Source organism: uncultured Sulfitobacter sp., from assembly GCF_964021855.1.
Lineage (GTDB): Bacteria > Pseudomonadota > Alphaproteobacteria > Rhodobacterales > Rhodobacteraceae > Sulfitobacter.
Map to the genome: position 1 here is coordinate 1 of NZ_CAXHZD010000005.1, position 56563 is coordinate 56563.

At 59.2% G+C, this 56563-nt stretch carries 57 protein-coding genes, 1 pseudogene and 1 other annotated feature (1 of these 59 cut by a window edge); of the genes and pseudogenes, 18 read left to right on the plus strand and 40 right to left on the minus strand.

Features of this window, described 5'->3' with window-relative positions; genetic code table 11:
* Positions 1-33 precede the first annotated feature (33 nt).
* The 3 genes from AADJ11_RS16010 to AADJ11_RS16020 are packed head-to-tail and all read left to right on the plus strand — an operon-like array spanning position 34 to position 4956.
* Positions 34-627 (plus strand): helix-turn-helix domain-containing protein, encoded by a 594-nt coding sequence (locus AADJ11_RS16010; protein ID WP_341235532.1) that lies wholly within the window; start codon positions 34-36, stop codon positions 625-627.
* On the plus strand, positions 614-2947 hold the full coding sequence (locus AADJ11_RS16015; RefSeq protein ID WP_341235533.1) for a relaxase/mobilization nuclease domain-containing protein: 2334 nt from the start codon (positions 614-616) through the stop codon (positions 2945-2947). The genes AADJ11_RS16010 and AADJ11_RS16015 overlap by 14 nt, the downstream gene beginning before the upstream one ends.
* 8 nt (positions 2948-2955) lie before the next feature.
* Positions 2956-4956, plus strand: coding sequence for a type IV secretory system conjugative DNA transfer family protein (locus tag AADJ11_RS16020; protein WP_341235534.1), 2001 nt, complete (start codon positions 2956-2958; stop codon positions 4954-4956).
* 202 nt (positions 4957-5158) lie between these two features.
* Here AADJ11_RS16020 and AADJ11_RS16025 read toward each other — a convergent pair whose 3' ends face one another.
* Both AADJ11_RS16025 and AADJ11_RS16030 read right to left on the minus strand, forming a co-directional pair.
* On the minus strand, positions 5159-6580 hold the full coding sequence (locus tag AADJ11_RS16025) for a HAMP domain-containing sensor histidine kinase (protein ID WP_341235535.1): 1422 nt from the start codon (positions 6578-6580) through the stop codon (positions 5159-5161).
* 26 nt (positions 6581-6606) lie between these two features.
* Entirely contained in the window at positions 6607-7344 is a 738-nt protein-coding gene (locus tag AADJ11_RS16030; RefSeq protein WP_341235536.1) for a response regulator transcription factor, read from the minus strand.
* Positions 7345-7542: 198 nt separating this feature from the next.
* Here AADJ11_RS16030 and AADJ11_RS16035 point away from each other — a divergent pair, with 198 nt between their 5' ends.
* The 5 genes from AADJ11_RS16035 (at position 7543) to AADJ11_RS16055 (ending at position 12666) form a co-directional block, all read left to right on the plus strand.
* The gene (locus AADJ11_RS16035) at positions 7543-8793 is read left to right on the plus strand and encodes an ABC transporter substrate-binding protein (RefSeq protein ID WP_341235537.1); all 1251 of its coding nucleotides are present in this window, start codon (positions 7543-7545) and stop codon (positions 8791-8793) included.
* Positions 8794-8862: 69 nt separating this feature from the next.
* Positions 8863-9735: a sugar ABC transporter permease gene (locus tag AADJ11_RS16040; RefSeq protein ID WP_341235538.1), complete on the plus strand. Its 873-nt coding sequence runs from the start codon at positions 8863-8865 to the stop codon at positions 9733-9735.
* Positions 9728-10621: a carbohydrate ABC transporter permease gene (locus AADJ11_RS16045; protein ID WP_341235539.1), complete on the plus strand. Its 894-nt coding sequence runs from the start codon at positions 9728-9730 to the stop codon at positions 10619-10621. Before AADJ11_RS16040 ends, AADJ11_RS16045 begins: the two co-directional genes overlap by 8 nt.
* Before the next feature lie 5 nt (positions 10622-10626).
* Positions 10627-11724 carry a sn-glycerol-3-phosphate ABC transporter ATP-binding protein UgpC gene (gene ugpC, locus AADJ11_RS16050; protein ID WP_341235540.1) on the plus strand — a complete coding sequence of 366 codons (1098 nt, stop codon included), beginning with the start codon at positions 10627-10629 and terminating at the stop codon, positions 11722-11724.
* Positions 11725-11727: 3 nt separating this feature from the next.
* A complete protein-coding gene (locus AADJ11_RS16055) occupies positions 11728-12666 on the plus strand; it encodes a glucokinase (protein ID WP_341235541.1) in 939 nt (312 codons plus the stop codon).
* 650 nt (positions 12667-13316) lie between these two features.
* Here the strand turns inward: AADJ11_RS16055 and AADJ11_RS16060 are convergent.
* Positions 13317-13760 carry a helix-turn-helix domain-containing protein gene (locus AADJ11_RS16060; RefSeq protein ID WP_341235542.1) on the minus strand — a complete coding sequence of 148 codons (444 nt, stop codon included), beginning with the start codon at positions 13758-13760 and terminating at the stop codon, positions 13317-13319.
* Between the two features lie 135 nt (positions 13761-13895).
* The gene (locus tag AADJ11_RS16065; RefSeq protein WP_341235543.1) at positions 13896-14042 is read right to left on the minus strand and encodes a hypothetical protein; all 147 of its coding nucleotides are present in this window, start codon (positions 14040-14042) and stop codon (positions 13896-13898) included.
* Here AADJ11_RS16065 and AADJ11_RS16070 point away from each other — a divergent pair.
* Entirely contained in the window at positions 14026-15363 is a 1338-nt protein-coding gene (locus AADJ11_RS16070) for an MATE family efflux transporter (RefSeq protein WP_341235544.1), read from the plus strand. The two genes, AADJ11_RS16065 and AADJ11_RS16070, sit on opposite strands and share 17 nt — an antisense overlap.
* The gene (locus tag AADJ11_RS16075) at positions 15360-15821 is read left to right on the plus strand and encodes a MaoC family dehydratase (RefSeq protein ID WP_341235545.1); all 462 of its coding nucleotides are present in this window, start codon (positions 15360-15362) and stop codon (positions 15819-15821) included. The genes AADJ11_RS16070 and AADJ11_RS16075 overlap by 4 nt, the downstream gene beginning before the upstream one ends.
* Positions 15822-16087: 266 nt before the next feature.
* On the opposite strand, the gene AADJ11_RS16080 is transcribed toward AADJ11_RS16075, so the two are convergent.
* The 16 genes from AADJ11_RS16080 to AADJ11_RS16155 form a co-directional block, all read right to left on the minus strand.
* A complete protein-coding gene (locus AADJ11_RS16080; RefSeq protein WP_341235546.1) occupies positions 16088-17851 on the minus strand; it encodes an adenylate/guanylate cyclase domain-containing protein in 1764 nt (587 codons plus the stop codon).
* A gap of 378 nt (positions 17852-18229) precedes the next feature.
* Complete coding sequence (locus AADJ11_RS16085) at positions 18230-19306, minus strand: type IV secretion system protein (RefSeq protein WP_341235547.1); 1077 nt, start codon at positions 19304-19306, stop codon at positions 18230-18232.
* Positions 19307-19318: 12 nt separating this feature from the next.
* Complete coding sequence (locus AADJ11_RS16090; protein ID WP_341235548.1) at positions 19319-19732, minus strand: hypothetical protein; 414 nt, start codon at positions 19730-19732, stop codon at positions 19319-19321.
* Entirely contained in the window at positions 19729-19923 is a 195-nt protein-coding gene (locus AADJ11_RS16095; protein ID WP_341235549.1) for a DUF4177 domain-containing protein, read from the minus strand. The genes AADJ11_RS16090 and AADJ11_RS16095 overlap by 4 nt, the downstream gene beginning before the upstream one ends.
* Entirely contained in the window at positions 19920-20906 is a 987-nt protein-coding gene (locus tag AADJ11_RS16100) for an ATPase, T2SS/T4P/T4SS family (protein WP_341235550.1), read from the minus strand. The genes AADJ11_RS16095 and AADJ11_RS16100 overlap by 4 nt, the downstream gene beginning before the upstream one ends.
* A 4-nt stretch (positions 20907-20910) precedes the next feature.
* On the minus strand, positions 20911-22290 hold the full coding sequence (locus AADJ11_RS16105) for a TrbI/VirB10 family protein (protein WP_341235551.1): 1380 nt from the start codon (positions 22288-22290) through the stop codon (positions 20911-20913).
* On the minus strand, positions 22287-22982 hold the full coding sequence (locus tag AADJ11_RS16110; protein ID WP_341235552.1) for a TrbG/VirB9 family P-type conjugative transfer protein: 696 nt from the start codon (positions 22980-22982) through the stop codon (positions 22287-22289). Before AADJ11_RS16110 ends, AADJ11_RS16105 begins: the two co-directional genes overlap by 4 nt.
* A gap of 1 nt (position 22983) precedes the next feature.
* Positions 22984-23637 (minus strand): type IV secretion system protein, encoded by a 654-nt coding sequence (locus AADJ11_RS16115; RefSeq protein WP_341235553.1) that lies wholly within the window; start codon positions 23635-23637, stop codon positions 22984-22986.
* 17 nt (positions 23638-23654) lie between these two features.
* Entirely contained in the window at positions 23655-24464 is an 810-nt protein-coding gene (locus AADJ11_RS16120; RefSeq protein WP_341235615.1) for a type IV secretion system protein, read from the minus strand.
* On the minus strand, positions 24464-25618 hold the full coding sequence (locus AADJ11_RS16125) for a lytic transglycosylase domain-containing protein (RefSeq protein WP_341235554.1): 1155 nt from the start codon (positions 25616-25618) through the stop codon (positions 24464-24466). The genes AADJ11_RS16120 and AADJ11_RS16125 overlap by 1 nt, the downstream gene beginning before the upstream one ends.
* Positions 25608-25775, minus strand: coding sequence for a hypothetical protein (locus tag AADJ11_RS16130; RefSeq protein WP_209227003.1), 168 nt, complete (start codon positions 25773-25775; stop codon positions 25608-25610). The genes AADJ11_RS16125 and AADJ11_RS16130 overlap by 11 nt, the downstream gene beginning before the upstream one ends.
* Positions 25772-28147, minus strand: coding sequence for a type IV secretion system protein B4 (locus AADJ11_RS16135; RefSeq protein ID WP_341235555.1), 2376 nt, complete (start codon positions 28145-28147; stop codon positions 25772-25774). Before AADJ11_RS16135 ends, AADJ11_RS16130 begins: the two co-directional genes overlap by 4 nt.
* A complete protein-coding gene (locus AADJ11_RS16140; protein ID WP_341235556.1) occupies positions 28137-28415 on the minus strand; it encodes a VirB3 family type IV secretion system protein in 279 nt (92 codons plus the stop codon). The genes AADJ11_RS16135 and AADJ11_RS16140 overlap by 11 nt, the downstream gene beginning before the upstream one ends.
* Positions 28408-28749, minus strand: a complete 342-nt coding sequence (locus AADJ11_RS16145) for a TrbC/VirB2 family protein (protein WP_341235616.1) — start codon at positions 28747-28749, stop codon at positions 28408-28410. Before AADJ11_RS16145 ends, AADJ11_RS16140 begins: the two co-directional genes overlap by 8 nt.
* A gap of 50 nt (positions 28750-28799) precedes the next feature.
* Positions 28800-29414, minus strand: a complete 615-nt coding sequence (locus tag AADJ11_RS16150; RefSeq protein WP_341235617.1) for a lytic transglycosylase domain-containing protein — start codon at positions 29412-29414, stop codon at positions 28800-28802.
* Positions 29415-29457: 43 nt separating this feature from the next.
* Positions 29458-29811: a hypothetical protein gene (locus AADJ11_RS16155; RefSeq protein ID WP_341235618.1), complete on the minus strand. Its 354-nt coding sequence runs from the start codon at positions 29809-29811 to the stop codon at positions 29458-29460.
* A 216-nt stretch (positions 29812-30027) separates the two neighbouring features.
* Between AADJ11_RS16155 and AADJ11_RS16160 the strand changes: the two genes are divergently transcribed.
* The 3 genes from AADJ11_RS16160 to AADJ11_RS16170 all read left to right on the plus strand — a co-directional run bounded on the left by AADJ11_RS16160 (position 30028) and on the right by AADJ11_RS16170 (position 33191).
* Positions 30028-30282: a hypothetical protein gene (locus tag AADJ11_RS16160; RefSeq protein WP_341235619.1), complete on the plus strand. Its 255-nt coding sequence runs from the start codon at positions 30028-30030 to the stop codon at positions 30280-30282.
* A gap of 393 nt (positions 30283-30675) precedes the next feature.
* Positions 30676-32313, plus strand: a complete 1638-nt coding sequence (locus AADJ11_RS16165) for a hypothetical protein (RefSeq protein ID WP_341235557.1) — start codon at positions 30676-30678, stop codon at positions 32311-32313.
* Positions 32310-33191 carry a DMT family transporter gene (locus tag AADJ11_RS16170; protein WP_341235558.1) on the plus strand — a complete coding sequence of 294 codons (882 nt, stop codon included), beginning with the start codon at positions 32310-32312 and terminating at the stop codon, positions 33189-33191. Before AADJ11_RS16165 ends, AADJ11_RS16170 begins: the two co-directional genes overlap by 4 nt.
* Before the next feature lie 26 nt (positions 33192-33217).
* Here the strand turns inward: AADJ11_RS16170 and AADJ11_RS16175 are convergent, their stop codons facing one another.
* The 10 genes from AADJ11_RS16175 to AADJ11_RS16220 all read right to left on the minus strand — a co-directional run bounded on the left by AADJ11_RS16175 (position 33218) and on the right by AADJ11_RS16220 (position 44085).
* A complete protein-coding gene (locus tag AADJ11_RS16175; protein ID WP_341235559.1) occupies positions 33218-33970 on the minus strand; it encodes a hypothetical protein in 753 nt (250 codons plus the stop codon).
* 86 nt (positions 33971-34056) lie between these two features.
* Positions 34057-34890 (minus strand): MBL fold metallo-hydrolase, encoded by an 834-nt coding sequence (locus AADJ11_RS16180; RefSeq protein WP_341235560.1) that lies wholly within the window; start codon positions 34888-34890, stop codon positions 34057-34059.
* Positions 34891-35029: 139 nt separating this feature from the next.
* On the minus strand, positions 35030-35596 hold the full coding sequence (locus AADJ11_RS16185; protein WP_341235561.1) for a biotin transporter BioY: 567 nt from the start codon (positions 35594-35596) through the stop codon (positions 35030-35032).
* 49 nt (positions 35597-35645) lie between these two features.
* Positions 35646-36812: an acyl-CoA dehydrogenase family protein gene (locus AADJ11_RS16190; RefSeq protein WP_101657172.1), complete on the minus strand. Its 1167-nt coding sequence runs from the start codon at positions 36810-36812 to the stop codon at positions 35646-35648.
* Positions 36809-38827 carry a biotin carboxylase N-terminal domain-containing protein gene (locus AADJ11_RS16195; protein WP_341235562.1) on the minus strand — a complete coding sequence of 673 codons (2019 nt, stop codon included), beginning with the start codon at positions 38825-38827 and terminating at the stop codon, positions 36809-36811. The genes AADJ11_RS16190 and AADJ11_RS16195 overlap by 4 nt, the downstream gene beginning before the upstream one ends.
* Positions 38824-39618 carry a crotonase/enoyl-CoA hydratase family protein gene (locus AADJ11_RS16200; RefSeq protein WP_101657170.1) on the minus strand — a complete coding sequence of 265 codons (795 nt, stop codon included), beginning with the start codon at positions 39616-39618 and terminating at the stop codon, positions 38824-38826. The genes AADJ11_RS16195 and AADJ11_RS16200 overlap by 4 nt, the downstream gene beginning before the upstream one ends.
* A gap of 9 nt (positions 39619-39627) precedes the next feature.
* Entirely contained in the window at positions 39628-41226 is a 1599-nt protein-coding gene (locus tag AADJ11_RS16205) for a carboxyl transferase domain-containing protein (RefSeq protein ID WP_341235563.1), read from the minus strand.
* Between the two features lie 3 nt (positions 41227-41229).
* Positions 41230-41859 (minus strand): TetR/AcrR family transcriptional regulator, encoded by a 630-nt coding sequence (locus AADJ11_RS16210; RefSeq protein WP_101657168.1) that lies wholly within the window; start codon positions 41857-41859, stop codon positions 41230-41232.
* 180 nt (positions 41860-42039) lie between these two features.
* Positions 42040-42870: an SDR family oxidoreductase gene (locus AADJ11_RS16215; protein WP_101657167.1), complete on the minus strand. Its 831-nt coding sequence runs from the start codon at positions 42868-42870 to the stop codon at positions 42040-42042.
* A 24-nt stretch (positions 42871-42894) separates the two neighbouring features.
* Positions 42895-44085, minus strand: a complete 1191-nt coding sequence (locus AADJ11_RS16220) for a lipid-transfer protein (protein WP_341235564.1) — start codon at positions 44083-44085, stop codon at positions 42895-42897.
* 363 nt (positions 44086-44448) lie between these two features.
* Between AADJ11_RS16220 and AADJ11_RS16225 the strand changes: the two genes are divergently transcribed.
* The 4 genes from AADJ11_RS16225 (at position 44449) to AADJ11_RS16240 (ending at position 46893) form a co-directional block, all read left to right on the plus strand.
* Positions 44449-44910, plus strand: a complete 462-nt coding sequence (locus AADJ11_RS16225) for a PaaI family thioesterase (protein ID WP_341235565.1) — start codon at positions 44449-44451, stop codon at positions 44908-44910.
* Positions 44907-45308, plus strand: coding sequence for a PaaI family thioesterase (locus AADJ11_RS16230; RefSeq protein WP_341235566.1), 402 nt, complete (start codon positions 44907-44909; stop codon positions 45306-45308). Before AADJ11_RS16225 ends, AADJ11_RS16230 begins: the two co-directional genes overlap by 4 nt.
* A gap of 50 nt (positions 45309-45358) precedes the next feature.
* The gene (locus AADJ11_RS16235) at positions 45359-45970 is read left to right on the plus strand and encodes a transferase hexapeptide repeat family protein (protein ID WP_341235567.1); all 612 of its coding nucleotides are present in this window, start codon (positions 45359-45361) and stop codon (positions 45968-45970) included.
* Positions 45971-46143: 173 nt separating this feature from the next.
* On the plus strand, positions 46144-46893 hold the full coding sequence (locus tag AADJ11_RS16240) for an IS30 family transposase (protein ID WP_341235568.1): 750 nt from the start codon (positions 46144-46146) through the stop codon (positions 46891-46893).
* Here AADJ11_RS16240 and AADJ11_RS16245 read toward each other — a convergent pair.
* Positions 46857-47991 (minus strand): annotated as a pseudogene (locus AADJ11_RS16245) (IS3 family transposase). The gene AADJ11_RS16240 and the pseudogene AADJ11_RS16245 overlap by 37 nt on opposite strands.
* Positions 47588-47704, minus strand: a sequence feature (AL1L pseudoknot). It overlaps the preceding pseudogene by 117 nt.
* Between AADJ11_RS16245 and AADJ11_RS16250 the strand changes: the two are divergent.
* Entirely contained in the window at positions 47978-48346 is a 369-nt protein-coding gene (locus AADJ11_RS16250; protein WP_341235569.1) for an IS30 family transposase, read from the plus strand. The pseudogene AADJ11_RS16245 and the gene AADJ11_RS16250 sit on opposite strands and share 14 nt — an antisense overlap.
* Before the next feature lie 30 nt (positions 48347-48376).
* Here AADJ11_RS16250 and AADJ11_RS16255 read toward each other — a convergent pair whose 3' ends face one another.
* The 9 genes from AADJ11_RS16255 to AADJ11_RS16295 all read right to left on the minus strand — a co-directional run.
* Complete coding sequence (locus AADJ11_RS16255) at positions 48377-48829, minus strand: hotdog fold thioesterase (protein ID WP_341235570.1); 453 nt, start codon at positions 48827-48829, stop codon at positions 48377-48379.
* Positions 48798-49793, minus strand: a complete 996-nt coding sequence (gene meaB / locus AADJ11_RS16260; protein ID WP_341235571.1) for a methylmalonyl Co-A mutase-associated GTPase MeaB — start codon at positions 49791-49793, stop codon at positions 48798-48800. The genes AADJ11_RS16255 and meaB overlap by 32 nt, the downstream gene beginning before the upstream one ends.
* A complete protein-coding gene (locus AADJ11_RS16265; RefSeq protein ID WP_341235572.1) occupies positions 49768-51456 on the minus strand; it encodes an acyl-CoA mutase large subunit family protein in 1689 nt (562 codons plus the stop codon). Before AADJ11_RS16265 ends, meaB begins: the two co-directional genes overlap by 26 nt.
* Before the next feature lie 15 nt (positions 51457-51471).
* Entirely contained in the window at positions 51472-51900 is a 429-nt protein-coding gene (locus tag AADJ11_RS16270; protein ID WP_341235573.1) for a cobalamin-dependent protein, read from the minus strand.
* A complete protein-coding gene (locus tag AADJ11_RS16275; protein ID WP_341235574.1) occupies positions 51897-52508 on the minus strand; it encodes a TetR/AcrR family transcriptional regulator in 612 nt (203 codons plus the stop codon). The genes AADJ11_RS16270 and AADJ11_RS16275 overlap by 4 nt, the downstream gene beginning before the upstream one ends.
* A gap of 367 nt (positions 52509-52875) precedes the next feature.
* Complete coding sequence (locus AADJ11_RS16280) at positions 52876-54483, minus strand: carboxyl transferase domain-containing protein (RefSeq protein ID WP_341235575.1); 1608 nt, start codon at positions 54481-54483, stop codon at positions 52876-52878.
* A gap of 2 nt (positions 54484-54485) precedes the next feature.
* Positions 54486-54989, minus strand: coding sequence for a biotin/lipoyl-containing protein (locus AADJ11_RS16285; RefSeq protein ID WP_341235576.1), 504 nt, complete (start codon positions 54987-54989; stop codon positions 54486-54488).
* Positions 54989-56458 carry a biotin carboxylase N-terminal domain-containing protein gene (locus tag AADJ11_RS16290; RefSeq protein ID WP_027238776.1) on the minus strand — a complete coding sequence of 490 codons (1470 nt, stop codon included), beginning with the start codon at positions 56456-56458 and terminating at the stop codon, positions 54989-54991. The genes AADJ11_RS16285 and AADJ11_RS16290 overlap by 1 nt, the downstream gene beginning before the upstream one ends.
* 12 nt (positions 56459-56470) lie before the next feature.
* Positions 56471-56563, minus strand: partial view of an acyclic terpene utilization AtuA family protein gene (locus AADJ11_RS16295; RefSeq protein WP_027238775.1) — the end only. It continues 1707 nt past the right edge of the window; 93 of the gene's 1800 nt are visible here — the last part of the coding sequence; its start codon lies beyond the right edge, outside the window — the gene reads right to left on this strand; it ends in the stop codon at positions 56471-56473.

The window sequence follows — 56563 nt, forward strand, 5'->3', positions numbered from 1 at the left end:
GAAGGTGGCAGGAAATAGGGGGTCTTTCTTCGCATGTCTCGCTCAAAACGTCTCACAGATGCGGACCGCATGGAGATCGTTCGCGAAGCCGCAGAAGGCGTTTCCACTTCAGTGCTGGCGGAACGCTTTGGCGTGTCGGTGCGGGCGATCCAGTACACGCTCAAAGCCGATGCCGAGCGCCAGACGGATGCCGCAATTCCGATCTCAGCAGTCAGTGTGAAGGTCACCGCTGCGGAGCTTGAGGCGCTCGACGCGGTGTTGGCGAAGGCCGGGATCGAGAGCCGGGCCGAGGGGCTGCGGCGGCTGATCCAGGCAGCGGGTGGGGTGTTCGTTCCGGACGCGCAGATGGCAGCAGAGATGGCGCGCTACCGCGCCTCTCTGCACGAGGTCGGTAATGGGGTCGCGCAGATCGCCAAGCAGATGACGCAGTCCAACCGGCGGGGGCAGGCGGCCGTGGGGGGCACGAGTGCCGAGTTCACCGAATTGCGCCTCGCGCAGATGCGCGGACTGGCGCGGTTCATCCTGGATTCCGCTGACGAGATCGATCTGCTCCTGCGCCGTCGTCGCGACGCGATGCAGCTGGAGGCCACAACCGCGCTGAGGGAGTTTGCCCATGCGGCTGAATGATGCCGTCGATGCCGTCACGGGCGAGGTCTTCCGGGATGGCTGGAGCCGGATCCGGGGCTCAATGCAGGGGCTTCACGTGGCCAAGCAGACCCAGCTTACGCGCGCGGCAGCAGGCCACCGGCCAGCGGTGTTCAAGGCGATCAGAGGCGGGGGTACGCATACCAAATCGCAGCTCGCAAACCAGCTCGATTACCTCACCACCAAGTCTACCCATATCGTGGACAGTAGCGGGTTCCTCGATGGCAAGGCGAAGCTCGAAGCGGGTGACATCAAGGACCTCACCGAGCGCTTTGCCAAGCGGTGGGATGCGGGCTTCAAGCCCAAGCTGGGCCAGACCACCCATATGCTCATGTCCTTCCCAGTTGGCACGCGCGGCGAGGATGTGCGCGACATCTCGACGGACGTGGCAGAGCGGTTCTTCCAGACCGATGAGGGGCATTTCGACTACATCATCGCGGTGCATGAGGACCGCGATCATCCCCATGCGCATCTGGTGCTGAACCGCCGCTCGCAAGAAGGCGAGTTCTTCTTTCTGGGGCGCAACCACCGCTTCAACTATGACGACTTCCGCCTCGCCATGGTCGAGGAGGCGGAGAAGTACGGCGTGCGCCTGGAAGCCACGCGCCGGGTGGATCGCGGTGTCGTGCATTACCCGGCCCGCACCCGTGAGGTCTATGCGGCGAAAGAAGAGGGGCGCGCGCCCCGCGAGCGCGAACGCGTGGGCACCGACCTGACGCGGACGCTCGCGGAGATCGCCAATACTAGAACCGTCTACCACTCGCTTGCTGCTGAAGCCTCCCGGGAGGCCCGGGAAGACATCGCCGCGGCACTCTTCCGCGCGGGCGAGGTGCTGGCTCGCGGCGGGCAGGTGGACCGAACAGGAGATGTGTATATGGCCGAGGATCAAAGCTTCGAGGATCTGAGAAGTCTCTATGCGGAGAAGCTCGCGCGGGTGCAGGGCATGATTGCCGAAAAGCCTGACGCCGAACGTCCCTTGTTGGAAAAACGCCTCATCGAGATCCAGACGCAGGTCCAGCACATGCAGCCCTTGGGGCTGCGATCATCCACGCTGTCAGAGACCCCCTCGGAGGGCGGGATCTATTCTGAAGCCAATATCGACGCCAGCCAGCGCGAGCGACTGGCCGAGCCCGACCTGAGATCGCGCATTGACGCGGCACTACGGGGCACGGGGATCAGCACATCGGAAGTGGTGGCCCGGATCGAGACGGGCGCTTCAAATGCAGCGCTCGAGCATCAATGGATCGCCAATGATCTCTCCAAGGTGGCCGAGGCGCGCGATCTGAACCTTGAACGCCGCGCCGATCTGGAACAGGCGCGCGACATTCTCAACGATGTGCACGTCGAACTTGGCACGCTCTTGGAGCGGGAGAACGTGCTGCGCCGGGATGGCGTCATGGAAGCGGAATCGGTCAGTGAGCGGTTCCATTATCACGAGGGCGCGGTGCAGGCGATGGAAGGGACAATCCGTCAGGAGATGCGCGCAGAGGGCCTGACAGCGCAGCAGGTGGAGGACCGGGACTGGGAGGTTGTCTCACGGGCGGAGCGCCGGATCGAGACGGAGCAGCGTGCATATCTCGAGGCACACCCGGACCTGCTTGCACGCCCAGGCGATGTGATCGATCGGTCTGAACCCTACAGGGAAACCATCACCGATGCGGCCCGCGCCAGTGAGATCACCCGCGAGGTCGACCGCATCATGGAGGGACGCGACGTCCGCACGCCCGTTGCAGATGCAGTCACGGATGACTTGCGCGCGCGTTATCCGGACATGCCGTCCCACCTCGCCCGCGGGCTTGGCGCGACCTACGCGGCCGTCGCCCGGATACGCGACACGGAGGCTATCAATCAGGTCCGCCGCGAAACCGAGTTGCGCGAGGGGCTTGGGGTCGGCACGCGCGATGACATCCTCACAACCCGCGATGAAACTGCGCCGCAGTTTGACCGTGCCGACCGCCTTGCAGACGCGATTGCGCGTGTCGTGGACCATGAACGGGCGGGGGAGTTGTCCGCGCCCTTCGAGACCGAGGCGGAGCGGGACGCCTTCCGCGACGAGATCGCGCGGGTGCTGGACGTTCGCCAACGCGACCGGCTCACATCCGGCGATGCCGATGCGCTGGACAAGGTTCTCGAGGACCGCCTCGACCGGCTCTATGTCGCCAAGGTCTACCTGCAATCTGATGCAGCGACGGCCAACACGGAGGCCTTGCGCCAAGTGGTCGATGATCTTGCCGATACCGAATATGAAAAACACCGCGCCACAGACGTGGATGGCGAGACCGAGCGGGGCCAGGTCCATTGAGCGCCTCCATGGGAAAAGCGCGGATCGCAACAGGGGTCTTGCTGGTGACGCTGGTGACCGCTGCCATGGGCTATACCATCGCCTCGGCGGTGCTGACCTACCAGGATCTCGGGTTTGGGGCCGAGATCGACTTTGCCTATATCGCGCAGAACTACATGGCGATCCTCGATCGACGCCCGGAGGACGCCCAACTTATTCACCTGATCATCGGCAGCTTCGCCGCCGCCGGCCTGATGCTGAGCCTTGCCCTCTCGGGCTCCGCCCTGACACGCTTTGGCCAGACCCATTGGCAGACCGCGCGTGAGATGAAAGTCAACGGGTTCTTCGGGGCGCCGGGCACCGGGTTCATCCTCGGCAAGCTGGGGCCGCCGGGCTCCCGCGCCAATTACATTTGCTCCAAGGTCTTCCCCCACGCGCTGATCGTGGCCCCCACGGGCCGTGGCAAAACCACGGGCTTTGTCATTCCGAACCTGCTGACCTGGCAGGGCTCCGCCGTGACGCTCGATGTGAAGGGCGAGTGCTTCGAGGCCACGGCCCGGCATCGCGCAGCCCAAGGCGACAAGGTCTATCGCTTTGCCCCCACCGATTGGGAGGGCAAGCGCACGCATCGTTACAACCCGCTCCTGCGCATCTATCAACTGAAAGACCCCGCCCGCCAGCAGATGGAATTGCAGCTCCTGGCGACGCTCTTCCTGCAGAGCGACAATGACCGGGTGCAGGGCCTCCTCAAAGGCGGGATCGATCTCTTCGTGGCGGCAGGCCTGCTGGCCTTCCAGCGCAAGCGCCCCACCTTGGGCGAGATCTATCGCATCGCGGCCTCGGGTGGGAACAAGCAGAAGGAATACTTCGCGCGCGGCCATGAGGTCGACAACAGAGCGGCCAAGCTGATCTTCACGCGGCTGGCGTCGACCAACAACGATACGCTGACCTCATACGTCTCGCTCCTGATGACCTCGGGGCTCGATCAATGGCAGAACCCGGCCATCGATGAGGCGACGGCAGTCTCGGACTTTGATTTCCGCACGATCCGCAAGAAACCCTTTTCGGTCTATCTCGTCGTCCAGCCGCTGATGGTGAAGCCCCTCGCGCCGCTGATCCGGCTCTTCTTCTCCGATCTCCTCTCCGCCATGCAGGAAAAGGATCCCGGGCCAGACGAGCCCTGGCCTGTGATGATCATGCTCGACGAGTTCAACCGATTGGGCAAAATGCCGATCGTGGTCGAGAGCATCGAGACCCTGCGGACTTATCGTGGCCATCTGGCCGTCGTGACGCAAACCATCCCCGCCCTCGATGAAATCTACGGCGAGAACACCCGCCGCGCGCTGCAGGGCAACGCGGGCGTGAAGCTCTACCTGACACCGTCGGATGAAAAAACCGTCGAAGAGCTGAGCAAAGCGGTTGGCAAGACCACGAAGACCGTCATCACGCGCTCCCAGTCCATCGGCAAGAACCCCTTTGAAGGGCGCAGCCAGTCGACCCGGACCGAAGAAAGCTCTTTGCTGCCCGAAGATGAGGCGCGCCGTCTGCCGCTCGATGAAATCGTCATGGTCATCGATGCCCAGATGCCGGTCCGGGCAAAGCGGATCCAATATTTTGATGATCGGCTGTTCAAGGCGATCCACGCGGCTCAGACGGGGGAGTTGCCGTTTCCGGAGCCGGGGGGAGGGGGGCCGCAGGGGAACCTGCCGCTGAGTGTGCGCGCCATGCCGATGACTCCGCCTTCGAATGGACCAGGTGGACCTGACGCCGTCGTAAAAAACTCAGCTCAGGTTTCTGTGGGTCAACTGTCACGACAAATTGACGGCGTTCCTAAGAAAACCGCGCCTGTCGTTCAAGCCGTCATCGCCGAGGAACAGCGTCAGATGGAGATGGATTTTGAGAGCCAGGTCGTGGATGCTGAAGCTGCGGGCGTCGTTGATGAGGCGCAGATGCGCTCTGCTGTCGACGGCTTGGATGAAATGGAAGCGATGCTGCGGGAGGGGGATGGCGAAAAGCTGGTTGCTCGATAGGGTGGCGGGCATCGTCTGTCTGTCTGTCTGTCTGTCTGTCTGTCAGGGAGGGCGGAAAGCGGCCATTCGCTGCAGGTGCGCGATCCTAATGGGTTTCTGGGAAAGCGGCTATTCGCAACGGCCCGCCTTGAGAATGCTGAACTCGAGCTGGTGTCGATATCGCGCCTATGAACCTATCCTGCTCTTTCGGTCTGATCTTCTATCAATCACGCTGAATGGTGAAGAGTGCAGCTATTCCGGTTGCAGTGTCCTCAAATGAGAGGGTGCCACCATGCAGCTTTGCGATCGTTGAAACAATCGTCAAACCGAGGCCGTGACCATCGATCGTCGCTGTATTCTCTCCGCGCTGAAACGGTGCCAATAGGTTTTCAATGTCAGCGGCAGTGCTTTGTGACCCCTCATCCTCAACCGTGATAGTCGCGGTGTGCGCGTTCGTTTCCAACGATACAGTCGCGCGGCGGCCGTACTTGAGTGCATTGTCAATTAGATTGGTGATAGCTCGTTCGAGAGACACAGACCTTCCCGAGACCACGACATCGCGGTCGCTGGAAAAGACGCCGTAGCCTTGGCGAGACATGAAGATTGATTTCCCGCCTGGCACGATGACATCGTTCGCGGAGCGAAATGTTACAGGACGACCGACGTCCTGGTAGTTCGCAACAATTGCATCAATGAGCGATGTTAGCGACAGGTTGCGAGGTTCTTCAGCGCCCATTTCAACATGAGTATAGGTTAGCACACTCTCGATGATGCCTGTCATTTTGTCGATGTCTGCTTCAAATTTGCGGCGCAACTCCGGGTCTTGGACCAAAGCCGCACGCAATCGAAGTCGGGTGGCTGGCGTGCCAAGGTCGTGGCTTACACCCGAGAGCACGGCGGCCCGGCCCGCCAGCTGATCGCGCTCGACTTCAAGATAGCTGTTAACTGCCGCGATGATATCCTGCAATTCGAGCGGTCCCATTGCGTCGTAGTGTGTGGGTCCACCGACACGGCGACGGTTGCGCAAATGACCGGCAAAGGTCGAAAAGGTCGAAGGAAGGTTCAGCGCTGTCGTCATCAAAATACCGACACCGATTATGCCCAACATACCGGCCAGTAGACGTCGGTCGGGCGGGGCCGCAGCACACCCCCACACTGCTGTGCCATCAAGGTGGACCCATGGGGCATCGCCCATGCGGGCCAATACAAAAGAATCACTGCAAAACACAGCCAGTTTGCGGATGATTTCACCCATGGTTTCTGCCGCCGTCTGGCCGTCGCGGTGAGGCAGGTCCGCAAGGCTGTAGGTTATGCTTGGTGACAGGATCGCCATGGTCACCGCAGCCCCCGTGGTCTGATTGGCGACGTCGGGCAAGATCGGCACGATAGTAATGCGCGGTGCCGTCGGCGCGCCGCTGATCTGGCGGAACGTGCCCGCGTTGGCATGGATTTGATCTGCGTCGGGCAGAGGGCTAAGCGACACACCGTCCGGCGGCGCAGTTCCATTTTGCATCGCGTAATAAATCGTCACGCCAGCTGCATAGGCATCCGTGCTATGGGCGCGCCAATTGGCCGTAGATTTCGTCCACATCCAAAGCGTGCCAGCCCCGATAGCAAGGGCCGCCAGCACCAGCGCAGGACCCATTACACGCAGGCTGTTGAACCTACCCCTCACGAGTCAGAGACCGCGACATCGACTGCGAAGACATAGCCCACACCCCATTCCGTCTTCAGGATCTGGGGGTCTTTGGGGTTGGCCTCAATCTTGTTGCGCAGGCGTCCGACAAGCACGTCGATCGCGCGGCCTGAAGCCTCGTTTGAGACTTGGGCCTCGCCAGTGACATCCAAAGACGTCGCGATTTCTTCGCGAGTCAGGGGGATATGTGGATTGGCGAGCAGCACTTGTAGCAGGGCCGTTTCACGGCGCGACAGGGTGACTTGGATATGGGCGGGGGACAGGATTTCGCCCGATTTGGCGTCATAGGACCAACCGTTAAAGCGAAAGGTTTTGGTGTTGCGGCGGTGCACGAGGGAGGCAGAGCGGCGCGTGCGCGACAACACGGCCTTCACCCGCGCGAGCAGGAGTTCAGGGTTAAACGGCTTGGCGATATAGTCGTCCGCACCCACGGCGTAGCCTTCCATGCGTTGGCTGTCAGCGGACAGGGCCGACACCATGATGATCGGCACATCCTGTTCGGCGCGCAGCTGGCGGCAAATCTCCAGCCCGTTTTCATCGCCAAGCATCACATCAAGCAATACAAGATCAACGCGCCCGCCATCGATATGAGTACGCACCTCTGCGCCGTTGGCGGCAGGCAGGGCGATTGTTCCGTTCTGGCGCAGGAACTGCGTCATCATCTGGCGCATGTCCATGTCGTCATCAACAACCAAGATTCGCGGAATTGCCATGGATCGCCCCCCTTTGATTTGGTTCTATGTAACATCGTGCAACAGAATCCACGCCTTCGTAACGTTGTGTAACGAACCCGCCGGAAAATTGCATGATCCTTGCGAAAGGCCGCGTCCCGGACGTTGCATGGCTGACGCAGCGGCACCAAGCTTGCGCCACTCTGCCCTTGTTGGGCATTTCTTTGGGAGGAAACCAAAATGAAATCTTACGTATTGAGCACCGCATCCGCGATTGCAGTATGTGCCGCTGGCGCAGCCTTCGCAGACGGTCACGCAGAAGCAGAAGTTCTGCACTACTGGACATCCGGTGGCGAAGCTAAGTCTGTTGCCGTTCTTCAGGAAGAGTTTGCTGCCAATGGCGGTACCTGGACTGACATGCCCGTAGCAGGCGGCGGCGGCGACGCGGCTGGTACCGCATTGCGTGCCCGTGTTCTGGCCGGCAACGCACCGACAGCTGCACAGATCAAAGGCCCGGCCATTCAGGAATGGTACCAAGAGGGCGTGCTGGCTGACATCTCATCGGTTGCGGAAGCCAACGACTGGGCCAACCTGTTGCCAGCCTCCATCGCAGCACACATGCAGTGCGAAGGCACTTGGTGTGCAGCCCCTGTGAACGTTCACCGCGTTGACTGGATCTGGGCAAACACAGAAATCCTCGCCGCCAACGGCATCGAGATGCCAACAACATGGGACGAGTTCAACGCAGCAGCCGAAACACTGCAAGCCGCTGGCATCATCCCACTGGCCCACGGTGGTCAGGCTTGGCAGGACGCGACTGTGTTCGAAACAGTTGTTCTTGGCCTCGGTGGGGCCGAGTTTTATCAGGCAGCCCTCGTTGATCTTGACCCGGAAGCCCTGACATCTGACACGATGGTTGCCGTGTTTGACCAGATGCGCACCATGCGCGGCTATGTTGACGACAACTTCTCTGGTCGTGACTGGAACCTCGCCACTGCAATGGTAATGAACGGCGAGGCCGCGTTCCAGATCATGGGTGACTGGGCTAAAGGTGAATTCCTTGCCGCGGGCAAAGTGCCCGGCGTCGATTTCACATGCGCCTCAACTCCTGGTGACGGCTACCTCTACAACGTGGACAGCTTTGCGATGTTCTCTGTTGATGGGGACGGCAAAGCCGCTGGTCAGGAACTTCTGGCTGAACTCATCATGGGCCCGAACTTCCAGGAAGTGTTCAACATGAACAAAGGCTCAATCCCGGCACGTACAGACATCGACCTGTCTGGCTTTGATGAGTGCGCGCAGATTTCTGCGGCTGACATGGCGTCCACGAACGAAGGCGGCACATTGATGCCATCGTACGCACACGGCATGGCATTGTTTGGCGCCCAGTCCGGCGCAATCACCGACGTTGTGACAGCACACTTCAACTCTGACATGTCCTCTGCCGAGGCTGTTCAGATGCTGGCGGAAGCAGTTGCTAACTCCATGTAATCGCTAACGATTTTTGAAATAGGTCCCATCCCGTTCGGGGTGGGGCCACCAAACAAAGGGGGGCTCTACATGACACGCTGGTTGCAGGACAACATGCCAAAGATCGTATTGGCGCCATCATTCATTATCGTCATGGTGTTTGTGTATGGCTTTATCGCCTGGACCGCTTGGGTGTCACTGACACGCTCGCGGCTGATGCCACGCTACGAAATTGACAGCTTCATTCAATATGAACGCCTCGCCGCGTCTCCGCGCTTTGAAACTGCGATGGTCAACCTCGCCATCTTTGGCACGCTGTTTATTGTGATCGCCATGGTGCTGGGTCTGCTTCTGGCCATTCTGCTGGATCAGAAAATCCGCACCGAGGGCGCGATCCGCACGATCTATCTATACCCCATGGCCCTGTCGATGATCGTCACTGGCACCGCATGGAAGTGGATCCTGAACCCTGAACTGGGGATTGAGGCGACCGTCCAGGGCTGGGGATTTGCCGGATTTGAGTTCGGATGGCTCGTTGATCCTGACAAAGCGATCTACACGGTTGTCATTGCCGCGATCTGGCAGAGTTCCGGCTTTGTGATGGCGCTGTTTTTGGCTGGCCTGCGGTCTGTGGACGAAGAAATTATCAAGGCCGCGCAGGTCGATGGCATTCCCACATGGCGCGTCTATTCTGCCATCATCATTCCGTCGATGGCCCCGATTTTCCTCAGCGCGTTCATCGTGCTGGCCCACCTCGCGATCAAGAGCTTTGACCTTGTCATTGCCTTGACCGGAGGGGGCCCCGGATATGCCACCGATCTCCCCGCGACCTACATGTATGCCATGGCGTTTTCGCGCGGTGATATCGGTCAGGCGGCCAGCTCGGCCATGGTGATGATGCTGGTCGTCTTCGCGATTATTGTCCCTTACCTCTATTCAGAATTGAGGACCAAAGATGACTGATATGACCTACAACCCGTCCCGCGGCCAAAGCCCAGCCACCAAAATGGTTCTGCGCATCGTGCTGTATGTTCTGCTGGGCCTGTTCGCGTTGTTCTACTTGATGCCGCTGTTTGTAATGTTGACGACATCTCTGAAATCGCTGGATGAAATCCGCACGGGCGATCTGGTTTCTTTGCCACGCGAAGTGACATTTGATGCCTGGCGTACTGCTTGGTCCACGGCCTGCACTGGCATTCAATGCGAAGGCGTGCGGCCCTATTTCCTGAACTCGCTCCTGATTGCGATCCCTGCGGTGATGATCTCGACCCTCGTTGGCGCGCTGAACGGCTATGTCGTGGCGCAGTGGCGGTTTAAAGGCGCAAACATCTTCTTTGCGCTGATGCTGTTTGGCTGTTTCATCCCGTTCCAAGTCGTTTTGCTGCCGATGGCACGGATGCTAGGGATTATGGGTGTTGCGGGCACTATTCCGGGTCTGATCTTTGTGCACGTGATCTATGGCCTTGGATTCACCACGCTGTTCTTTCGTAACTATTACGTCAGCATCCCATCGGAACTGACAAAGGCGGCGAAAGTTGACGGCGCAGGTTTCTTTCGCATCTTCTGGTCGATCTTCCTGCCGCTGTCGCTGCCGATCATCGTGGTCACCGTCATCTGGCAATTCACCCAAATCTGGAACGACTTCCTGTTCGGGGTGAGCTTTAGCCAAGCGGGCACCCAGCCCGTAACCGTCGCCCTGAACAACATCGTAAACTCAACAACCGGCGTCAAAGAATACAACGTTGATATGGCCGCCGCGATCATCGCCGCTCTGCCAACGCTGCTCGTCTATGTCGTTGCCGGCAAATATTTCATCCGCGGTCTGACCGCAGGTTCTGTGAAAGGATAATTTCCATGGCCCCCATTCTCGACGTAAAGAACCTGTTCAAGAACTACGGCAGCACCGAAGTGCTCAAGGACATCAATGTATCCATCGACGAGGGGGATTTCCTCGTCCTCGTCGGCCCGTCCGGCTGCGGTAAATCCACGCTGTTGAATTGCATCGCAGGGCTGGAACCGATCTCAGGTGGTAATCTGTTTATTGGTGGTCAGAACATGACCAACGTCAGCCCCAAAGACCGCGACATCGCCATGGTGTTCCAGTCTTACGCTTTGTACCCGACCATGTCCGTTGCCAAAAACATCACCTTTGGCATGAAGGTCCGCGGTATTGATCAGGCCACCCAAGACGCCAAGCTGCAACAGGTGGCGACGCAATTGCAGATCGAACCCTTGCTGCACCGCAAGCCCGGTCAATTGTCAGGTGGTCAGCGCCAACGTGTGGCCATGGGCCGTGCGCTGGTGCGCGATCCGAAACTGTTTTTGTTTGACGAACCTCTGTCGAACCTTGATGCCAAGCTGCGCGTCGAAATGCGCACAGAAATCAAGGCGCTGCACCAACGTCTTGGCGCGTCCATGGTCTACGTGACCCACGACCAGATCGAAGCCATGACCCTGGCCACCAAGATCGTTGTGATGAAGGGTGGGATCATCCAGCAGATCGGCACACCTGCAGAAATCTACAACCGTCCGGCCAACCTTTTTGTCGCTGACTTCATGGGATCACCCGCGATGAACCTTATCCCCGCGAGAACTCGTAGGAATGGTAAAGGGATGCTGGTTGAAATCGACCGCAAAGATGGGGACCCAATCGTATTGGCCGATACTCGCAACAAGGACTTGCCCGAGAATGTGATCCTTGGTGTGCGTCCTGAAGACATTGCCGATGCTGCACTTCGCCGCGCCGGAGAAACGCAGGAAGCGGATTGCGTGATCGACATTGTCGAACCCGCTGGTGCCGACACTTTTGCAGTAATGCAACTCGGCGGCAAACATGTAACAGCGCGACTGCATGCCGAGACATCCGCGTCAGCGGGTCAAGCCCAGCGTCTTACGTTTGATCTTGGCAAGGTGTCCTATTTTGAACCTGAAACCGGGCTTCGATTGAACTAGCACATGCGTTTGGTAGCTGACATCGGCGGGACCAACACGCGTATCGGATTGTGTGAGGGCGGCGAGATCGTGTCAGAGACGATCCAAAGCTACGCAAATGACAAGTGGCCCAGTTTCTATGAATTGCTAGCGAGCTACCTCAAGGGCCAGTCGCCCGAGGAGCTTACTGATATGGTTATTGCTGTTGCCGGTCCTGTCAGGGGTGCCCAAGCTCAGTTAACCAATCGAAGTTGGGTCATTGAAACTGGTAAACTGGAAAAGGCGTTCGGCATCGGGCAGGCAATTCTGTTGAACGATCTGACGGCGCTGGGACATGCGGTGTCTGTCCTTGCGCCCAATGGGCTCCAATCCCTCCATAAGAGCAAAAGCCGAAACCCGCAGGTTGGGCAATTCTTGGTGGTCGGTATTGGAACTGGCTTCAATGCGAGCGCCATCATCAAGACCAAGGGTTCGGTGTATTGCCTGAGCGCTGAGGTAGGGCATATTTCAATGCCATTCAGCATATCTAATGAACTTGAAAAGAACGGCGTGCAAGTTGACCGATTTCCAACCGTCGAAACTTTGTTTTCAGGTCGGGGCTTCAGTGCATATTGTCAGATTGTCAGCAAAAACAACATGCTTCAGGGCGTCGACGCAATCGCAACATACGGACAGTTGGATGCGACCTTTGTAACGTCTGCTGTGGATCAATACGCGGCCCTCTTCGGCCAATTGTTGCGCGAACTGTGTCTGGTCTACATGCCGGACTCCGGTATCTACCTTGCAGGCAGCGTAGCGAGGGCGGTAACTGCTAAAGCGGCGGATCATTGTACCGAAGTCTTCGCAAGGCATTGTGACATCAGAAATACACAGCCATCTAATCTGTACACGATTCTGGATGACCGGGCAGCCCTGGTCGGATGCGCTGGGTTCGCACAAGGACCCTTGGATCAGACTGGGTGAACGTTGGCCAATCACAACTCCAATGAAAGATTGCGCTTTTGAATTCAACCCCGTCATTCATGGTTGAGTCGTGTATTTACCACAGCGGCACGTTCAAAAAATGACGCGATCCCCACGAGTTTCTGTTTCGGTGACGCTGCGCCGTGCCACTGCGAAGGAAGCCAAGCTGAATGTCGGGTCAGGGGGAGCAGGCACAAGCACACAGCAATTCAACGTCAGCCTTATCTTTCTCTTCAGACCTCTGGAAACGCGTCGATACCGCTCGCGCAGCGAATGTCCAGTTCGGGGAAGCTGCGCAGCAGCGCTTCACTAAGCCACGAAGGTCCGCTTTGGGCCGTTCTTGACGTTGGCTACTTTGTAGACACGAGGGGGTGTCAAGCTGGCTTTCGCTACAATATATAGCGACATATCCTGCAATGTGATTACCTGACATTCAGATGACCTTGCGATGGGACATTCTTGTGAGTTACCATAGATTGTCTTCAAGGCATTTTTGTCAAACGCCATAAAATGCTCTGTGTCCGCTTGCGTTATTTAGCGAACCTACGATTAGCGTGGTTTAATATGGTCTTTATCTGACAGCTGATGACAGGGCTGCATCAATATCAACACGTCAGGAGTGAGAAATCGCGTCCGCCCGGGTCGAAGGACTATTCCGACACCGAGGCATTTACTGTCCTGTGCGTAATCTCCTCGCCGGTGTTCCGGTCTATCAGAACGGGCGCGATAGGATCACCCGTTTTGCGCGAGAGGAGACTGACAGAGGCCTCACCATTCGGTGGAACGTGCGTATTTGCCCAGTCAATCAGTGTCACCAGCACCGGATAGAGCGCCTTACCCCGGTCGGTCAAACGGTATTCGTGACGCAGCGGGCGTTCCTGATAGGCTTCACGTCGCAACACGCCTGCCGCTTCGAGTTTGCGCAGCCGGTCCGCAAGAACATGTCGCGTGATGCCAAGCCGCTCCTGCATCGGTTCAAACCGACGGATCCCAAGAAAGCAGTCTCTCAGCACCAGCATGGTCCAGCGGTCGCCAATAACGGACAGGCCACGTGCGACCGGGCAGGCCTCTTTGTGAAGATCATTCCATTTCATCGTTAACCCATAGCAAGGATTGACAGGTTCTGAAAGAGAACTTACTCAAAGATAGTTCCAAAATAGAACGCACTAGTAGCGGGTGTGGCCATTTCTGGCAGTAGGATTAAATAGGCGGGCCAAACCATGAGTGACTTAACCAAATATTACCATCGGGTTTTCGGTGCAGGCACCAACCGGGTAAAAGCCTGTGACAACGGGTAGTCCTGCAGCAGTGACGATGGACAGTTCAGCAGCGGTCGCGCGGGCGTCGCGCACAAGGCTCATGCTTGAGGCGCCCATTGGACCAACCCTTGCGAAACTGGCGGCACCCAACGTGCTTGCGATGTTCGTGCAGGCAGCCCAAAGCATTTCAGAAGCTTATTTCGCCAGCGTTTTGGGTGTCACAGCACTTGCAGGGTTGGCCCTTGTGTTTCCGCTGGTCATGCTGACGCAAATGCTGTCGGCAGGTGCCATCGGCGGGGCGATTTCAGCGTCGGTCGCGCGGGCACTCGGAGGGGCAGATGTGGGTCGGGGTGCTGCGCTGACGCTCGCCGCCTGGATCATCGCTGTGGGTTTCGCAGTTATCATGGCTGTACTGGTCGGGCTGTTCGGCACGCAATTCTTCAGACTGCTCGGCGGCGGAGACGAGACCGTGGCGGCCGCAACCACCTACGCGCTTATCTTCTTTCCCGGCTGTGTGGCGGTCTGGCTTTGCAACGCTTCGCTCAGCGTGATCCGTGGCACCGGGAATATGCGGATGCCTGCGCTTTTGTTGCTGATGGTGTCGATCATTTCCATTCCTCTGTCAGGTGGACTTGCTCTTGGCTGGGGGCCGCTGCCTACGCTTGGCATAGCCGGACTGCCGCTTGGCGTGGTTCTGGCTTTTGCGCTCGGGGCGCTCATTGCCATTGGATATATCATATCGGGCCGGGCGGGGCTCAGCTTTCGTGGGGCGTTCGGGCGCGTCAATCCCGGTATGTTCAACGACATCTTGAGCGTGGGCGCGCTGGCGTCGATCAACACGGTCCTAACAACAGCCACCATCATCATGATGACAGGTCTGGTGGGGCGTTATGGCGAGGGCGCGTTGGCAGGCTACGGGCTGGGTGCGCGGCTGGAGTTCCTGATGATCCCCGTGATCTTTGGTATCGGTGCTGCGATGACTGCCATGGTCGGGGCAAATATCGGCGCAGGCCGCACCGACCGCGCGCTGCGCGTCGCCTGGACCGGCTCGCTGGCTGCAGCGGGGATTGTGGGCAGCATCGGCCTGCTGGTGGCGGTGTTTCCGGACCTGTGGCTGGGCATGTTCCTTGATCCATCCAATGCCGAAGCGCTTGATGCCGGGCGCAGCTATTTCCGGTTTGTAGCACCATTCTATGCCTTTTTCGGGTTGGGTCTCGCGCTCTATTTCGCGTCGCAAGGAGCGGGACGCATGATCTGGCCCGTGATCAGCAGTCTAAGCCGGATGGCCGTCGCTTTGGTTGGTGCCCTGATCCTGACCACATACACAGGCATGGGGGTAGACGGCATTTTTGCCGCCATCGGCTGCGCCATGCTGGCCTACGGGCTGATCATCGCCCTCGCCATTTGGCGCGGAGGCTGGAGAAAGGACAAACCATGACGGCACTGTATCTTGAGGACTTCGAAGCGGGACAGACTTTCGGCTCAGGGGAGGTCGCTGTGACGGAGGATGAGATCATCCGCTTTGCAACCCAGTTCGATCCCCAACCTTTCCATCTGGATCCGGAGGCGGCCAAAGTCACATTCTTCGGGGGATTGGCGGCAAGCGGCTGGCAAACGGCGGCGCTGACCATGAAGCTTCTGGTTGGTGGCGAGATGCTCCCGGCCAATGGGATCATAGGCGCGGGTTTTGAATCCCTGAACTGGCCCAGACCCGTCAGGCCCGGCGATACGCTACATGTGGTTTCAGAGATTCTGGAGGTGCGGTCGTCAAAATCCCGCCCGACGCAAGGCATGATCAAGGTGCGTAGCCACACGCTGAACCAGAAAGACGAGGTCGTTCAGGACTCCGTTGGCAATCTGGTCGTCGTGGCGCGGCCGGTACGAACCAGCCGATAGTCTGCGGGGAGCCTGTAACGCGGCCGTAAGTGCTAAGAAGTCGGCCAAATGGAGCACATCAGCAGTCGTGAACAGCCCATTCTGGTGTGCTCCACGAATGGCCGCTTCGGTGCTACCGCACTGCAGCGCAACCTTCTGTCTCGAAAGGCAGGTCTGGGCCGTTCGGGTTGCCAGCCAGAGGCAAAGTACGAGCAAGTATTGCCGCGGCTCTAATGGGCATTGCGAACCCATCGAAGGCCTACAAATCTAGACGAAAACCATCAAGACTATTCCTCCGGAAGGCCAAGTGCGATCATCTTTTCCAGCGCACCCTCGTTCGCATCGTGTAACTTTCCAACCCAAGGAAGATGGCTCCAGCGGTTCATGGTCAAAGGGGCCGTCAAATACGGTGCTTTGTTCAATGCGGTCTCCAGATAGTGCTTCGCGTCATCAAGCCTATCAACTTGAACACAGGCATAGACTGCATTCATAAGGACGACTTCGCTAACGTTGGAATATCGACACGCCATTTCATACGCATTTGTAGCGGCTTCGTTATACTTGAAGGAATTTCGCACCAGGTGGGCCGTCCCGATCAGGTTGTAGAATGTGTATGCCTGCGGATCGCTTGGGCTGAGGCGCAATGCCTTGTTCGCAAATGCTTCCATAGCATCTGGATTGGGTTCTTCCGCCAGAAACTCAGCTATTCCATGGATCAAATAGAGCACGATCGAGTTGGGGTTCAATTTTTCTGATATATGAAGCGCTTCTCTGGCGTCCTGATGTCGCCCGGAAAGAAACAAGAGACCCGCACGCATGACGTGGCCATAGTCCGATTTCGGGTCCAGTTCGACTGCCCGATTGGCCAATTTCAAGCCATCTTGGCGGTCCTGATCAAAATCCTTGGTCCAGCCAAGCGCAAGCCTTGCATAATGCACCCGAGCCGCCAGCGCATGTACGAAGGCGAATTGCGGATCAATCCGCATCGCCTTTTGGTACAGGTCAAGTGCCGCGTCGTTGCTTTCCTGCGTGTATTCGAAAAACTTTGAATACCCTCTTTGCGCCAACTCCCACGCGGTCAGGTTCTCGGTTGGTTTCTTGCGCGACAGGGTACGCTCGTGTGCGCCAAGTTCCGGTTCGACGCCGGTCACAATTGCGCTGGTCAATTCGTCCTGAACATCGAACAAATCGGCCATTGTTCGGTCCCAGCGTTCTGCCCATAGATGGCCGCCTGTTTCCGCTTCAATAAGCTGAGCTGTAACACGCAGTCGATCACCTGCACGCCGAACGGACCCTTCGACGACATACTTAACGTCTAGTTCTCTCGCGATTTCACGTACGTCTTTTGGTGTCCCCTTAAATGAAAACGCAGAATTTCGGGCGATGACTGTAAGCGTTCGAAATCTCGAAAGCTCGGTCGTTACATCTTCGACAATGCCATCGGCCAAAAATTCCTGCTCTGGATCGGAGGACATGTTGTCGAACGGTAAGATGACAATTGAGGGCCGTTCGGTCCTCTTTGTGGCGGGTGCTTCAGCAGCTGAAACGCCTTCGATTTCAACACGCCAAACATGGATAGGCTCGGGTATGTTCTTGACGTTTTGCGGGCCCATTGCGGTCATGGGCTGTGACATCTTGCCCCGAAGTTGATCATGGACCGTGCGTGAAATGCAGATGCCGCCGGGAGGGGCAAGGCTTTCAAGCCGTGCGGCGATATTTACACCGTCGCCCAATACATCATCCCTATCGATGATCACATCGCCAAGGTTGATACCGATCCGGAACTGCAGCTTTCGTGTTTCGGGTTGATCGGCCTCCTGAGCAACCATGGCGCTTTGAATGGCCAGCGACGTTCTGACGGCATCGACGGGCGAAGAAAACTCCACCAACAAACCATCACCCATTGTCTTAATCACGCGCGCGCCAGCTGACTTGAGTTCAGGCTCGATTATGGTCTCACGAACGTATTTGAACCGTTCTAGCGTTCCTTCTTCATCGTCAGAAATTAGCCGAGAGTACCCAACCAAGTCTGCTGCGACGATAGTGACCAAACGTCTTTCCATCTGAGCACCAGACCTTAGATTTTCGGAAATTGGAAGAGCCGCGTTGCTCTGAACGGTATCATTTCGTGCTGTAGCAGAGGAATCATCCAACCATCCTCGCTCAATGCGACCGCTTAGGAACCACTTACCTTTGACCAAATGCCATTTTCAATAGGCTGATAAATGATTGTCGGCTACGGGTGCCCAAGGACCAATATGCTTTGGAACTTTGCTTGAAGCAGCCACTGGCGCGGCCGCAGCAAAATGTCGCTAAGTCCGCAGTCTGTGAGTTCACCGTACCAGAGATTTTGCGGGTGCAGCGAACGGCAGGTTCAACGGGCTGCACTGCGGCATTACAGACGGTAGGCCAATGTCGGCAATGGGCCGTCACCGTCGCCCAAGCCGTCCCAGTCTCGCAAGCTGCGCCAGCATTTTTGATCCCGAGTCTGCGGATCCTGTGCCGCCTGGGGAACCCGTCTGCCCCATGCCTTGCCTCACGGGCATCTGCTGCACGCCAAAGAACTGCCGTGCCCTCAGAGCTGCATACTCCGCGCCACTTGCCCCGCCGATCAAGTAGCGATTGTAGGCCTGCTGGCTGCCCATTGCGGCGCGGGTGAAACTGTATCCGCCGCCGAGGCCGCCGGAGAGGGCAGGCATCATGATGTTGCCTGAGATCGCGCGGACGATGAAGGGCGTTGCAATGATGAAGCCCTTGGCCATGAGCACCATCATGAAGAAGGGGATGAGCGCGCCGATATTTGACGCGCCTTCCGGGTCACCAAGTTCGCCAATGAGCGCGGAAGAAACACCGGTGATCGTTGCGAACACACCTGCGACGACGATGGGATAGAGCGCAAAGGAAACCAGCGCAGACAGCCAGCGCGCGAAATAATCCTTGGTCACTTCGAAGAGGGTCAGGAATATCATAACCGGTGCGATCCCGATCAAAAGCGCGATCATCAGGCGCGAGGCCACGAGGATGAAGGCGGCGAGCCCGCCAAGTATCGAGAGTAATAGGACCCCGACAATATCGAGCATGGCGCCGGCCATCCAGTTCAACTCGGAACCAGCGGCGTTCAAGTAGTCCCCCAACTCCGCGATCAGTCTGTCAAACTCTTCGGCGAAAGTACCGGAGGGACCTGGGGTACCGCCACCGACCGAGGCGACAAGCGCACCCGCAATGCTGTCGATGCCGGCAAGGATGGCGGAGGAGAGCGCGTTGAACTGGACCCAGTTGGTCGCGAATATCCCGATCAGACCGATCTTGACTGCGAGCCAGAATGCCGTGCGTCCGTCCATCGCCTTGTACTGGTAGATCATGTTCAGGAAGACGAGGATCACCACGAGCGTTGTTCCCAGCACCAGAAGCGTGCCGACTGTCGCGGTGACGGACCCGAATTGAGTTTCCGCCGCAGTGTCGAGATAGCCCTGGGAGGTTTCAACGAAGTAGGTGACGACGCTCATCGGGGCCCCGCCTTACCAATTGCCCGCGGCTTCGCAGATGGCCTTGGCGGCAGGGCGGGCAGCGTTAGCGCGCCGATTGTAGGCGTCCGAAGCTTCCAGCATTTCCCAGCGTTCATCACTGGCGTAGAGCTCACGAAACACCGCCTCTGCCGCATCCCACGATGGGAACCGGGTCGCGCAGTCGCAGTTGCCGATCTCAACGATGCGCTCGAGATTCTGGGCGCGGTAGATGTCCTGGACCAGCACGCGCTGATAGGCTTGGCGCAGGGGGATCTCCTGAATCCACACGGGTTCAGCGGGCCGGTCTGGACAGACGTCGAAACTGCGCTCGAGGGTCGGCACGAGATTGCGCTCAGCGAAGCCGGGTGCCGACGTCAGGCCCAGAACCAGCGCAGTCACTACGAGGGTACAGCCCGCCTGCCTCATGCTGTCGCTCCGGCGGGTGTGGTCTCACGCTTCAGGAAGACCGTGTGCCCAACATTCGCGAATTCCGAAGAGCTGATCGACACGACCTCCCAGCCATCTGCGCCTTTCGCATTCAGGGTGTTCTGCATATCGGAAAGACTGGTCTTTCGGGTCATGGGAAAGCTGAGGATATCGTATTCAAAGGTCTTCATTGGGAAGCTCCAGTCTCATTAGCGCCGGGAAGATAGAATTCGGTGATGCCGCGTTTGCCGTCGTGGCGACCGGCCTGGATGATCACATCGATGGAATTCTCGATGTACTGGATCATGTCGGTGTAGGTCATCGGGATCTCGGTCTTGAGCGCCGCGATGGCGAGCCTCTGCACGGCAAGTTGAGGCGTTTCTGCGTGTAGCGTGGTCATGGACCCGCCATGGCCGGTATTGATTGCCTCGAGGAAGGTCATGGCCTCTTTGCCGCGCACCTCGCCGAGGATGATCCGGTCGGGTCGCATGCGCAGTGTCGCGGTCAGAAGCACATCGGCTGTCTGGAACTCCGCATCGCGATTGGCGATGAGGGTCACGGCATTCGGCTGGGTCGGCAGAAGCTCGGCGGCTTCTTCGATGGTGACGATGCGTTCCTCGGCAGGCACGTGGGCGAGGATCTTCCGCGCGGCGACGGTCTTGCCGGTGGAGGTACCGCCGGAGACAATCATGTTGAGCTTGTTGTCGACGCAGAAGGCCAGTGCATCATCGATGGCGCGTGCGGCCACCACCTCGCGCAGCTCCCGCGTCTTTTCGAGACGGAGTTCTTCAAGCTTGCGTTCCTTGCCATAGAGGAAATCGAGCGCAATCCCATCGAGCGGCAGGCTTGAGAAGAACCGCAGGCTGATCGACATGGCCGACAGCACAGCAGGTGGTGTGATGACCTGCGCGCGGATCGGACGGCCCTTGTAGGTGATCGAGACCGAGACGATCGGGCGGTCCTTGCTCATCGTTGTGTTGGCGGAAGAGGCGATCTGGTTGCCGAGGTCTTTGACTTCTGTTGCGTTCAGCTTCTGGTCCAGCTTTCGCATGAAATGATCGCCCTGGAATTCTCCCCAGCAGCTGCCATCGGGATTGATGCAGATCTCGATGACATCGTCGCGGGCGGCGGCGCCGATCCGATCAAGCGAGGTTTCGAGATAGCTCAGCGACATGGGTTCAGAATATCTCCAGATCGCGGTCGACCATCACTGTGACGCGGCCCCCCTGGTCGACATAGATGACGGGTCCGATGGAGAGGTAGTCGCCAATTACGCTGTCCGTGGCATCGGCCAGATCATCGCCCACGTCTTCGAGCACGTCTGCGGTGGTTTCGTCCTGCACATTTGCAGCGGCTGCACTAGGCGCGGCGGAGATCAGTGAAATCAGCGCGGCCGAGCCGAAGCGCTCGGCGAAGCGCGTGTCGACAAAGCCGGTGACGCCGGAGCGACCCAATTCATCGCCCCCAAAAGAACTGATCTGGATAGTCTGGTTGTCGGGCAGGATGATCCGGTCCCAAGCGATGGTGACCCGGCGCTGCGCGATATCAACTTCCGAACGATAGCGCCCGATGAGGCGGGATCCACGCGGGATCAAGAGCCGAGAACCGTCGAAACTGAACACGTCTTCGGAAACAACGGCCCGGGTCTGGCCGGGCAGGGAGCTGTCGAGGGCGGTTTCCATGACAGCCTGGATCATGGTGCCCTGGATGATCGTGTTGGAGGGATTGGCGATGACCTCGGCTTGCGTCACCGAAGTGGGCAGCGCGCCGTTCAACACAAAATCCGTCACTTCGCCAAAAGTCCGTTCGGTCAGTGCCGTCTCATTGGCACCCGAGGTGCCGCCAAAGGCGATGGTGGGCGAGGTGATGCGGCGCTCTTCAAATGCCCGCTCCTCGGCGGCGCGGCGTTCAAGTTCCGCGAGCCGTCTTGCTTCTTCCTCGCGGCGCAGCCGTTCCTCTTCCCGCGCGCGCAACTCGTCCTCGGTGGGTCCGATGGGTGCGGGGAGGGGGCGGTTGGCTTCGAGCTGCGCGAGTTCGAGGTCCATGCGGAGTTGTTCCAATTCCCGATCACGCGCTGTGAGCTCATCGCGAAACTGCTGTTGCGCGGTTTCCGACGCGGCTTGTAGGGCGGCTATCTGCGCTGTCAGCGCATCGATGGCTTCGGCGGCAGCGGTGTCTTCTTCGACCACCGGTTCGGGCGCGTTGCGCAATTCCTCGATCTGGGCCTGCAGGGCGGTGATCTGCGCCAGAAGCTCCGCGTTGGGCTCGACCGGATCGGGTGCGACGAACACAACCTCGGGTTCGGGAGGGGGTAAGGTCTCGATGGCGCCAAAGCCGTCCCCCTCGTTTTGGAAGACGTCCGGGGTGGCCGTCGGCAAGGCTTCCTCTTCGTCGGGCTGTGAGAGGAGATAAAGCAGGGCTCCACCCGCGCCGATGACGAGGACCACGATCAGCGCGAGAAGGGGCGACCGGCGCTGCGCCGCCGTGGGGGCGCGGGCACTGCCTTTCTCAAGGGCGGCGAGGCGTTTTTCCAGCTCGGTGTTCTCAGTATCGCTCATGAGGCGGCCTCCGCGGGCGGGATCGCCTCGATGCAGACCACCTCTTCACCAAGTCGCAAGACCCATTGGCGGTTTACGCCGCTGACTCGGATCACGCCGTCCTCAGCGGTTTGCGTGTTGACCGTGCGTTCACGGCCGCCCGCGTAGCGGAAGATCGCTGGCACAGGTGCGTTTCTTGGAAAGGCGAAATACGTGAACGTCCCGTCATCCCAGATGTGCGTTGGCGTGAACTCGGTCCGCGCGCTGGCACCGTAATTGTAGTTTGGTGCTTGGGCGGCGATGGCCCGGGTTGGGCGCGCAGCGTCATCAGGATAGCGGAACTGCACCACATAGAAGGTCGGGCTGCGGGCCTCCTGGACGTTGAAATAGTAGCTGCGACGGTTGGTATAGACGGTCACGTTGGTATGGACACCGCGCGCGACGGGCTTGATCGCGAAGGCCTGCCCGCCAGGCACACCGTCGATCTCAAAGCCCTCCGTGTCGCCCGCAATGATCGAGCGGATGCTTTCACCCTCGCCGAATTCGACCGTGGTGACATGGGTAAGCGAGACGCTGAGGCGGTAGACCTGACCTTCTTGATATGTTGCCAGCCGCACGCGGCTGTCATTTGGACCACCGCGCGGGATCGCTTCGGCAAAGGCAAGGGCAGGCAGCAAAACAAATATGGCAGCAACAAAGAACTTATTGATCAAACTAATTCTCCAATCTGTCGGAGCGGATGGAATATTCGAGCACGGTGAACCCAAACGGATTGGTCCAGACCTCGTCGATGGAGCGGCGGGTCTCGGGGCGGAACTCGAAGAGAAGGGTCGCGGTGAAGAGCCCGGTTTGGGTGCCGTTGATGGAGGTCAGACGCTTGCGCAGGCGCACCGTGGCGCGGTTGGTGCCGATCCGGTTGATGCTGAGGATTTCCACATCGAGCCGGGCATTGGGGCCATAGACGGTCGGCGGATAGGTCTCATTTGCGCTGTTCCAGATCTGGCGCAGCCCGCTCTCGGCAGCTCCGTCCGAGCGGCGCAGAACGCTGCGGATGCGTAGATCGTTGTCGAGCTGGTTATAGACTTCCCGGTCGGTCACATAGCGGAAGACCTCCGCCTCGATGATCGCCTGGTTGGCGGTGACGGATGTGGCCCCAACGGACGCCTCGGGCAGGGCAAAACCAGTGGCGGGATCATAGGGGACAACAACCGGGGGCGGGTCGACATCGAGGATCGAGACAGCCGCGGCACTCAGACAGCCGATGATGCCGAAGACAAGACCTGTCAGACCAAGGCGTTGCCAGAGCCGTTCGCGGCGTAAGGCACCATAGACCAGTTCTTCCTCGATGATTTCTTGTTCAGTCGCCACCCGTCAGGCCCCCACGATCAGTCTGCCTGGAGGTCTGGCAAGGTGAAATCCATGAAGCGCTGCTCCTCGGCGATGGTGGCGGCATCGATCACGCCGCCGGTGCCATCGCCCACCGTTTGAATCGCTTCCAGCTGCCACATCGCCACGAGGGCGATGGCCAATTCAGCTGTCACGCGCGTGTTGAGATCGACGCTTTGCTTGAGTTCTTCCATGTCGTCGATGAGCCCGACGAGGCGGTCTACCCGCTCGAGCGATTGGCCGGCATCTTCATAGCTGTTCTGGGCGGCGGCTGAGACGAGCGCGCCGGTTGTGGCCTGCGTCGCCACGCGGTTGGCGCCGGGATTGCCGCTGGTGGCCATTTCCGAGAGCGTGTCTTCATCGAAGCCGAGATCGGCCAGCACCCGGTCCATCTGGGTTTCGATCTCGCCTGCGCCAGAACCAGACAGGCCGGAGAAATCCCCAGTCTTGATCGCCTCAATCGTGGCGAGGATGTCCCCGAACTCCTGGTCGAGCAGACCGTTCAACTCGTCTTCCATCTCGGTGCGGATGATTTCGGGAAGCTCGGCAAGTCGGGTGAGCGCTTCATAGGTTCTTTGCAGCTCCGCGAGTTGATCCGTGAGTGTGGCAAGCTGTTCGCGGAGCTGCGTCAGCTGCTCGTTTTGCAGGATCTCGTCTTCGATCATCTGCCGCAGCTGCTGGATGTTTTGCGCGATGTTCTGGGTATCGACGACGGGCACGCCTTGCGCGAGGGCAGGGGATAGGGCGCCAAGATGCAGACCAACCCCAAGTGTCGTGGCCAAAGCTGTCCTCAAGAGCAGATGTCCCATCATTCAATCTCCCTGATCGTAAAATCCATGAACGCGCCTTCGGCCATGCGGGCGCTGGCCTGGGCCAGCTCTTCGGCAGAGAGGACGCGGGTGCGTGCCGCCTGAAGCCGGATGCGGGCAGCCACGAGACGCACGAGTTCGGCGCGTGCATAGGTGTTGAGCGCGACGCTCTCCTGCACATCCTCGGTCTCGGAGATCCGCGTGACGATGTCGGAAATGCGTAGGGCAGCTTGGCGGATCGCGGCTGGTGAGTTGCTGCCATAAAAGGCCGCCCCATGACCCGTGAGCGAGAGGTTGGCATTGGCGAGAAGCGCCGGATCGATCGTGCCAAGTGCGTCGATCCCGCCGATACGGCTCAGATAGAGATTGTAGCGTTCAGGGATGACCGACACGTAATGCTGGGTCTCGCGGAAGGGTGGCACGCCGCCATACTCGAAAACCCGGCCGGGTCCGGCGTTATAGGCCGCGAGGGCGTTGATGATGTTGCCATCGAATGTGTTGAGCTGGGTCGCGAGATAGCGCGCGCCGCCATGCACCTGCAGGTAGGGGCTGTCATAGTATTCCGGGTTGATGCCGAGATCGCTGGCCGTGCCGGGCATGATCTGGGTGAGACCATAAGCGCCGACGGGAGACCGTGCACCGATCGTAAACCGGCTTTCCTGCCAGATCAGCGCCTGTAGAAGCGCTCGCCACTGGACGGGGGAGAGACCTGCGCGGCCAACACCCGCAAAGCCGCTGGTTTCCTGGGCGACGCGGATGATGAGCTGCTCGATGTTCTCGGCGGCGTCGCCGAACATCTGCGCACCGCCGGGATTGGGGTCGATGTCGGAATTGCCATAGACCGCCTCGACTGACCGGTCGGAATCGCCGCTGCCGCTTTCCAGCCCCGAGACCATGGCGGGCAGGCCCTGACCGCCGAAGCTGGTCTGGGCATCGAGGATGCGTTGCAGGGTTTCCAGCTGCTCCCGTTCGATCTCGGCGATGAGTTCGTGCACGGCAAGCTTGTCCGCCTGAACGGCCAAGTCTGCCTCGCGATCGCCGGTCTCGACGATATCACGCACGGTCAGCCCACTGTCATTGGTCGGCACGCCTTGGGCGAAGCTGAGACCGGGCAGCAGGCAAAACGCGAGGATATGAGGCAGGCTAGACTTCAACGTCGCCCTCCGGGGTGCCAAGGGGCGTGAAGTCACAATCAGGCGCGACGGGTGCTGTGGACGCAAGGAACGTGAAGCAATTGGCCTGCGGCTCCCGATACTGGGTGCAGGAGGCCAGCGCGCCGAGCGCAGCCAAAGCGATAAGAATACGGATCATGAAAGCCTCCAGAAGTCTGGGCGGTCGCGGTAATCGGGGCCGACGAGCGCTTCGCCCTTTTCCATGCCGCCGAGGATGGTGAGGTTGGGTCCAAGGGCACTGAGATCGGCATCGACCACGATCGAGCCCTGATCGTCGCGGATCAGCGCCAAGCGGCTGCTGCTGCCCGTGTTGAGAAGGACGTCGAGCTCCTTCTCCGTGAGGTTCAGCATGGCGTAATCCGCAGGCTGCGCGCGGATATTGGGCAGCAGGATCTGCGTCGGAACGGCTTCGACGATGGTCTTGCCGGTCCGGGTGCGCTCTAGCTGGCTTGCGTATTGCGTCATCATCACGGCAACCGTGTTCTGCTTGCGCGCAGTCACCAGCCAGTTCGACAGCCGCTCGGCGAAATATGCGTTGTCGAGCGCCTTCCAAGCCTCGTCGATCACGATGATGGTGGGGCGGCGGTCCTCGATCTCGCGCTCGACCCGGCGGAAGAGATAGGAAAGGACCGCCATCCGTTCCTTGTCGGCCTCGCTGTCGAGAATACCGGTCAAATCGAAGCCCACGACATCGCCTTTGAGTGAAAAAGTGTCCTCAAGGCTCTGCCCGAAGATCCAGCCATAGCGGCCGTCTTCGGTCCACTCGAGCAGGCGCTGGTGCAGATCGCCGCCATCATCGGTGGACACAAAAAGCGACGCGAAATCCCGCCAGTTCCGCAGGGCCGGATTGGTGGCCTGGGCATTCTGGCGCACGACCTCCTGGATGCGGTTGGTCTGCGCCGGGGTCAGGGGCTTGTCGGCGCGGTAGAGCAGGGTTGTGAGCCAATCCGAGAGCCAGGCGGTGCCGCGCGCATCGGTCTCTGTCCAGAGCGGGTTGAGACCCGTGGGCTGACCGGCGTTCAGGGACGCGTAGCGCCCGCCATTGGCGTGGACCGCCATCTCCATGCCGAGACGGTAATCGAAGACGAAGATCCGCGCCCCTGCGCGACGGGCCTGGGTCATCAGGAAGGCCGACAACACCGATTTACCCGACCCGGGCCGTCCCATGATCAGGGTATGCCCGCTGGTCGGTTCTTTGTCGGGCGAACCTTGCTCGTGATAGGAAAACCGGTAGGCGCTCTGCTCGGGCGTGGGCAAATATGTGACGACCCGACCCCAGGGGGTAAGTGCTGCAGGTTTGCCGAGCTGTGTCCGGTGGAAGGCCGCAAAATCCGCGAAGTTGCGGTTGGTGACGGCGCTGGCGCGGACGCGCTTTGGCTGGTTGCCGGGGTGCTGGCTGAGGTAATGGGCCTTTGCGGCGACCCGCTCACCGATCATCTTCACGCCTTCGGTCGCGGCGGCGTTAACGATCTCGGCGCTGAGCGTCTGCAGCTCTTCGAGCGTGTCGCAGAAGAGCGTCACGACCATGTGGTGCTCGCCGAAGCTTTGGCGCTTGGCCTCGAGATCATCGGCGGCGATATCGAGGGCTTCTAGGAGCGAGAGGGCCGCGTCCTGGCTGGCCTGCATCTGGCGCTTTTGCCGTTTGATGCGGCCCGCCATGAGGTTTGAATTGATCGGCGTGAAGGAATGCGTGACGATCATGTCGACCGGCAGGTTCAGCATGTCGAACATGGTGCAGGAGGTGCCTTCGGAATATTCCCCGATGGTGAAACTCTTGCCGTAGCGATGGCTCACGACGCCTTCGGAAAGCTCGAAATGGTCCCCCTGAAACGTCACGCGGGTATTGGCGACGTTGAAGGACAAAAAGCCGTAGGTGTTGGCCGGGTAGAGCGGCAGCTCGGTGCCCGTGTTCAGCGCGCCCAAAAATCCCACCAACTCTCCCGATCCGGCTGACAGCAGGCGCGGCTTGAGCTCGGTGAGGCCGGAGAGAAAGACGTTCACGGCCTCACCGAGGCGCTGCAGGCGTTTGCGGGTCTCCTCCTTCAGTCGGTCCGGCGCGCTGCGGCTGAGGAACGGCAGGAGGCTTTTCGGAGGCGGGCGGTGAATGACGGTGAGTGTCAGTGTTTTGTCGCGTAGCCCGCTGGTCTCGAGTTTCGCGCGCCAGCTCCGGTCCACCTCGCCCGCGAAGCTGTCCTCACGGATGGGGTCGAGATCAGGTTTGATGGCCTTGGAGACCTTGTGGACGTAATAGCTGAATTCCGGCCCGAGCTGCGCGATGATGCGGGCAAAAAGTGCCGTCACCTTGTCGAGATAGGCGTCATCGGTCGTGTAGCTGTTGACCCCGTCGAGGCGGATGCACTGGAAAAGCTCGTTCACCCGCGTCCGCACGGTCCGGTCATCGACCAGGCTGACGTAGGGCAGCATATGCGCAAGGCGGGTTTCGCGCGCATACCAGTCTGGCGTCAGGGTGCGGGGATCGAGCGTGTCGTCCAGAGCTTCATTAGGGCGCATAGCTATCCCCGCCGTGGATGTTCCGGTTCCGCGTGGGCGGCGTCTCCTGCAATGCGGTCACCATCACGTCGATGAAACGCGGGTCCCAATCGGCGGCCTTCCAAAGCAGGGGGTAGAGCAGGGCGGCCACGCACAGCACCGCGATGTGTTGGACCCAGACGAAGAGAAGCACCGAGCCGAAGAGCCAGACCATCGCGTACATGATGGGCAGGCCCAGAAGCTTCGGCGGGCGCACGAGGCCGAGGAAGAGAGGCGCGCGCTCAGCCACCGGCAAAGACCGCGGCAACGATGGTGGGGGCGGCCGCGACACCGGCGATGCCGACGAGGACCCAAAGCGCTTGGCGCAGGTCGATGATGTTAAAGAACCAGCTCAAGAAAACGCCGAGGACCGCGAGTGTGGCGATGACCACACCAAGGGGTCCGGTCAGCGCATCGACAATGCCCTGCAACAAGCTTTGGATCGGGGAGAGATCGATGCTTTGCGCAAGGGCAGGTTCGGCAATGAACAGGAATAGCGCCAGCGAGGCGACAAAGAGGTTTGAAATCCAACTTGTTTGGAAAATGCGGTATCGCCAATGCACTGCCGCGCTGCGCGCTCTCATGACATTGCCGATAAGTGTTTTGAGGAATGATTTCCAAAAAGGTTGGGACATCATGAATTTGATCCTTCCAATCGGGCCACGACAGCCATGACGCGGGCCACGTGGTTCTGGGTTTCTCGGTAGGGGGGAATGTCGCCATGCTCGCGCACTGCACCCGGGCCCGCGTTGTAGGCAGCCAGCGCGAGACGCGGATCGCCGAACGTCTCCAGCATCATCGCAAGGTAGCGTGCGGAGCCGTCGAGGTTTTGACGCGGATCACGTGGGTCAACACCGAGATCGCGCGCCGTTGCTGGCATCAACTGCCCCAGACCGATGGCGCCTGCACTCGAGACCGCATCCTGCCGGTAGGCGCTCTCGACCTCGATATTTGCGCGGTAGAGAGTCAGCCAATCGCGAACCGAGAGATCCGTGCGCCGAAGCCCGGGATGCCCGGCGTAGCGAAGCGCGGTGGCCTCAATGGCTGTAAGAACATCGGCGCGGGGCAGGGGAGCGGGCCGCGAGAGGGCTGCCATCTGGATTTCGTCTGGCCCAAGGTCAGTCTCACCGAGGATCGCAAGTTCATCGGCTGCTGACCCCTGACCGATACCGTCATTGTAATTGCGCGCGAAGCTATTTTGGGATTGGGAAGGCGTCAGGGAGCCGTCGCTCTCCATGACCAGCACCATTTGTGCATTGGCGGAACCCGCGAGAAAACAGAAAAGAATAAAGCTACTTGCTGCCGCCCTTGTCGGTTGCAGCCAGCTTGTGCGTTGTCCGCTGGCCTTCTTCGAGCGGGACATCGGCGTGGGAGAAGCCGATCCCGATGAGGAAAGACACCACGCCTGTGATGGTTTTGAACTCGCGGATCTTGATGTCGTTGTAAGTCGTCCGGGTGCGGGCCGTGACCAACAGCTTTTCAACGCCATCGTCAGAGACGGCCCGCATGATCCAGATCCCATAATAGCTGGGGCCTTTCTTGTGCGCGGCTTCCTGGCACAAGATTTCGGCGCTGTAGCCGCTCTCCACGAGATCGCGGAATCTGGCTTCTGTGACCACATTTGGTGCTTCTACTTCCCAGTTCATGATCGCGGTCACACTTCCCTAGCTTGAGCCGTATGATCGCCCTGCCCACCATGGACAGCGCTACTATACGATAGTATATCATTGCAACGCAAGATATACTTTACTAATACATGCTGGCGGTTTCGCTTCACCAACACGGTCGCAAATCATGCGATAAGAACGAGGGTAGAGGGTTCGTTGAAGAAATTGAAGACACTGCACGTGATCCCCCAGGCTATACTTTTGGGTTCAGTCTTCAACGGCGCGCTTTCGGCAGCTGATTGCTTTGCGCCGCAGCGGCCCTTTGTGCCTTCCGATCCGGCCTTGGCAGTTGAATATGCAGATCTGATCCGGCGGGATTTCGAGGATTACATCCAGGACATCCAACAGCACTTTCGATGTTTGGACAAGGAACGAGCGCGAGCCTTCGAGGAGGCTCAGGAGGTCAGCCAAGAGTACGGGGCGTTCTTGAGAGGTTTGCGACAGGACTGAGATCAGCCATCGCTTGTTGTCTTGGGGGCGATCGGTTGGAGCACAGCGTTCTCACAGGGCGCATCGACCCAAAGAGTCGACGTTTGGCCTGTTTCCCAAAGGTATTCAACTCCGACGGTTCTTCCGGTCGCTGTGCAGACTAGTCGGCCAACGGCTTTAGCTTCAAGTGGAACATTGTCAAAGGTTCCCATTCATTTCTCCCAGTCCATCGGCCTTGCTGAAATTCAACATTCCCGCTATGAGGGAAATTAGCTGCTGCTCTGATGCAGTGCACGAAAGCGACGATCAAGGTGAAATCACACGACGTAAGCTCCTGAAAAATGGGAAAACAAAATGTCCTAGTTGCCTGTCGCCCGAAAGCTGTTTCGCGAAAGGAAAAGCGAAAGTCTGAAGATGGTGCACATCGACGAAAACCACGTGGCAAGACCGGTGAGCGGCGACCTTGATTTTAAGGAGCTGTTTCAGGAAGCGATCTCCGTCGGTGCTGGCCTGTCTTCGCTAAAGTCCGCTGATAAGACTGCCGAGTGGACGCCCAGCCTGCTCGTGGAAGCGCTCGCACAGACTGACCCGAAGGGTCGAGAGGTGGATCTACGGACCGTGCAAAATTGGTTTCAGGACAATGACAAAGGGATCAGTTCCGAGAACATCGTTTGCCTGGCACGTGTGTTTGGCAGCGGCGATCCAGACGCAATAGCAGCCTGGAGAACCGAGCTCAGAGCAGCAAACAAGCGACTTGCGTCGAGGCGCAGAACGCGCCGCAAGAATGGCGGAAAACCGGAGACCTTTCAAAAGACCACCGTTGCCGGTTCATCGTCCGACAGAAAAGGGCGCGCGCACCCAAAACGCGGCAACTTGGCCGAGTGTTCCGAAAGAGTCTTTACAAGCTCAGACGGCATGGGCATCGCGATGGTTGTCTGGGCTGGCTTCTTCCTTTTGTGCTTGATGTCGTTTGTCGCGGAGAACCACGACATCACGTATTTCGCCCGAACAGGATTGGAAAAGCAGGTCGGATTTTTCTGGTCGCTTAGTTGGCCGATCGAGTGCCTTTTTCTTTACCCTGCAGTGTTCTTGTTCATTGCGAACTTCGTCTCTTTCTGGAAGCGGCAGATTTGGGCGGTGGCTGAGTTCTCCGATCAACAGAGCACTTGGGGCGAATTGCTTTCCAGCATGCGCTTGCCATTCTGGGTCGCTGCATTTGTGGCGTTCATTTTGATCTTTGTAGTACAGTGGGGCGGCGTCTATCTAATGGGTCTCACACAAAAAGGCGCGCCGGGCCTTGTAGATTGGATCCTTGTCAGTCGACTTCGGCCTGACGTTGTCTCGGCTTGGGAGGCGTTGTGCGTTTCCTTTTTTGCGTTCTTCTATTCCGGCCTTATCTACTGGTTTTACTTTACTGGGTTGCTCCTTCTGTTCGCCGCCAGCCACGACTTCTGCAGGAAGGCCACATCACCTGAAGCAGAGTTGGACCTGGGTTTAGTGAAAGGCGCAGGTGACAAGCTCCAGATGGTGGTCTTCCGCTGCACGATCATCGGAATCTTGGCTGCGATGGTTATCCGGCTGAATGCCATTTATTTGAAATCGGACGGTGCCACGAGTTTGGGCTGGTTGGCAGGCGATTTCCTCGCAGGATTGGGCTACCGTGCCCAATCTTGGGCGTTTCTCGACCTGTCCTCAGTTTCGTCTTTGACCAGTTCAATGCTTCTTCTTATGCACTTGGCCTTGTTTGGTGTTTGCACGACCAAAGTGCGGACTGGATTGCAGGCGTTTCACAACCAGAACATTGGAGCCGAGAATTGGATAGAGAACGATGGCAGTACTAGGAGGCGGTTTGTTGATAACAAGCTGTTGAAGCAGCTCTGCCTCCTGTGCCTCCTATGCGTGAACTTCATTCTGCTCGGTCGGTATGTAGGATTCACCCTTTTGCTATTCCCGTCACTGTTTGTCGCCGTTGCAGGCATTTGCTGGTCTGGGAGGGGCGTTACCATGCATCCCAGTCCGGCGGCGCGAATGTTAGGGCGGCGTAACTCATGAGCAACAAGCTAGGCATTGGTTTCGTCATACTTTCTATGGCGGCGTTCACGTTCGAGGACATGTTCATCAAATTGTTGTTGGTCCATCTGCCAGTTGGCCAATTGCTTTGCATGTTCGGGCTTGGAACCGCCTCACTGTTCGCGGCGATCATGTGGGTGAGGGGACTGCGGTTTGATAATCCAGACGCATGGGGTAAGATTCCGATAGCGCGAATGCTCTGCGAGGCAGGTGCCGCGCTCACGTTCTATCTTGCCCTTTCGAGAGTCGATCTGACCCTTGTTGCAGCAGTCTATCAGGCTGCTCCACTCGTGATTATGCTCGGGGCCGCTATTTTTCTTCGTGAGAAAGTGGGGTGGCGGAGATGGCTTGCGGTGCTGCTTGGGTTGTTTGGAGTCATGCTGATAATACGTCCCGGTTTCGCGGAGTTCGATCCGAACTCGCTTTGGGCTGTCTTGTCGATGTTTCTGGTCGCCGGTAGGGATTTGGTAACGCGTAGAATCCATGAAGCCCTACCGTCGACGCTCATATCGTTTCAGGGCTTTGCAGTCCTGATGCCGACTGGATTGCTTTGGCACTTTTCGACAGAGGAAGTATTAGTGCCGGTTTCTGGTACCTATCTGATCTCGACCCTTGGCGGCGTGGTTTTTGGAGCCATCGGCTACTATTGCATCGTTCGTGGCATGCGTCTCGGAGCAGCCTCCGTGGTCGCGCCCTTCCGATACAGCCGCATTTTGTTCGCAATGCTTGCTGGGGCCGTCGTGTTTGGCGAAAGAGTGGACGCGATTGCGTTGCTTGGTATCGGCCTTATCGTTTCAACGGGAATCTATTCGTTCGAGAGGGAAGCCAGGAAAGGCATCCGGGCGGAAAAAGTGAGTTAGCCAGAACAAACCTGTGTCCGCCAAGATCAATAATTGACTTGCTCGAACCCGTAGTTCCCATCAAAGTCCCGCCAGTCGACAAACACCGAGCGATGATCGATACGCTGGCAGTCTTGTCCCCATTTCTCAAGACCTTGATGCGCTTCAGGCAATTCATCTGTGGATGAGCCTTGCCAAGAGAACTCACCTTGAGTTCCGTAAGAGCCGAAAAGGACTTGTGCTGCACGTTCACAATTGCCCTCGCTTCCCGCCTGATACTGCGATGCGTACGGCACGTGGAAAACGCGGATAGACCTCACGAAATCGAAGTCGCGTCCGCTGATATCGATATCCGCCTGGTCTCGAACCGGATGGAGCTTCGCCGCGACATCAAAAACCGAAATCTGAGGCAGTCCCGATCGGCGTGTTAGGGGCGAGGGTTGCAGATTACCTTCAGGCATTTTTCTCGGTGTCGACTGAAGTCGCTGTTCTCGATCAAGGATATACCGTATGTCGAAAATCAGTGGCCCTGTGTTACCGCCAAAGTGATCAAGCGACGCGCCCATCGGGCAGCGCCAGATCTGCAGTGGGGGTTCAACCGGCCATGGAGTGATCCGGCGAATGAACTCTGCTCTGGCCCGCGCGCAGGGAAGGGATGTTGGCCACCCGCCGGATAGGCATAGCAAAATCGCGCAGTCAATTGGATAGGATTGCGCTTTGGCGTGGCCTGGCAGTAAAGTGGTGGCCAATGCCATGATCGCGGCTACGAACTCAACGTGTCTCTTTAAATGCAGGCGCATGATAGGGATTCCTCGGTCGGACTCACCATATCAACATAAATATACTATCGCAACACATGGTATATCAACCAATAATGAAGTTTATGTTAATTTACCCTCCAGATCCCCTCTTCCTGAGCCACTCGCGATTCAGAAAGAAGTTTCTGTAAATGAGCCACAACATTCCTTTCGGCGGCCATTGCAATATGCGGGTCAGATTTCTTGTAGACTGAAGCGGCGATATTCTGGACTGTATCGGAAGTATTTAGGAGATGCTTGAGGATCTGGGTCTCGCGGCGCATCCGGTTGGCAAGTAACCGTTCGATGTAAGGGCGCGGATCCTGGAGTACGGGCCCGTGACCCGGCAGGCAGATCCTATCGTCGCGATCAATAAGCCGTTGAAGCTGGTCGCAGTAATCACGCATGTTGCCGTCAGGGGGGCTGACGATCGAACTGTTCCAACTCATCACGTGGTCGCCCGTGAATAACACTCCATCCAGCTTCGCAAAGCAGAGGTGATCGCTCGCGTGACCGGGTGTGTGAAGGACAGTAAGACCGGCAATCCTTTGCCCGTCTTCCAAAAACCCGTCGGGTTGAAATGCATCGTCTGGAAAGGCACGCGAAACATAAACGGGCAGACCTGTCCGTTCGCGCAATCCCGGCACGGCACCGAAATGATCGGAATGGTGGTGTGACACTAGAATTCCGGCCGGGTTGCCTCCCAGATTCTCGACAATTGCTTCGAAATGTGCACTGTCTTCTGCTGGACCCGGATCGAGAATGAACCGACCGTCAGGTGTATCAATGATGTAGCTGTTCGTCCCGTGATAGGTCATCTTCCCGGGATTGCTCGCAACGATCCTCAGGATTCCCTCGGCCACCTGTTCTGCACGCGCGCGACACGGTTCCGGCTCTGTGTGAAACATGCTGCGTTTTGTCATTGAATACGACCACTTTCTGACAGTGAAAAGTCTGGGACTTGCAAAGCCGCCTTTTGCTTTTGCATAGCTTTGGAAGCCTCGGGCTGGCGTCCAGCGCCGGTCAGAACCGGCGCTGGAACAAGGCAACAAAGCCCAGCAGTCAAGCGTGACCCCGATTATGGAAACCTGTGTACAGCACTACAGCAATTGCTGCCTTCGTCAGGTCTCCAAGCAGGAACGGGTAAAGCCCGGCGTTCAGCAATTTTTCGCCATAGCCGACAAAGCTACCCAACCAGAATAGCCCTGCGCAATACATAAGTATCGAACCGGAAAGGACCGCTACAGATGCTCTGATTGAAGGCGGAAGCCCTGCCAGCTTTTGAACCATCCATCCTGCAGCCGCCGCCGCGAGCGCAAACCCAATCAAGAATCCGCCAGTGGGACCCGCAAAATAGGCCAGACCCGCCGGTGCGGGAGGCGTGCCAGCGAAAACCGGCAGGCCAAACAGACCTTCCAGAAGGTACGCAGCGACAACTAGACTACTGCGCACCGGCCCCAGGAAAAGGCCGAGACCCAAGACCACCAGGGTTTGTGTTGACATCGGTACCGGGTAGAACGGCACCGCGATTTTGGCGGATAGTGTCAGAAGTATTGTGCCGATGAGTATTATTGAGATCTCTCGGGTCAGTCTTGCGACCGGTTGGCGTTGAGTGGCTTCCAAATTCATCTGTTTCGTCCTTGTTTCTGTAGATCGTTGATTTGCTGGATAGGGAAGCTCACATGCGCTTGGCGACTTCTTCCAGCATGACCTCGCTCGCACCGCCGCCGATGGCCTGAACACGGGCGTCGCGCGACATGCGTTCAACCGGGGTTTCGCGCATATAGCCCATGCCGCCGTGAAACTGGACGCAGTCGTAGAGCACGCTGTTTACCAGTTCGCCGCAATAGGCCTTGACCATCGAGACCTCTTGCACGCAATCGTGGCCCGCCGCGTCCAGACCTGCGGCATGATAGACCAGCTGCCGTCCCGCCGCGATCCTCGTCTGGCAGTCTGCCAGCCGCTGGCGCACCACCTGCTTGTCCCATAGAACACCGCCAAAGGCCTTGCGCTGCTTGACGTATTCCACTGTCATGTCCAGCGCGGATTGCGCTTCGGCACAGGCCATTGCGCCCAGGACGATGCGTTCGTTCTGGAAGTTTTTCATCACCGAATAAAAGCCTTTGTTAACCTCGCCCAGCACATCCTCGGCCGGGATGCGGACATCCTCAAAGATCAGTTCGGCCGTGTCCGAGCAGAGCCAGCCGGTCTTGTTCAGCGCCCGACCGACCGAAAAGCCCGGCGTACCCTTTTCGATCGCGAACATGGTGATCCCGCGGGAACCCTTTGCATCGGGATCGGTCTTGGCACCGACAAAGTAGAGGTCGCCATGCACGCCGTTGGTGATGAACATCTTGGTGCCGTTCAGCACCCAGTCCGACCCGTCCTGCACCGCGCGGGTACGCATGCCAGCCACGTCCGATCCTGCGCCCGGTTCAGTCACGGCCACGGCGGTGATCTTTTCGCCCGATATGATCGATGGCATCCAGCGCGCCTTCTGTTCCGGCGTGCCGGCATTTTCCAGATGCGGCGAGGCCATATCGGTATGGACCAGTACCGTGGCCGAGAACCCGCCGAAGGTAGACCGCCCCACCTCTTCGGCCAGTACCACGCTGGACATCACGTCCAGCCCCGCACCGCCATATTGTTCGTCATAGCGCATGCCCAGCACGCCCAGATCGCCCATTCGGCGCAGCACGTTGCGGGGCACCATGCCCTCCTCTTCCCAGGGCTCCGCCTTGGCTGTTACTTCGGTTTCAATGAACCGGCGCAGCTGGTCGCGGATCATGTTGAGGTCTTCGTTGAACGGGCCGGTGGCCGCGGTGATGGTGTCTTGTCTGGTCATGTGTTTTCCTCCGGGTCGAGTTTGATAAGTGGGGCGTGCCCGGCGACCGTATCGCCTGGTGCACAATAGATTTCTGTCACCACGCCCGCGACCGGCGCGGGCAGGCTTTGCAAGAGCTTCATGGCCTCCAGCACCACCAGCGTGTCACCGGCTTCGACGCGGTCGCCGAGCGCGACACGTACCTCGGCAACGGCGCCGGGCATGGGCGCCGACAACATGTCAGCGCCGCCAGATCCGCCGGTGGCGGCACGATGCAGATGCTGATCTTCAAGCGTACGCAGGTCTGTCGCGGTCATTCCGGCAGGGGTTTGCAGGTGCACCCGCCAGTGACCCGGCGCGCGCACGACATGGACGATGCGCGAAAACGGAACGCCGTCGATGCGTCCGCTCAGACGGTTCCCTGTCAGGGCGACATTTTCGGCCGTTATTGTCTGGCCGTCCGGCTGTACGGCGGCAAGCACCGTCCCGGGCCCCGGCCCGGACCCGGTCACGCGGATCGGCGCTTCGTTGGTTGTGTCCCAATAGGAGGCCGCACCGAGCCGTCCGGCAGGAGCCGTGAGCCGCCATGATCCCAGGCTTTCCCAAGGCGACGCACTTGCCGGGGCGAGATGCAGATGCAGCGCGATTGCAGCAAGGGACAAGTCCTGGGGATCGGCGGACGGGTGCGTCCAGCCACCCGGGAACATCTCGGGCAGGCCCGAGGTATGGTGCCGGAACATCTGAAAATCCGGGTGTTCCAGCAGCGCGCGCTGATAGGCCAGGTTCAGGCCGACACCGCCGACGGCAAAGGCATCTATCGCGGTGACCGCCCGACGGATCGCCCCGATCCGGTCCGGCGCGTGGACGATCAGCTTGGCAATCATTGAATCATAATGGTGGCCGACGACCGAACCGGACTCTACCCCGGTGTCCAGCCGCACACTCGCGGGCGGATCCCAAAGAGTGATCTGGCCCGTCTCGGGGCGGAAATTCTCGGCTGGGTTCTCGGCGGCGATGCGGATTTCAATGGCGTGCCCGTCAAACTGCACATCGCTTTGCGTCAGCGCCAACGGCTCGCCGCGCGCGATGCGCAACTGCCATTCGACCAGGTCGATGCCGGTGATTGCCTCGGTCACGGGGTGTTCCACCTGCAACCGGGTGTTCATCTCAAGAAAGTAGTATTCGCCGCGCTCGGGGTCATAGAGGTATTCCACCGTCCCGGCGGACCGATAACCGATCGCCTGCGCCAACCGCACCGCCGCCGCGCGTATGTCGTCGCGCACAGCCTCGGGCAAATCGGCGGCGGGGGCCTCTTCGATCAGCTTTTGGTGGTTGCGCTGGAGAGAGCAATCACGGTCGCCCAGATGCAGCACGGTGCCGTGGGTGTCGCCCAGAACCTGCACTTCGACGTGGCGGGCACGGGGCGCGTAGCGTTCGAGGAATACCGCCGGATCGCCGAAGGCGCCCTGCGCTTCTGCCCGGGCAGATGCAATCGCTTCGGGTGCGTCGCTCAACTCGCGGACAAGCCGCATCCCGCGCCCGCCGCCGCCTGCGCTGGCCTTGACCAGAAACGGCGTGCCGAGCGCTTTCGCTTCTTCGAGCAATCGCGCGTCAGACTGATCTTCGCCGCGATAGCCGGGCAAGACGGGCACGCCTGCGGCTTCGGCGGCTGCCTTGGCCTCGATTTTCGACCCCATCATGGCAATCGCGTCAGATTCCGGCCCGATGAATACAAGCCCCGCCGCCTTTACGGCAGCGGCGAAATCGGCGTTTTCCGACAGAAAGCCATAACCCGGATGCACCGCCCCCGCCCCGGTCGCGTGGGCGGCGTCCAGAATGGCCTCGACGTTCAAATAGCTTTCCGAGGGCGCGGCCCCGCCGATGCAGAGGGCGTGATCGGCCTCGGCCACGAAGGGCGCGTCGCGGTCTGCGTCCGAAAACACCGCCACGCTTTCCAGACCCAGTTTACGGCACCCGCGCTGGATGCGGCGGGCGATCTCGCCGCGGTTGGCGATCAGGACTCGGGTGAAACTCATTTGACTCGCCATGACGGAATGCCCTTGTTGAGGAAGCTGTTGATACCTTCGATACCTTCTTCGGTTTCCCAGGCATCGGCCAGTCGGTCGGCGGTGTAGATCATATTGGTTTCAAGGTCGTGGGAGCCGACATAGGCGACGAGAGCCTTGGTGTCGGCAACGGCCCCTGGTGCGGCCTGAAGGTGATCGTGCACCACTCGGTCCACTGCGACGTTCAGGTCGTCCGGAGCGGCAACTTCGGTCAGCAGACCGATCCGTTCGGCGCGCGTCGTGTCGAACAGGGCGCCCGACAGCATGGTTTCGCGCGAATGCACCTTGCCGATGCGCGCCACGACGTAGGGCGATATATTCGCGGGCAGCAGCCCAAGTTTCACTTCGGTCAAGCCAAAGCGCGCGCCTTCGGCACCGATGGTATAGTCGCAGACCGAAATCATGCCGACCCCGCCGCCATAGGCTGGCCCGTTGATCCGGCCGATCAGCGGTTTGGGCAGGGTATCAAGGCGGCGCAACAGATGCGCCAGCGTGGCGCTTTGTTCGACCCGCTCAGCGCGGGTTTTCTCGACGTTCGAGGCGAACCAGTTGAAATCGCCGCCCGCACAGAAGCTTTTTCCCGCGCCGGTCAAGACCACGATACGCACGCCTTCATCCGCGGCGAGATTTTCGGCGGCATCATAGAGCTCGGCAATAAGATCGCCGTTCAGCGCGTTGTGTTTTTCGGGGCGGTTAAGCGTCACCGTGGCAACGCCGCGCGCATCGGTTTCGACAAGGATTGTTTTGTAGGTATTGGTCAACTTGAAGCCTCACATTCTGAATACTGGCGTGTGGCGCCCTGCCTCGGGCACCGAAGAGACAATGGCCAGGCACAGGCCCAGAATATCACGGGTCTGCCCAGGCTCGATCAGCCCGTCATCCCAGAGCCGCGAGGTCGCGTAATAGGGGTCGGACTGTTCGCCATATTGGGCGCGCACCTGCGCCTCGATTTTGGCCAGATCGGCCTCCATCTCTTCCGGGGCATCGCCCTTCTGGCGGCGCAGCTCCAACATCACGTTTGTGGCGATATCGGCAGACATGGTGGCCAGTTCCGCCGTCGGCCAGGCAAAAAGGAAATTCGGCGAAAATCCGCGTCCGCACATGCCGTAGTTGCCCGCCCCGTAAGAGCCCCCCAGTAGAACCGATAAACGGGGCACCTTGGCCACCGACATGGCATAGACCAGCTTGGCACTGTCTTTGGCGATACCACCGCGTTCGGCGTCGGTGCCGACCATGAAACCGGAAATGTTGTGCAGGAAAACAAGCGGGATGTTCCGCTGATCGCACATAGATACGAATTGCGCGCCCTTGAGCGAGCTTTCGGACAAAAGTGCCCCGTTGTTGGCCAGAATACCCACGCGATAGCCGTGGATCCGTGCCGTGCCGCAAACCAATGTTTCACCCCATCCGGGCTTGAACTCGCGGAATTCGCCGGCGTCGATCATTCGCAGCAGAACCTCGCGCATGTCGTAGGGCTCCTTGCGGTCGGCGCTGATGACGCCAAGCAGCTCGGACGGATCATGCGCAGGCGGCTGGGGTGCCTCGTCTGGCTGAATCGGGCGCGACTGACCAAGCTCGGCCACAATGTCGCGCATCAGTGCGAGCGCGTGGTGCTCGTCCTCGGCCAGGTGGTCGGACACGCCGGAGACGCGCGAATGCATCTCGGCCCCACCTAGAGTTTCACCATCGACCTCTTCGTTGATCGCCACCTTGACGATCGAAGGCCCGCCCAGATGGATGCGCGCGTTGCCCCGCACCATGATGACCTCGTCCGACAGCGCCGGGATATAGGCTCCGCCCGCGGTGCAGCCGCCAAACACGGCCGAGATCTGCGGCAAGCCGCTGGCCGACATGTTGGTCTGACGATAGAAGGAGTTGCCGAAGTGGCGCGCATCAGGAAAGACCCGGTCTTGTTCGGGCAGATAGGCCCCGCCACAATCCACCAGATAGAGACAGGGCATCCGGTTTTCCGCCGCGATTTCCTGGGCGCGGATGTGTTTCTGCACTGTCTCGTGGTAAAAAGACCCCCCCTTTACCGTCGCATCGTTGGCGATCACTATGCAGGGCAATCCGTGGACGATCCCGATCCCAGTGACGATCCCGGATCCAGGCACCTCGCCCCCGTATTGCCCGTAGGCAGCCAGCGACGACAGCTCAAGAAACGCGGTGCCCGGATCCACCAGCAGGTCGATCCGTTCCCGTACTAGGAGTTTCCCGCGTTTGCGATGCCGCGCGACCATGTCGGGGCGCCCGCCTGCCGTGGCCTCGGCAATGCGCGCGCGCAGGGTCTCGACGCGCTCGCTTTGCGCCGCGTGGTTGCGGGTGTAGGTCTTCGACGCGGTCTGTACCGCTGTTTCAAGACGTGCCATATATCAGGTATCCTGTCTTTCGAGTATCCCGTTGAGGAATACATCGGCATAGGTGCGTGACAGCGCATCGGCGCTGCCGCGGTTCGGGTCGAACCAATCAAGCGTGGCGTTCAGTGTACCGATCAACATCAGGCGCAGCTGGCGGATATCGACGTCGTGTTTCAGCGCGCCGTCATTCTGAAGCCGGGACAAAAGGCGGTCCCATTCGGCCTCATAGGCGCGCCTCGTCGGCAGATTGGCATCCCGGACGGGCTGTGGCACTTGCCCGAAAATACGCACATTGGCCGAGGTATAATCGCTGACGTCGAGAAGCGCGCGCAGATGCGCTCTGATCGCGGTGCGTAGGATCGTTTCGCCATCGGTATCCGACGGCAAGGCGGTGACGGCTTCTCTCATGCTCTCGTGAACGACTTGGATACCAGCATCGAGAACGGCCGCAACGATCTCGTCCTTGGAGCCGAAATGATAATATATGCTGCCCGCCTTGATCCCGGCGGCCTCGGCGATTTTTCTGAGCGAAACGGACCCATAGCCCTGTTCGCGGAAGAGTCGTGCCGCAATATCCAGGACGCCATCCCGCCCGACCGCTCTGCGAGAAGTCTCGCCGACCTTGATTGCTGTGGTGTCCGTCATGGGTCCTTTTTCCAGCAAACTGCCTAACTAACATATGTTAGGTACTTTGCTGCAATAAGTCAATACTCCTGAACGTGTTGGATTGGTACTTATGGAAAGTGCCGTCCGAGCAACCGTCAAATGGTCGCCCGAACGGAAAGTTTTCAGCCAAGGCCCAAACGCTCGGCGTAGTGGCTGGTGCTAGATCACGAATCCGCCGCCGCAAATAATGTGCTGACCCGAGATGAAGTTCGATTCTGGCGCACAGAACAAATAGACCGCGCCCGCGGCCTCTTCCGGAGTGCCGACCCGGCCAAGTGGAATCATGCGTTCCATCTGGGACAAGAGATCAGGGTTCACGCCGACCTTGATCTCTTTTTCCTCGACCTTGATCGTGCTGTCCCCGTCCGCGCTACCCTCGGTCAAGCGGGTGCGGATCGGTCCGAAGGCTACGGCATTGACATTGACTTTGTAGCGCCCCCATTCCTTGGCCATTGTCCGGGTGACCCCCAGGATTCCGGCCTTGGCGGCGGAATAGTTGATCTGGCCGGCATTGCCGCCGGTCCCCGCGATGGACGAGATGTTCACCACCTTGCGGAACACCTCTTGCCCGGCGGCGGCCTCTTCCTTGGCCTTGGCGCTGATTACCGGCTGGGCGGCGCGCAGGATCTTGAAGGGCGCGGTCATGTGAACGTCGATGATCGCCTGCCACTGCTCGTCGGTCATCTTCTGAACGACGCTGTCCCAGGTGTAGCCGGCGTTGTTCACGATGATGTCGAGTCCGCCGAAGCTGTCCACGCCCGTCTTGATGAACCGTTCGGCAAAACCGTCTTCGGTCACGCTGCCGGCGCAGACCACCGCTTCGCCGCCAGCGGCGCGGATAGCTTCAGCGGTGTCATTGGCCGGGTCGGCATCCAGATCGTTGACCACCACGCGCGCCCCTTCCGAGGCCAGCTTGAGCGCGATCTCGCGGCCAATGCCTCGGCCCGAGCCCGAGATCAGGGCAACACGCCCGTCGAGTTTTCCAGTCATATTAGTTCCTTCCGAAAGGCGCTATCAGGCTTTTTCATAAAGTGTGGTGACACAGGCCCCACCGAGGCCCAGATTGTGCTGAAGTGCCAAGCGCGCGCCATCGACCTGGCGCGCATCAGCCTGCCCGCGCAACTGCTGGACAAGCTCGGTACATTGCGCAAGGCCGGTCGCCCCAAGAGGATGACCTTTGGACAACAAACCGCCCGACGGGTTGGTCACGTATTTTCCGCCATAGGTGTTGTCGCCATCATCAACAAACTTCGCAGCCTCGCCTCGGCCGCAAAGGCCAAGCGCCTCGTAGGTGATGAGTTCGTTGTGGGCGAAACAGTCGTGCAGTTCGACCACATCCACGTCTTCGGGCCCGATGCCCGCAGCCTCGTAGACCTGATCGGCGGCGCGCTTGGCCATCGAAAAGCCGACCACCTCGCGCATATCATGGGCTTCGAAGGTTTCCGGACCATCCGTTGTCATGGCCTGCGCCGCGATCCGAACCGAACTGTCCAGTCCGTGCTTGTCGGCGAATTCCTTGGAACAGATGATCGCGGCGGCTGCGCCACAGGTTGGCGGACAGGCCATAAGCTTGGTCATGACGCCGGGCCAGACCACCTGCGCAGCCATGACGTCTTCCGCCGTCACTTCCTGGCGGAATAGGGCAACCGGATTCTTCGCCGCATGTCGGCTGGCCTTGGCGCGGATCTTGGCGAAGGTCTCAAGAGGCGTGCCGAACTCGTCCATATGCGCCTTGCCCGCACCGCCGAAGTACCGCAGTGCCAGCGGGATCTCCGAACTGCCAACCAGATCGTCGGTTTCCGCGTCGAAAGCCGCAAACGGGCTGACCCGATCGTGAAACATCGCGCCGATTGCGCCGGGTTGCATTTGTTCGAACCCAAGCGCCAGAGCACATTCCACCGCCCCGCTTTCCACGGCCTGGCGGGCCAGGAACAGGGCAGACGACCCGGTCGAGCAGTTGTTGTTCACATTCACAACCGGGATGCCGGTCATTCCGACATGGTACAAGGCGCGCTGGCCACAGGTGCTGTCGCCATAGACATAGCCCACATAGGCCTGTTGGACTTTTTCGTAATCCAGACCCGCGTCGGCCAGAGCGGATCGGGTCGCCGCGGTTGCCATCACATCGTAGCTCTCGGATTTTCCCGGCTTCTGGAACGGGACCATCCCGACGCCGGTGACATAGGCCTTACCTTTTGCTTTCATTCTTTAGCTCCAATTTCTAACGTTTGTTTGATTTCTAGGCGCAGCCACGCTCTCTGTCAACGTCCGCGCAAAGCTGCATCGGCAATCTTGTCTGGCATTCGAACATATGTTCGGTTTAATATTGTAAATATTCAATTTCGACGAGGATACAGTTTGGCGGACGGCCTTTTCTTGAGCGACTGTCGAGGACAGAACTGTGATTGCTACGCTGCCTGATACGGGACTGCGTCTTTCGATCATCGGCTCATCCCTGGTCAGTCCGAGAATCGAGGCACTCAGGACTAACCTCCAAACGGCGTTCTCAAGCAAGAAAGGCAAATTCCGGTGGCAGCAAAGAATCAGAAAACGTCTTCACCAGAATTAATGGCCCGGATCGCGGAGGTCTGGAACGAACGGGCACAGGGCCTGATAACTGAATTGAACCTTCAGATAGAAAGATCGGAACCTGATGGCGTTCAGCTTCGGATGCCTCACAATCCCGAATTTTGCGTCGATGAGGACGGCACGCTGTTGCATGGCGGCATCTTGACCGCTCTACTCGACAGCGCATTCGGACTTGCCAATTTTCTGGCCGTCGAAAACCTTGACACCATGGCGACACTGGATTTGCGGATCGAGTATCTGAGCCCTGCGCAATCGCGTGCTGACGTGATCGTTTTCGCCGAATGCTATCGACAGACGCGGCACGTGGTGTTCAACAGCGGCCGGGTCTGGTTCGACACACCCGGACAGCCCGAAATCGCTCGCGGGTCCGCAACATTCTCGATCATGCGGGGGGCAAACAGCCTACTTGACAAACTTAACACGAAAGGGCCGGGGCAATGACTCGCGACGAGTTGCAGGCACAATGCGAAAAAATACCGTTCTTTCGGTTCCTCGGTTTCTCTATCGTCGAAGCCGGCGACACCTTTATCCTCGCATGCATGGAACAATCTGACCGCCACATCGGTAACCCGGTTATACAAGCGTATCATGGCGGCATCACCGCCAGCTTGATGGAAGCCGTCGCATCAGTTTCCGTATCCCACAACTGGGCCATCCTGCGACCCAAGCCGATTAACCTGACCGTGGACTATTTGCGCCCAGCATTAGTCGGCACCTTGTACGCTCGTGCCGAAATCTTGAAGAAGGGCCGCCGCATGGCCAGTATCGAAACCGTGGCCTGGCAAAAGGACACCGAAAGGCCGGTCGCCAAGGGTCTTTTCCACTTTTTGCTCGTATAGCGCGAACTGCCCAGAGGGTTTTTGCCCGACCAAACTACAAAGAGGTACCAATGGCTCATTGCTATGAATTCAAAGGCTTTATTCCGATCGTCCCGGAAGACACATTTGTTCATCCACAGGCGGTGCTGATCGGCAATGTCATCCTTGGTCACGGATGCTACATCGGGCCAGGGGCGAGCCTTCGCGGAGATTTCGGCAGGATCGTGATTGGCGATGGTGCCAATGTTCAGGATAATTGCATTGTCCATTCGTTCCCCGGTCGAGACGCAGTGGTCGAAGCCGACGGTCATATCGGCCACGGCGCTATCCTGCACGGCTGCACTGTCGGCCGAAATGCTCTGGTCGGGATGAATGCCGTCATCATGGACGGGGTGGATGTTGGGGCGGAATCGATTGTCGGAGCACAGGCGTTCGTTCGCGGCGAAACGGTGATCCCGCCGCGTTCGATGGTGGTCGGCTCGCCGGCAAAGGTGATCCGCGACGTCACCGAAAAAGAAGTCGCGTGGAAATCACGCGGCACGGCGGAATACCGGCAACTGGCGCGCGATTGTCTGACCGGGTTGACGCCCGTCGAGCCGTTGAAGGCGGTCGAAGCCGACCGCCCGGTTGTCGAGCCTTCGGACCTTGTCTCATTGCAGCAGGCAAGGAACAGTACTGAGTGACCGCGCGCCCAGAGCCATGCCTGCGCAAACCATCGCCCAACCGGGGCGGTTATTGACCGGTTGAAGGTAGCGGGCCGTGTTTGCGGCGTAAAATGGCAGATGAGAACTCTGCTTACAGGACAGGAGCCTAGATTCCCAAACCAAGTGCGACACCCGGTATACGCAGGGTCGCTATGGGAACGATATACAACCACTTTACGCTTGAAGAGCGGTGTCGCTTGACAGGCATGATCGAGATGGGCTTTCCGGTGACAGAGATTGCCCGCCGCCTGGGCCGCCATCGCGGAACCATCCACAGGGAGCTGGGCCGGAACCGCAATGTCGACGGTTACCGACCTGACAGTGCGGAACGCCGGGCCTGGGCGCGGAAGCTGCGCGGATCGAGGATCGAGCGTTCCACCCGCCTCGGCACCCACGTGAAGGACTGCCTTGCCATGGGATGGTCCCCTGAGCAGATCGCCGGGCGGATGGAACTGGACGGAGTCGAGCACAGCGTCAGCACCGAGTCCATCTATCGCCACATCTTCAGCCCGGCCGGCCGACGGGACGGCTTGCCGAAATACCTGCCTCAGCGCAAATCCAGGCGCGGGCGAAGGGCTCGGAACGGCAAGCGGGAGCCCGGCATCCCGAGCCGCGTGTCGATCCATCAACGCCCTGACGCGGTTGGAGAAAGGACCGAGTTCGGTCACTGGGAAGGTGACCTGATGCACTTCCGCCGCCAGCGCGACATCCTGCTCACGCTGCAGGAACGCAGCACCCGGCTGACACTCGCCCGTCGTCTTCTCAGCAAGAACTCCGACGAGACCGCCGCCGCAATCATCGCGGAACTTGGTGGTTTGCCTGCGCATGAACCGCCCCGGTTTTACCGGAGACTGTTTAGTTCTTCTTACGCGACTTTATCGACTGTGTTCATGTTTGCATAGAATGCCTCCTCAGCTTCGGCTGGCGTGATGTATCCGATGGGTTCGAGCAGGCGGCGGTTGTTGAACCAGTCGACCCATTTCAAGGTTTCCCATTCGACGGCAGCGGCTGACTTCCACGGCCCCAACCTGTGAATGACTTCCGCTTTGAAGAGGCCGATCATCGTCTCGGCCAGTGCATTGTCATACGAGTCACCGACCGTGCCCACGCTGGGTTCCAGCCCAGCATCGCCAGCCGTTCGGTGTATTTGATCGACACATATTGGGCGGATTCAACCGGTCGTCGCAACACCCCTATGATGGAGGTGTAGATGACAAATGCCACATAGACAAAGCCTTGCCAGGTCGAGACATAGGTGAAGTCTGATACCCAGAGTTGGTTGGGCATCGTTGCTCGGAACTGCCTGTTCACGCGATCCATTGGACACGGCAGGGCTTTGTCAGACCAAGTCGTTTTGATCTTCTTGCCGCGCCTGACACCTTCAATCCCAATGTCACGCATGAGCCGTTCGACCGTGCAGCGTGCCAGATCATGGCCCTCACGGAGCATGGCACGCCACAACTTACGTGCACCGTAAACAGATCGATTGTCTTCCCAGACCTGCTTCATTGCGGGTCGTAATTGGGCGTCCCGCTTGGCGCGATCCGATGCAAGGTCCGGATCACGCTCGATAGCCAGATGCGCATAGAACGTTGACGGGGCAATCTGAAGTACGCGACAGACCGGCTCGACCCCAAAGATAGCCCGATGCTCTTTGATGAAGGCAATCATTTCCGAAACGGGCGGTCGAGCTCCGCCTGAGCAAAATACGCCGAAGCTTTCTTCAGAATCTCATTGGCCTGTCGAAGCTGCCGGTTCTCACGCTCAAGTGCCTTAATCCGGTCCCGCTCAGCGGTCGTTACACCGTCTCGCCGACCCGTGTCAGTCTCAGCTCGTCTCACCCACGCCCGAAGCGTATCCGGCCCACAACCGATCTTCGGAGCAATCGATTTGATCGCAGCAGATTGACTGTCAAATTCGCCTTGATGTTCAAACACCATCCGCACAGCACGTTCGCGCACCTCTGGTGAATATCTGTTTCCACACTTGTTCTTTTCCATAACCCAGTATCCTTACTTCTGGGTCTCCGGCAAACAAGGGGCGGTTCAGCAAGCCCTGCGCACGATCACCCACGACAACGGCGGCGAGTTCGCCCGGCACACCACGGTCACGAAACGGACCGGTCTCACGGCGTACTTCTGCGATCCACACAGCCCTTGGCAACGCGGCGGCATCGAGAACGGCAACGGCCTTCTACGCCGTGACCTGCCGCGCCCCACCAACCTCTCGGATCACCAGGATACCGACATCGACGACATCGTCTGGATGCTCAACTCAACCCCGCGAAAATGCCTCGGCTTCCAGACGCCCATCGAGGCTTTCGCTCAACAACTCGGTGTCGCACTTGAAATGTGAATCCAGCGACAATCAAAACACTACGGTGTCTTAGCCATTATTGGGCTTGGCCGTAATGTACACGGTCCCGGTAAAACCAGCAATCAGGGTGCCTTCGGAGTTCAATACTTCAACCTGATACACAGCAATCCTGCGCGAACGTGAGATTTCATGCGCCTTCGCGACCAACACCTCACCGTCCGACACACCGGCATGGTATGTCATATGCGTATCTATCCCGGCGGCGAGAATTCCGTGGCTGTTTGATGCGACGCCGAAGGCGCTATCTGCCAGCGCGAAAAGCGCACCGCCATGACACGTCCCGTTGAAATTGATGTGGCAGGATTGCACCCTCATACGCAGCTCCGACGTTCCGGAACCGACGTCGTGCAAATTGATGCCCAAGTGCTGCATGAATCCGTCGCGGCGGGCAAATTCCCTGCCAAGATCGGCGGGTGGTGTAACGACACCATCAGCCATCGTGAACTTCTCCTCCAAGGTCATTCAGAACCTGCCTCGCTCCCTCTGAAAGGCTGAGCCGTGCCTCTTGGATGCCTTGAACGATCAAAGCGATCGCCTCCGACCGGCTCTGCATGACATGGGTCTCGGCCGCCTTGGACACCGCCTGTGCCAACAGGTGACGTGTTCGTCCAGCCAAGGCTGAACGGTCGTCGCGCCTTTCTGTGCGGTCAGCCAGGGCATCCACCGCGTCGGCAAGATCGCCCACCCCGGCCCGGTTGATGGCATCGGTACACAGAACCGGCACCGAACGCTCGGTTGGACCGCGCAAGCCAAGCATTGTCTTCAACTGCTGGTGAGTTTGCGAGGCCAATGGCTGATCGGCTTTGTTGACCACCAGAATGTCGGCGATTTCGAGAATCCCCGCCTTCATTGCCTGCACATCGTCACCCAACCCCGGCGCGGATATGACCACCCGAATATCGGCGATCGTTGCCATTTCGACTTCGGATTGGCCAGTGCCGACGGTTTCCAGTATCACCACGTCTCGCCCCGCCGCGTCCATCAGATCGGCCACTTGCGCCGCCGCGGCCGACAATCCGCCCAACGCCCCTCGCGAGGCGAGAGAGCGGATGAACACGCCCTGATCCAGTGTGTGTTCCGCCATGCGGATCCTGTCGCCGAGCACGGCACCACCGGTAATGGGGCTTGATGGATCCACCGCGACCACGCCCACGGTTTTGCCGCGTTTGCGCAATTCTGCGATATAGGCATTTACCAGCGTCGACTTGCCCGCCCCCGGCGGGCCGGTAAAACCAACCACGACCGCATGACCCAGATGCGGCCGGATCGCACGCAGAATGTCGATCGCCATCCGCGTGTCACTTTCGACCAAACTGATTGCGCGCGCCAGCGCCGCAGGCTCACCGTCGACAAGGCGCGCTGCCAGTCTTGGCGTTTCCGGTACATTGTGATCCATCAGGTCAGGCCACGACAAGAGGTCGGCCAAAGCCCAGCTCGTCGCGCAGAACGGCAATGATTTCGCCCTGGGTCGCGCCTGTACGGGTGGCGTCCACGAGGGGGCCATAGGTGTTCTGGCTTTCAGAGCGGGCCGCCGCGCGCAAAGCCTCTAGCGCCGTGTCCACCCGCGCCTGATCGCGGGTCTTCTTGTAGACGGCAAGGCTGTCGATCTGCTTTTGTATCCAAGCGGGGTCGGGCCGGTCAATAGCCGGATGCGAGGTGCCGTCAGCCTCGTCCTCATAGGCGTTGACGCCCACGATGATTTGCTCGCCTGTATCGACCGCATCCTGGAAATGCGCAGCGCTTTCCCCGATCGCCTTCTGGACGAAACCGGATTCGACCGCTTTGAACATACCGCCCTGATCGTCGATCTCCTGGATTACACGCAGGATTTCGGTTTCCATCTGGTCGGTCAGAGTCTCGACATAATAGGAGCCGGCCAGCGGGTCTATGACATCGCACAGCCCGGCTTCGTACTTGAGGATATTCTGCGTTGCGATGGCCACCTTTGCCGGACCCTCGGTCGGGGTGGTGAACACCTCGTCATACCCATCGGTATGCAGCGATTGCAGCCCGCCCAGGATCCCCGCCATTGCCTGCACGGCGACCCGCGCGATATTGTTCAGCGGCTGTTGACGCGTCAGATCGACGCCAGATGTCTGGGCATGGAACTTGAACCGTTTGGCGCGTGGGTTGGTGACCCCGAAACGTTCCTCGACCAGCCGCGCCCAGATGCGCCGCCCTGCGCGGAACTTCGCGACCTCTTCGAAAAAGCTGATGGAAATGTCAAAGAAGAAGGTAAATCGTTCGAGAAACTTATTGGGGTCCAGGCCGCACGCCTTGCAATCCTCGGCATACTGAACAGCCGAGGCAAGTGTCAGTCCCATTGCTTGCGCCGGTGTGGCCCCCGCCTGTTGCATGTGCTGACCCACGACCGACAGCGGGTTCCAGTTCGGGACGTTTTCGGCAAGCCACTCAATCGCATCCAGTTGAACCCGGCGCGCGCCTGTCAACGACAGGCGATAGAACATGTGATTGGCGACGAAATGCGAGATATAATCGCTTTGGTTCGATGTGCCGGTGATCCTGTCCCACGAAATATCGCGTGCTTCTGCCACCACAAGAAGCTGGGCCAGCATGGTGAACGGGTTGGGGTCGTTCAGTCCGATGGAAATTTCGCCGATGGGTATATCGGCCAGACAGATGTCCATATCCTTCTCGGTATTGATAATCGTGCCGCATGTGCCCAGCAGCTCTGGCTCCACCTCGTCGGCGTCTATTCCACGATAGACCGAGTTGCAGGGAATGATGCTCAGTGCCGAGGCGCCGGACTTCAGTATTTTCTTGATCCGCCCGTTGAAATCCTCGGGTCTGCCCAGGCCGATCAGCTGGCGTTGTGTCCAGGTGCGACCCCGATGCATCGACGGGTAGATACCGCGAGTCATCAACCCTGCTCCCGGAAATCCCAGCTTTCGGTCGAATTCCGGGTCAGTCCCGGCCTCGGGCCAGTAGAGCGGTTGGATTTCCAGTCCGGATCGGTTTTTGACAACCTTGTCCGAGCTGACCTGTTCCTCGTAACCGCGCCGCCACTCTTCGGCCATGGCATCACGGTCCGCTCTATCGTCAAGTACCTTGGTGTCTATCTTGTTCATGCGTCTAAACCTTCCTTAACCGTCAGAGCGATTTGCATTGGCGTCCCTTGCCAGCCGCGCCACAACGTCAACAATGTATTCGCGATCCGCGCCGGGATGGAACACGTGTGATACGCCGGATTTCAGAAGAACCGCTTCTTCGTTATCCGGAACGATGCCGCCAACGATTACGCGAATATGACCCAGATCTACGTTACCGAGAGCCTTCATCAGCTTCGGCACTAACAGATGATCCGTTGCCAGCGAACTGATCCCGATCACATCCACGTCTTCCTGTAGTGCCAGCGCCACCACCGAATCGATCTTCTGCCAGGGTTCGGTATAGATCACCTCCATTCCTGCATCGCGCAGGTAGGCAGCGACGATGCGGCTGCCGCGGTCATGGCCGTCGAGGCCGATTTTCGTTACCAGCACACGCGCCGGGATAGTTGCCGTCAGGGTCATGTTTCCTCCTTATGTGTCTCGCTGCAGTCCTGCGCAAATCGCAGATTGGCGATAAACAGCCGCGCCAGACAGGACGGAGTTTCCCCCCCCTCCCGGTACCAGAGCGGGACGTGGTTAAGTGCTCCGATCAGCATCAGCCGAAGCAGGCTTGGATCGGTATCCGAAAGCATCGGCAATGCCTCTACCAGAGCTGTGAATTTCTCTTCATAGCCGTTGCGCAGCGCGACCAACTCTTCCGCGGCCCCGGGCGCGTCCTGCGGTATGACGCGCACAATTACATGGGCGAAATCGCTACCTTCGAGCAATGCGGAGAGATGCGCCTGACATGCCGTCTGCAGCCGATCCCATGCATCCCCCCGGCTGTCTGCCAGCGCCGTGTCCACCGCCTCGCTTATTCGCGTCACACCCTCCTCAAAAACGGCCAGCAACAAGGCCTCCTTGGACGGGAAATGGTAATAAAGCGATCCCGGCAGCATGCCCGCCGCATTTGCGATGTCGCGGATAGACGTGCCGTTAAAACCCTTGCGGACGAAAAATCCAGCCGCGATCTCAAGGATGTGTTCCCGGCGATTGTTCACCTGAGGTTTGAGTTTGGCGCGAACGGTCATTGTGACCCATTAAAAAGCAAACGATTGTTTGGTTATGAGTGAAAAAACCCGCCCTGTCAACTTGCAGGTAAAAGCCCAATTGTGGCCTTGCCAGATCACGGTGTTTCTCATCGACGCTTCTGTTCTGGTCAAACCAGTCTACCACCCGTATCGCGAGGCCCGAGAACCCTGAGGCCGCAGCGATTTGTTCGCCCGACCAAATTGGGCCCGCGTGCGGCTCTTTACTTAAGGGGTCATCCAATGGCTGTGCTTGTTCGAGCAGACGTTTTTCACTCCGCCAACTTGGCAGCAATCGCGCCCAGCAGACGCTGTCGCAAAAAAGGGATATCCGTCTATGCTTCGATCCGCGCGTTCCCCCATTCCCACGTCATAGTCGGAAGATCCCGTAGTGCGGATCGTCGATCGGCGCGTTCAGCGAGGCGGAAATCGACATGCCAAGCGCATTGCGTGTGTCCGCCGGGTCAAGGATGCCATCGTCCCACAATTCCGAGGTCGAGGTATAGGCTTCGACATCTCGGCGGAATTTCTCCAGCACGGGATCACGGATCGCGGCGATTTCTTCCTCGCTCAGTTCTTTGCCTTCGCGCTGAAGCTGCCGGATCTTGACGTCGGCCATGGTATTGGCAGCCTGATCCGCACCCATCACGCCGATTTCGGCCTGCGGCCACATGAACAGCGTGCGTGCATCCCAGGCCCGCCCGCACATGCCGTAATTGCCTGCCCCGTAAGAGGCATTGGCGATCACGGTAAACTTCGGCACGACCGAGCCGCCCTGCGCCATCAGCATCTTGGCGCCGTCCTTGGCGATGCCGCGTTCTTCGTATTCGCGGCCCACCATATAGCCGGTGATGTTCTGGAAAAAGACCAGAGGCGTACGGTTCTGGTTGCACAGCTGAATGAAATGCGCGGCCTTGAGCGAGCTGTCGTTGAACAGCACCCCGTTGTTGGCGAGGATGCCGACCTTGTAGCCCCAGATGTGAGCGTAACCGCAAATCATCGTGGTGCCGTAGTCGGGCTGGTATTCGTGGAAGCGCGACCCGTCTACGATCCGGGCCAGAACCTCGCGCATGTCGAATTGGGTTTTCCGGTCCTTGGGAATGATCCCGTAAAGCTCCTTCGGGTCGTAGTAAGGTTCTTCATAGGACGCAGTTTCGATGATCGTTTTCGGTGTGCGTTTCCATTGGCTGACAATCTCGCGCGCCAGTGAAAAGGCGTGCTGTTCGGTCGCGGCACGATAATCGCCGGTGCCCGAAACCGAGGTATGCATAACCGCCCCACCAAGTTCCTGAACACCGACCTCTTCGCCGGTGGCCGCCTTGACCAGCGGGGGACCGCCAAGGAAAATCGCCCCAGTGCCTTCGATGATGATGTTGTAATCGCTCAGCGTAGGTACATAGGCACCGCCTGCGGTGCAATGCCCGCCGACCACAGCAATCTGCGGGATATTGGCCTGACTCAGCTTGACCTGGTTGCGAAACACCCGCCCGCCCAGATAGCGGTCGGGAAAGACGCCATGTTGCAGCGGCAGGAAACCGCCGGCGCTGTCGCAGATATGGACGACCGGCAACCGGTTCTCCAGCGCGACATCCAGAAGGCGCACGACCTTTTTCACGGTATGCGGATACCAGGCACCGCCCTTGACGCTGGCGTCATTGGCATGAATAGCGACCTCGCGGCCCTGCACGATGCCAATGCCCGTAACCACGGCGGCACCCGGCACTGTTCCGTCATATTCGCGACAGGCTGCGAGGGTGGAGAATTCCAGAAACGGTGTGCCGGGGTCCAGCAGCAGTTTTAGCCGTTCGCGCACGCCCAGCTTGTTTTGCCGCTCAAGGCGGTCAATGTCGCGTTGCGGGCGTTCGAAACGCGCCGCGTGCTGGCGGGCGTGAAATTCCTTCAGCCGCTCGGACATGGCGGCATAATTTGCCTTGTAGTCGGCGGCGTTGGTATCGATCAGACTTTCAATCCTGCGCATTCTCACTCCTCCTCCGGGGCCAATTGGGCCAGGATATCTTTCAGCCCAAAACTGTCGCCTTCGGCGAATGGCATTTCGGCAACGACCCCGTCGCGTGGCGCCGTCAGTGTGGTTTCCAGCTTCATGCTTTCGATAACCAAAAGCGGCTGGCCTTCTTCAACTGTATCGCCGGGTTTGACCGCGACCGACACCACGACTCCGGGCATAGGCGCGACCAACCGATCATCGCTTGTGCCACCATCGCTTCCAGCCAGGCGCTCGGCGGGATCAACCCGCCCGACTTCGTAGGTGCGGCCGTTCATGTGCACAAAAGTTGCTTCCGGCCCCACGGCCAGTCGCAATTCGCGGACAACACCCTTAGCCCGCAACGTATAACCGCCCGGCAGGCCAGTCGGGTCCAATTGGCAGGCAACAGTACCATTGGGGGTATTAAGTACGAACCGGCTGCCATCATGGCCCAACCAACATTCAGTCTCTTCTCCGTCGATCTGAAAAATCCGTTGCATCAGTTTCTCCACCCGCCCATCTTGCGGTGCATTTCCGGTATTTGCATTACGTCGCTCACCAGCCGTTCGTCTGACAGGGCCGCCGCCGCCATCAGCAGGTCAGAGATATCTTCCCCCGGTGCAGTCAGCGTTTCGGATTGTTCAGCTAGGAAGCCGGTTGAAACATCGCCCGAGGCAAAATCTGGATGTGCAAGGATTGCATCTAGGTATCCGGTGTTGGTCGTCACCCCGAGAACCACATAGTTTTGCACCGCTTGCCGCGCACGGGCGATGGCCTCCACGCGGTCGCGGCCATGCACGATCAGCTTAGACAGCATCGGGTCGAAATCGGTGGTCACCTTGCCGCCGTCCAGAATGCCGCTGTCCACGCGCACGCCGGGGCCGGAGGGTTCATCCAGCAGCAGGAGATCCCCGATCGAGGGGCGGAAATCGGCCGTCGCGTCCTCGGCACAGATGCGTAGTTCGATTGAATGGCCAGTCTGGGGAATATTCGCCTGCGTCGCGCTCAGCCCCTCGCCTGCAGCGATGCGCAGTTGCTCGGCGACCAGATCGAAGCCAGTCACCAGTTCGGTCACCGGATGTTCGACCTGAAGGCGGGTGTTCATTTCGAGGAAGTAAAAGGCCCCGTCCTGCGCATAAATGAATTCGACGGTCCCTGCCCCGCGGTATTTGACGGCGCGGGCAATCCCCGCAGCGGTTTCACATATCTCGTCCCGCTGTTCTGGGGTCAGCGCCGGTGACGGCGTTTCCTCGATAATCTTCTGGAACCGGCGCTGGATCGAGCATTCGCGTTCCCAGAAATGGACCACGTTGCCCTGCCCGTCACCCATCACCTGCACCTCGATATGGCGCGGACGTTCGATATAGCATTCGACGAACAGACGACCGTCGCCGAAATACCGCTGGCCTTCGCGGCGCGCGGTTTCGATTTCGGTCTCCAACGTGCTATCCTCGCGCACGACGCGCATGCCCTTGCCGCCGCCTCCGGCCGAGGGTTTGATGAGTAGCGGATAGCCAACGGCGCGGGCGCGTTCGACAAACGTCGCCGGATCGTCATCCTCGATGGCCGAAGGCGCCACCGGAAAGCCGCGCTCTTCAACAAAGGCGCGCGCACGGATCTTGTCGCCCATCAGGTCGATGGTCTCGGACGTCGGGCCGACAAATGTCACACCGGCCTCTTCCAGCGCCGCGACGAAGGCCGCATTCTCGGACAAAAAGCCATAGCCGGGATGCACCGCATCAGCGCCGATCTTTTTTGCGGCATCGACGATCTGCGGAATATCGAGATAGGCGGCCACAGGCGTCGGGCCGTCGATCATCACAATCTCGTCTGCGATCAGATGGGCCGGCCCCTCTTGTTCAGCGACGTGGCGCAACACAGCCGTCGCAAGGCCGCGGGCCTTGGCAGTACGCAAAACGCGCGCCGCGATTTCACCCCGATTGGCGACCAGGAGTTTTGAAATGGTCATGGTATTGTCCTTTTAGTTCCGGTCCGAGGCGTTCAGCCCGTCGCGCGCGGCCAGATCGACCGGCACAGGAATTTCAATATCAAGCAGCATCTGCGCAAACCCTTT

Excerpts from the sequence above, each read along its gene's own strand:
- AADJ11_RS16010 (WP_341235532.1), top strand. The coding sequence starts at position 34 with ATGTCTCGCTCAAAACGTCTCACAGATGCGGACCGCATGGAGATCGTT.
- AADJ11_RS16015 (WP_341235533.1), top strand. The coding sequence starts at position 614 with ATGCGGCTGAATGATGCCGTCGATGCCGTCACGGGCGAGGTCTTCCGG.
- AADJ11_RS16020 (WP_341235534.1), top strand. The coding sequence starts at position 2,956 with ATGGGAAAAGCGCGGATCGCAACAGGGGTCTTGCTGGTGACGCTGGTG.
- AADJ11_RS16025 (WP_341235535.1), bottom strand. The coding sequence starts at position 6,580 with ATGGGTCCTGCGCTGGTGCTGGCGGCCCTTGCTATCGGGGCTGGCACG.
- AADJ11_RS16030 (WP_341235536.1), bottom strand. The coding sequence starts at position 7,344 with ATGGCAATTCCGCGAATCTTGGTTGTTGATGACGACATGGACATGCGC.
- AADJ11_RS16035 (WP_341235537.1), top strand. The coding sequence starts at position 7,543 with ATGAAATCTTACGTATTGAGCACCGCATCCGCGATTGCAGTATGTGCC.
- AADJ11_RS16040 (WP_341235538.1), top strand. The coding sequence starts at position 8,863 with ATGACACGCTGGTTGCAGGACAACATGCCAAAGATCGTATTGGCGCCA.
- AADJ11_RS16045 (WP_341235539.1), top strand. The coding sequence starts at position 9,728 with ATGACTGATATGACCTACAACCCGTCCCGCGGCCAAAGCCCAGCCACC.
- ugpC (WP_341235540.1), top strand. The coding sequence starts at position 10,627 with ATGGCCCCCATTCTCGACGTAAAGAACCTGTTCAAGAACTACGGCAGC.
- AADJ11_RS16055 (WP_341235541.1), top strand. The coding sequence starts at position 11,728 with ATGCGTTTGGTAGCTGACATCGGCGGGACCAACACGCGTATCGGATTG.
- AADJ11_RS16060 (WP_341235542.1), bottom strand. The coding sequence starts at position 13,760 with ATGAAATGGAATGATCTTCACAAAGAGGCCTGCCCGGTCGCACGTGGC.
- AADJ11_RS16070 (WP_341235544.1), top strand. The coding sequence starts at position 14,026 with ATGCTTGAGGCGCCCATTGGACCAACCCTTGCGAAACTGGCGGCACCC.
- AADJ11_RS16065 (WP_341235543.1), bottom strand. The coding sequence starts at position 14,042 with ATGGGCGCCTCAAGCATGAGCCTTGTGCGCGACGCCCGCGCGACCGCT.
- AADJ11_RS16075 (WP_341235545.1), top strand. The coding sequence starts at position 15,360 with ATGACGGCACTGTATCTTGAGGACTTCGAAGCGGGACAGACTTTCGGC.
- AADJ11_RS16085 (WP_341235547.1), bottom strand. The coding sequence starts at position 19,306 with ATGAGCGTCGTCACCTACTTCGTTGAAACCTCCCAGGGCTATCTCGAC.
- AADJ11_RS16090 (WP_341235548.1), bottom strand. The coding sequence starts at position 19,732 with ATGAGGCAGGCGGGCTGTACCCTCGTAGTGACTGCGCTGGTTCTGGGC.
- AADJ11_RS16095 (WP_341235549.1), bottom strand. The coding sequence starts at position 19,923 with ATGAAGACCTTTGAATACGATATCCTCAGCTTTCCCATGACCCGAAAG.
- AADJ11_RS16100 (WP_341235550.1), bottom strand. The coding sequence starts at position 20,906 with ATGTCGCTGAGCTATCTCGAAACCTCGCTTGATCGGATCGGCGCCGCC.
- AADJ11_RS16105 (WP_341235551.1), bottom strand. The coding sequence starts at position 22,290 with ATGAGCGATACTGAGAACACCGAGCTGGAAAAACGCCTCGCCGCCCTT.
- AADJ11_RS16120 (WP_341235615.1), bottom strand. The coding sequence starts at position 24,464 with ATGGGACATCTGCTCTTGAGGACAGCTTTGGCCACGACACTTGGGGTT.
- AADJ11_RS16130 (WP_209227003.1), bottom strand. The coding sequence starts at position 25,775 with ATGATCCGTATTCTTATCGCTTTGGCTGCGCTCGGCGCGCTGGCCTCC.
- AADJ11_RS16135 (WP_341235555.1), bottom strand. The coding sequence starts at position 28,147 with ATGCGCCCTAATGAAGCTCTGGACGACACGCTCGATCCCCGCACCCTG.
- AADJ11_RS16145 (WP_341235616.1), bottom strand. The coding sequence starts at position 28,749 with ATGAGAGCGCGCAGCGCGGCAGTGCATTGGCGATACCGCATTTTCCAA.
- AADJ11_RS16150 (WP_341235617.1), bottom strand. The coding sequence starts at position 29,414 with ATGGTGCTGGTCATGGAGAGCGACGGCTCCCTGACGCCTTCCCAATCC.
- AADJ11_RS16155 (WP_341235618.1), bottom strand. The coding sequence starts at position 29,811 with ATGAACTGGGAAGTAGAAGCACCAAATGTGGTCACAGAAGCCAGATTC.
- AADJ11_RS16165 (WP_341235557.1), top strand. The coding sequence starts at position 30,676 with ATGGTGCACATCGACGAAAACCACGTGGCAAGACCGGTGAGCGGCGAC.
- AADJ11_RS16170 (WP_341235558.1), top strand. The coding sequence starts at position 32,310 with ATGAGCAACAAGCTAGGCATTGGTTTCGTCATACTTTCTATGGCGGCG.
- AADJ11_RS16175 (WP_341235559.1), bottom strand. The coding sequence starts at position 33,970 with ATGCGCCTGCATTTAAAGAGACACGTTGAGTTCGTAGCCGCGATCATG.
- AADJ11_RS16180 (WP_341235560.1), bottom strand. The coding sequence starts at position 34,890 with ATGACAAAACGCAGCATGTTTCACACAGAGCCGGAACCGTGTCGCGCG.
- AADJ11_RS16185 (WP_341235561.1), bottom strand. The coding sequence starts at position 35,596 with ATGAATTTGGAAGCCACTCAACGCCAACCGGTCGCAAGACTGACCCGA.
- AADJ11_RS16190 (WP_101657172.1), bottom strand. The coding sequence starts at position 36,812 with ATGACCAGACAAGACACCATCACCGCGGCCACCGGCCCGTTCAACGAA.
- AADJ11_RS16195 (WP_341235562.1), bottom strand. The coding sequence starts at position 38,827 with ATGAGTTTCACCCGAGTCCTGATCGCCAACCGCGGCGAGATCGCCCGC.
- AADJ11_RS16205 (WP_341235563.1), bottom strand. The coding sequence starts at position 41,226 with ATGGCACGTCTTGAAACAGCGGTACAGACCGCGTCGAAGACCTACACC.
- AADJ11_RS16210 (WP_101657168.1), bottom strand. The coding sequence starts at position 41,859 with ATGACGGACACCACAGCAATCAAGGTCGGCGAGACTTCTCGCAGAGCG.
- AADJ11_RS16215 (WP_101657167.1), bottom strand. The coding sequence starts at position 42,870 with ATGACTGGAAAACTCGACGGGCGTGTTGCCCTGATCTCGGGCTCGGGC.
- AADJ11_RS16220 (WP_341235564.1), bottom strand. The coding sequence starts at position 44,085 with ATGAAAGCAAAAGGTAAGGCCTATGTCACCGGCGTCGGGATGGTCCCG.
- AADJ11_RS16225 (WP_341235565.1), top strand. The coding sequence starts at position 44,449 with ATGGCCCGGATCGCGGAGGTCTGGAACGAACGGGCACAGGGCCTGATA.
- AADJ11_RS16230 (WP_341235566.1), top strand. The coding sequence starts at position 44,907 with ATGACTCGCGACGAGTTGCAGGCACAATGCGAAAAAATACCGTTCTTT.
- AADJ11_RS16235 (WP_341235567.1), top strand. The coding sequence starts at position 45,359 with ATGGCTCATTGCTATGAATTCAAAGGCTTTATTCCGATCGTCCCGGAA.
- AADJ11_RS16240 (WP_341235568.1), top strand. The coding sequence starts at position 46,144 with ATGGGAACGATATACAACCACTTTACGCTTGAAGAGCGGTGTCGCTTG.
- AADJ11_RS16255 (WP_341235570.1), bottom strand. The coding sequence starts at position 48,829 with ATGACCTTGGAGGAGAAGTTCACGATGGCTGATGGTGTCGTTACACCA.
- AADJ11_RS16265 (WP_341235572.1), bottom strand. The coding sequence starts at position 51,456 with ATGAACAAGATAGACACCAAGGTACTTGACGATAGAGCGGACCGTGAT.
- AADJ11_RS16270 (WP_341235573.1), bottom strand. The coding sequence starts at position 51,900 with ATGACCCTGACGGCAACTATCCCGGCGCGTGTGCTGGTAACGAAAATC.
- AADJ11_RS16275 (WP_341235574.1), bottom strand. The coding sequence starts at position 52,508 with ATGACCGTTCGCGCCAAACTCAAACCTCAGGTGAACAATCGCCGGGAA.
- AADJ11_RS16280 (WP_341235575.1), bottom strand. The coding sequence starts at position 54,483 with ATGCGCAGGATTGAAAGTCTGATCGATACCAACGCCGCCGACTACAAG.
- AADJ11_RS16285 (WP_341235576.1), bottom strand. The coding sequence starts at position 54,989 with ATGCAACGGATTTTTCAGATCGACGGAGAAGAGACTGAATGTTGGTTG.
- AADJ11_RS16290 (WP_027238776.1), bottom strand. The coding sequence starts at position 56,458 with ATGACCATTTCAAAACTCCTGGTCGCCAATCGGGGTGAAATCGCGGCG.